Annotated in this window: 45 protein-coding genes (2 of these 45 cut by a window edge); 11 read left to right on the plus strand and 34 right to left on the minus strand. The window is 40.0% G+C overall.

All coding sequences use genetic code 11. The annotated features are described in order from the left end of the window. From J3L16_RS04905 to J3L16_RS05000, 20 genes are all read right to left on the minus strand, one after another. A protein-coding gene (locus tag J3L16_RS04905; RefSeq protein ID WP_207611776.1) for a DUF3466 family protein crosses the window boundary here: on the minus strand, positions 1–1,517 show its 5' portion. 151 nt of this gene lie to the left of the window's left edge; the window shows 1,517 of its 1,668 coding nt (coding positions 1–1,517); the start codon lies at positions 1,515–1,517; its stop codon lies off the left edge, out of view. Positions 1,518–1,528: 11 nt separating this feature from the next. Beyond that, on the minus strand, positions 1,529–3,439 hold the full coding sequence (locus J3L16_RS04910) for an ATP-binding cassette domain-containing protein (RefSeq protein WP_207611777.1): 1,911 nt from the start codon (positions 3,437–3,439) through the stop codon (positions 1,529–1,531). Between the two features lie 96 nt (positions 3,440–3,535). Beyond that, a complete protein-coding gene (gene rlmKL / locus J3L16_RS04915; protein WP_207611778.1) occupies positions 3,536–5,635 on the minus strand; it encodes a bifunctional 23S rRNA (guanine(2069)-N(7))-methyltransferase RlmK/23S rRNA (guanine(2445)-N(2))-methyltransferase RlmL in 2,100 nt (699 codons plus the stop codon). Beyond that, the gene (gene pyrD, locus J3L16_RS04920; RefSeq protein WP_207611779.1) at positions 5,632–6,639 is read right to left on the minus strand and encodes a quinone-dependent dihydroorotate dehydrogenase; all 1,008 of its coding nucleotides are present in this window, start codon (positions 6,637–6,639) and stop codon (positions 5,632–5,634) included. The genes rlmKL and pyrD overlap by 4 nt, the downstream gene beginning before the upstream one ends. A gap of 73 nt (positions 6,640–6,712) precedes the next feature. Continuing rightward, positions 6,713–11,539, minus strand: a complete 4,827-nt coding sequence (locus J3L16_RS04925) for an NAD-glutamate dehydrogenase (protein ID WP_207611780.1) — start codon at positions 11,537–11,539, stop codon at positions 6,713–6,715. A 162-nt stretch (positions 11,540–11,701) separates the two neighbouring features. Next, the gene (locus J3L16_RS04930; RefSeq protein WP_207611781.1) at positions 11,702–14,023 is read right to left on the minus strand and encodes an MMPL family transporter; all 2,322 of its coding nucleotides are present in this window, start codon (positions 14,021–14,023) and stop codon (positions 11,702–11,704) included. 9 nt (positions 14,024–14,032) lie between these two features. After that, entirely contained in the window at positions 14,033–15,076 is a 1,044-nt protein-coding gene (locus J3L16_RS04935; protein ID WP_207611782.1) for a YCF48-related protein, read from the minus strand. Between the two features lie 66 nt (positions 15,077–15,142). After that, positions 15,143–16,516 (minus strand): DUF1329 domain-containing protein, encoded by a 1,374-nt coding sequence (locus J3L16_RS04940; RefSeq protein ID WP_207611783.1) that lies wholly within the window; start codon positions 16,514–16,516, stop codon positions 15,143–15,145. 12 nt (positions 16,517–16,528) lie between these two features. After that, positions 16,529–18,604, minus strand: a complete 2,076-nt coding sequence (locus J3L16_RS04945) for a DUF1302 domain-containing protein (RefSeq protein ID WP_207611784.1) — start codon at positions 18,602–18,604, stop codon at positions 16,529–16,531. 134 nt (positions 18,605–18,738) lie between these two features. Beyond that, positions 18,739–18,969, minus strand: coding sequence for a DUF2835 family protein (locus tag J3L16_RS04950; protein ID WP_207611785.1), 231 nt, complete (start codon positions 18,967–18,969; stop codon positions 18,739–18,741). Continuing rightward, complete coding sequence (gene pepN / locus J3L16_RS04955; RefSeq protein WP_207611786.1) at positions 18,953–21,553, minus strand: aminopeptidase N; 2,601 nt, start codon at positions 21,551–21,553, stop codon at positions 18,953–18,955. Before pepN ends, J3L16_RS04950 begins: the two co-directional genes overlap by 17 nt. After that, positions 21,550–22,995: a Na+/H+ antiporter NhaC gene (nhaC, locus tag J3L16_RS04960; RefSeq protein ID WP_207611787.1), complete on the minus strand. Its 1,446-nt coding sequence runs from the start codon at positions 22,993–22,995 to the stop codon at positions 21,550–21,552. The genes pepN and nhaC overlap by 4 nt, the downstream gene beginning before the upstream one ends. 15 nt (positions 22,996–23,010) lie before the next feature. Then, on the minus strand, positions 23,011–24,345 hold the full coding sequence (locus J3L16_RS04965; protein ID WP_207611788.1) for a sodium-dependent transporter: 1,335 nt from the start codon (positions 24,343–24,345) through the stop codon (positions 23,011–23,013). A gap of 37 nt (positions 24,346–24,382) precedes the next feature. After that, on the minus strand, positions 24,383–26,419 hold the full coding sequence (prc, locus tag J3L16_RS04970; RefSeq protein ID WP_207611789.1) for a carboxy terminal-processing peptidase: 2,037 nt from the start codon (positions 26,417–26,419) through the stop codon (positions 24,383–24,385). Between the two features lie 3 nt (positions 26,420–26,422). Beyond that, a complete protein-coding gene (proQ, locus tag J3L16_RS04975; protein ID WP_207611790.1) occupies positions 26,423–27,058 on the minus strand; it encodes an RNA chaperone ProQ in 636 nt (211 codons plus the stop codon). Further along, complete coding sequence (locus J3L16_RS04980) at positions 27,059–27,367, minus strand: hypothetical protein (RefSeq protein WP_207611791.1); 309 nt, start codon at positions 27,365–27,367, stop codon at positions 27,059–27,061. Further along, positions 27,364–27,822 (minus strand): GAF domain-containing protein, encoded by a 459-nt coding sequence (locus J3L16_RS04985; protein ID WP_207611792.1) that lies wholly within the window; start codon positions 27,820–27,822, stop codon positions 27,364–27,366. The genes J3L16_RS04980 and J3L16_RS04985 overlap by 4 nt, the downstream gene beginning before the upstream one ends. A gap of 317 nt (positions 27,823–28,139) precedes the next feature. Then, complete coding sequence (locus J3L16_RS04990) at positions 28,140–29,006, minus strand: acyl-CoA thioesterase II (RefSeq protein WP_207611793.1); 867 nt, start codon at positions 29,004–29,006, stop codon at positions 28,140–28,142. A gap of 14 nt (positions 29,007–29,020) precedes the next feature. Continuing rightward, positions 29,021–29,851 (minus strand): 23S rRNA (adenine(2030)-N(6))-methyltransferase RlmJ, encoded by an 831-nt coding sequence (gene rlmJ / locus J3L16_RS04995; RefSeq protein WP_207611794.1) that lies wholly within the window; start codon positions 29,849–29,851, stop codon positions 29,021–29,023. Positions 29,852–29,946: 95 nt separating this feature from the next. Further along, positions 29,947–30,462: a hypothetical protein gene (locus J3L16_RS05000; RefSeq protein ID WP_207611795.1), complete on the minus strand. Its 516-nt coding sequence runs from the start codon at positions 30,460–30,462 to the stop codon at positions 29,947–29,949. A gap of 178 nt (positions 30,463–30,640) precedes the next feature. Here J3L16_RS05000 and J3L16_RS05005 point away from each other — a divergent pair, with 178 nt between their 5' ends. Both J3L16_RS05005 and J3L16_RS05010 read left to right on the plus strand, forming a co-directional pair. Then, positions 30,641–34,651: a rhombosortase-dependent M36 family metallopeptidase gene (locus tag J3L16_RS05005; protein WP_207611796.1), complete on the plus strand. Its 4,011-nt coding sequence runs from the start codon at positions 30,641–30,643 to the stop codon at positions 34,649–34,651. A gap of 156 nt (positions 34,652–34,807) precedes the next feature. Then, on the plus strand, positions 34,808–37,222 hold the full coding sequence (locus J3L16_RS05010; RefSeq protein WP_207611797.1) for a TonB-dependent receptor: 2,415 nt from the start codon (positions 34,808–34,810) through the stop codon (positions 37,220–37,222). Positions 37,223–37,432: 210 nt separating this feature from the next. Here J3L16_RS05010 and J3L16_RS05015 read toward each other — a convergent pair whose 3' ends face one another. The 5 genes from J3L16_RS05015 to J3L16_RS05035 all read right to left on the minus strand — a co-directional run bounded on the left by J3L16_RS05015 (position 37,433) and on the right by J3L16_RS05035 (position 42,066). Next, positions 37,433–37,948, minus strand: coding sequence for a hypothetical protein (locus J3L16_RS05015; protein ID WP_207611798.1), 516 nt, complete (start codon positions 37,946–37,948; stop codon positions 37,433–37,435). A gap of 229 nt (positions 37,949–38,177) precedes the next feature. Beyond that, entirely contained in the window at positions 38,178–38,546 is a 369-nt protein-coding gene (locus J3L16_RS05020) for a VOC family protein (RefSeq protein WP_207611799.1), read from the minus strand. 192 nt (positions 38,547–38,738) lie between these two features. Then, positions 38,739–39,368, minus strand: coding sequence for a uracil phosphoribosyltransferase (upp, locus tag J3L16_RS05025; protein ID WP_207611800.1), 630 nt, complete (start codon positions 39,366–39,368; stop codon positions 38,739–38,741). A gap of 2 nt (positions 39,369–39,370) precedes the next feature. After that, entirely contained in the window at positions 39,371–40,333 is a 963-nt protein-coding gene (locus J3L16_RS05030) for a carbon-nitrogen hydrolase family protein (protein WP_207611801.1), read from the minus strand. A gap of 77 nt (positions 40,334–40,410) precedes the next feature. Further along, positions 40,411–42,066 (minus strand): methyl-accepting chemotaxis protein, encoded by a 1,656-nt coding sequence (locus J3L16_RS05035; RefSeq protein ID WP_207611802.1) that lies wholly within the window; start codon positions 42,064–42,066, stop codon positions 40,411–40,413. 254 nt (positions 42,067–42,320) lie between these two features. On the opposite strand from J3L16_RS05035, the gene J3L16_RS05040 reads away from it, so the two are divergent. The 7 genes from J3L16_RS05040 to rssA all read left to right on the plus strand — a co-directional run bounded on the left by J3L16_RS05040 (position 42,321) and on the right by rssA (position 49,410). Beyond that, a complete protein-coding gene (locus J3L16_RS05040) occupies positions 42,321–43,814 on the plus strand; it encodes a SulP family inorganic anion transporter (RefSeq protein ID WP_207611803.1) in 1,494 nt (497 codons plus the stop codon). After that, positions 43,815–44,672: a universal stress protein gene (locus J3L16_RS16520; protein WP_207611804.1), complete on the plus strand. Its 858-nt coding sequence runs from the start codon at positions 43,815–43,817 to the stop codon at positions 44,670–44,672. It abuts the gene before it with no gap. 127 nt (positions 44,673–44,799) lie between these two features. Next, positions 44,800–46,377 carry a cation:proton antiporter family protein gene (locus J3L16_RS05050; RefSeq protein ID WP_207611805.1) on the plus strand — a complete coding sequence of 526 codons (1,578 nt, stop codon included), beginning with the start codon at positions 44,800–44,802 and terminating at the stop codon, positions 46,375–46,377. A gap of 130 nt (positions 46,378–46,507) precedes the next feature. Then, positions 46,508–46,987 (plus strand): bacterioferritin, encoded by a 480-nt coding sequence (bfr, locus tag J3L16_RS05055; RefSeq protein WP_207611806.1) that lies wholly within the window; start codon positions 46,508–46,510, stop codon positions 46,985–46,987. Beyond that, positions 46,987–47,454 carry a bacterioferritin gene (bfr, locus tag J3L16_RS05060; protein ID WP_207611807.1) on the plus strand — a complete coding sequence of 156 codons (468 nt, stop codon included), beginning with the start codon at positions 46,987–46,989 and terminating at the stop codon, positions 47,452–47,454. The genes bfr (J3L16_RS05055) and bfr (J3L16_RS05060) overlap by 1 nt, the downstream gene beginning before the upstream one ends. Before the next feature lie 139 nt (positions 47,455–47,593). Next, positions 47,594–48,508: a tRNA 2-thiocytidine(32) synthetase TtcA gene (gene ttcA, locus J3L16_RS05065; RefSeq protein ID WP_207611808.1), complete on the plus strand. Its 915-nt coding sequence runs from the start codon at positions 47,594–47,596 to the stop codon at positions 48,506–48,508. Next, positions 48,508–49,410 carry a patatin-like phospholipase RssA gene (gene rssA / locus J3L16_RS05070; RefSeq protein ID WP_207611809.1) on the plus strand — a complete coding sequence of 301 codons (903 nt, stop codon included), beginning with the start codon at positions 48,508–48,510 and terminating at the stop codon, positions 49,408–49,410. Before ttcA ends, rssA begins: the two co-directional genes overlap by 1 nt. Here rssA and J3L16_RS05075 read toward each other — a convergent pair. The 9 genes from J3L16_RS05075 to J3L16_RS05115 form a co-directional block, all read right to left on the minus strand. Further along, positions 49,407–50,042: a DUF2987 domain-containing protein gene (locus tag J3L16_RS05075; RefSeq protein WP_207611810.1), complete on the minus strand. Its 636-nt coding sequence runs from the start codon at positions 50,040–50,042 to the stop codon at positions 49,407–49,409. The two genes, rssA and J3L16_RS05075, sit on opposite strands and share 4 nt — an antisense overlap. Positions 50,043–50,044: 2 nt before the next feature. Beyond that, complete coding sequence (locus tag J3L16_RS05080) at positions 50,045–50,860, minus strand: glucosaminidase domain-containing protein (RefSeq protein ID WP_207611811.1); 816 nt, start codon at positions 50,858–50,860, stop codon at positions 50,045–50,047. 46 nt (positions 50,861–50,906) lie between these two features. After that, positions 50,907–51,539, minus strand: coding sequence for a LysE family transporter (locus J3L16_RS05085; RefSeq protein WP_207611812.1), 633 nt, complete (start codon positions 51,537–51,539; stop codon positions 50,907–50,909). Then, a complete protein-coding gene (locus tag J3L16_RS05090; RefSeq protein WP_207611813.1) occupies positions 51,526–52,233 on the minus strand; it encodes an NAD-dependent deacylase in 708 nt (235 codons plus the stop codon). Before J3L16_RS05090 ends, J3L16_RS05085 begins: the two co-directional genes overlap by 14 nt. Next, on the minus strand, positions 52,233–52,973 hold the full coding sequence (locus J3L16_RS05095) for a rhodanese-like domain-containing protein (RefSeq protein ID WP_207611814.1): 741 nt from the start codon (positions 52,971–52,973) through the stop codon (positions 52,233–52,235). Before J3L16_RS05095 ends, J3L16_RS05090 begins: the two co-directional genes overlap by 1 nt. 33 nt (positions 52,974–53,006) lie before the next feature. After that, positions 53,007–53,762, minus strand: coding sequence for a hypothetical protein (locus tag J3L16_RS05100; protein WP_207611815.1), 756 nt, complete (start codon positions 53,760–53,762; stop codon positions 53,007–53,009). 12 nt (positions 53,763–53,774) lie between these two features. Beyond that, entirely contained in the window at positions 53,775–53,963 is a 189-nt protein-coding gene (locus J3L16_RS05105) for a hypothetical protein (RefSeq protein ID WP_207611816.1), read from the minus strand. A 210-nt stretch (positions 53,964–54,173) separates the two neighbouring features. After that, positions 54,174–55,796 (minus strand): amidase, encoded by a 1,623-nt coding sequence (locus tag J3L16_RS05110; protein ID WP_242698665.1) that lies wholly within the window; start codon positions 55,794–55,796, stop codon positions 54,174–54,176. Positions 55,797–55,919: 123 nt separating this feature from the next. Then, positions 55,920–56,081: a hypothetical protein gene (locus J3L16_RS05115; RefSeq protein ID WP_207611818.1), complete on the minus strand. Its 162-nt coding sequence runs from the start codon at positions 56,079–56,081 to the stop codon at positions 55,920–55,922. Between the two features lie 137 nt (positions 56,082–56,218). Here J3L16_RS05115 and J3L16_RS05120 point away from each other — a divergent pair, with 137 nt between their 5' ends. Beyond that, a complete protein-coding gene (locus J3L16_RS05120) occupies positions 56,219–57,211 on the plus strand; it encodes a DUF1852 domain-containing protein (protein ID WP_207611819.1) in 993 nt (330 codons plus the stop codon). A 9-nt stretch (positions 57,212–57,220) separates the two neighbouring features. Beyond that, positions 57,221–57,671, plus strand: the 5' end (the start) of a protein-coding gene (locus J3L16_RS05125) for a methionine synthase (protein ID WP_207611820.1). Its footprint extends 581 nt past the window's final position; the window shows 451 of its 1,032 coding nt (coding positions 1–451); the start codon lies at positions 57,221–57,223; the stop codon falls past the right edge of the window.

Consider the following 57,671-nt stretch of genomic DNA (forward strand, 5'->3'; position numbering starts at 1 on the left):
AACGCTACACTAGCATCTACAAGCACTTCCGCACCGGTTTCATCTAATGTTGTTTGTCCTAACTCGTCACGAAACGGCAAACTCGCTCTAGCTGTAACTGCTATTTCGCCGTTGTCATTAATACCTGACGCGTTTATGAGCGTATAAGGTGAGTCACATTCAATTAAATCATTAAGGTTAGTAAATACCTCAGTTGAGATATCATAAATGAAGGCTTCTGTTTCAGATACATCAGACGATCCCGCATCTACAACGCCCTGCCCAACGACAATATTCTCGTTGTTCATATCTCGAGGAATAGTCGTTGATGTAGCAAAGAAGCCTACAGGCTCATCAACTTCACTTGATTCTATATTCGTTACGAACATTTTTGTAACGGCACCCGTGTCAGCAACGTCAACAAATGTACCTGCGACAAAATTATTGTTGTTAATCGCCATTGCATCGCTAGCTAAAAAGTCGCCTTGAATTAAAATCCGCGATGTCTGCCCATTAAAAAACATAGCCGCTTCTCTAACAGAAACTTCTGAATATCCAATAGCAATACCGCCGTCATTTATATCAACAGCCTCGCCCGTTCCAACGATAGAGTTATCTTCTTCTTCATCCAACAGTCGAAAAACTTCTGTATCTACAAGATTTCCACTGCCATCAACAGACCAAACGATAGGTCGGATCAGTAACGACCCTGATGTTTGTAAAAGCCCTGAGCTACCACTTGCAGGATAATTTAACTGCCATAAGCACAGTGACTCAGGAATATCTCCGCGAGTTTCTTCGTCCTCACAAGCCTCTACGCTAGCCGTCACACCAGTAGCGGCCACTGTGCCACCCGATCCAGCTACCTGTAGAGAACTATTTATAGAGAACGCATCGCTAAGTCCACCTAAGGTTTGTTCAGGAGGTAATAAAGGCGTTACTGTGTCACCAAACTGAACAAACGCTATGTTCCTAAAGTCGTTAATTACAAACTGACTGGTGATGTTCGATTCCGATGTGAATTCAAAAGATTCATAGGCGTCATCACTTGTTCCAACAAAAAAATCGCCTGCTTCACTGTCTCTTACTATCACTTCGTTACTTTGAGTTAATTGGTCAGTGGTGCGAGAAAACACGTCAAAAGCGAAAAGTTCAGTTGTGGTTTGACCATCATATTCAAAACTTCTAAATGCAGCCAATTTTTGAATAGACGTGGAATTTGACGCAGTGCTTGACCGTATAGCTTCAACAATAAGTTGGTAATCTGCATCGTTAAAATTACCTGCTTGAGAGGAGTCAGGGTCAGTCAAAAGTGTAGATAAAGCCAAACCATCGAAATCAAGTAGAGTTGTATCAATGGCTTGATTAAATAAATTTTGCGTTACAACAGTAACATTTCCTGAATCATCTATAGATTGCGCAAAACTATTTAATGCCAGATCGTTTATTGGTAAAACTTCGATATCATAAACTTGCCCATTACTTGAGGCGCTTAACATCAATGTAGCCAACGCACTGGCTAGAATTGTTTTTCTCATTATCATTCCCATTACTGCTGTATGCTTTGTTGCATACTTTCTAATTCATCCCAACGTGAATACGCTTCGCCTAAGGCTTTTTCCGCTTTCGACAGCGCTTCTAAGACCAAATTTGAGTCTGTTTTATTAAAGAAATCTGGCTCATTCACTTGAGATTGTAATTCTTCTATTTGTGATTCTAACTCATCTATCTTAATAGGTAACGTCTCTAATTCTCGACTGTCTTTATAAGATAATTTTTTTTGTGCTTTAGGCTTAACAACTGAAGTCTTAAGACTGCTATCTTTTGTTTCAGTTCCCTGAACTTTATCAGCATTTTTGTTATGCTCATACCAATTAAGCATATCGGTGTAACCACCTACAAATTCGCGCCAAATTCCATTATTTTCGTAAGTTAAACAACTAGATGCGACATTGTCGACAAATTCCCTATCGTGGCTTACCAACAAAATGGTTCCTTCGTAGCCAATTAGCAATGTCTCAAGCATTTCTAACGTGTCTACATCAAGGTCATTGGTCGGCTCATCGAGAATAAGGACATTGCTTGGCTTAAGCATTATTTTCGCAAGTAACAATCGATTTTTTTCACCACCAGATAACGACCTGACAGGGGCATTAACTCTGTCAGGTTCAAACAAATAGTCTTGTAAATAACTGATAACATGGCGAGGATTGCCGTTAACCATTAGGTCTCGTTTTCCATCGCCTACAGTATCAATAACTGTTTTGTCTAAATCTAACTGACTTCTATGCTGATCAAAATAGGCTACTTCAATGTTGGCTCCATGCTTTATTTCACCGCTCGTCAGTGGCAAGTCGCCCAACAAACCTTGAATAAGAGTACTTTTCCCACACCCATTAGGGCCAATTAAAGCGATTCTGTCTTTGCGCATTACATTGAGGTTGAGTGATTGAGCAATCACCTTTTCTCCGCGATTAATGGCAACGTCAACAACGTCAAATACTCGTTTACCACTTCGAGCTCCAGTGCTTTGACTCGCCATTACCGAACCTTGAAGTTCTCTGCGTTTTTTCCGCTCGGCTCTTAGTGCTTCTAGCGCCCTAACCCTTCCCTCATTACGGGTTCTTCGGGCTTTAATCCCTTGGCGGATCCACACCTCTTCTTGCGCAAGCTTTTTATCAAATTCAGCTTGCTGTGTTTCCAAGATGGCTTGATCTTCTGCTTTCTTTATTAAATAGGTTTCATAGTTACCGGGGTAACTTGTTAAAACTCCGCGGTCTAAGTCAATGATCCGCGTACTCATACTGCGAATAAATGCCCTATCATGGCTAATAAAGACAATTGCGCCAGAAAACTGCTTTAAGCTGTCTTCTAACCACTTGATCATAGCAATATCGAGGTGGTTAGTGGGTTCATCTAGTAGTAATAAATCAGGGCTTTGTACCCAAGCTCTTGCCAACGCGGCTTTGCGTCGCCATCCTCCCGATAACGAGGACAATAATGCATCTCCGTCTAAGCTAAGGGTCGTCAGTGTTTGTGAAATACGTTGTTCTATTTGCCACCCGTTTACACTGTCTAACTTATCTTGAATAACTTGTAAGCCAGCCAAGTTTTTTTCACTTGGATCTTCGGTTACATCGTTTAACTTAGCTTGGTAAGCTTTTAGTAATTCACCGGCTTCTTTAAGCCCTTCAGCCACATAATCAAAGATAGAAATGTCATTTCGCTCAGGGGGATCTTGTTCTAATCTAGCGACGACACAGCTACTGTCTAAAATACGCTGTCCGTCATCGGCCTGAATATCACCCGCAATCAACTTCATTAATGTTGATTTACCACTTCCATTGCGGCCAACAAGGCATACTCGCTCGCCTTCATGAATGTTCAAATTCACGCTATCAAGTAACGGCGGAGTACCGAAAGAAAGGTGAATATTTTTTAACTGAATTAAGTTGCTCATTTAATAAGTGCTATTCGGTAGATTAATACAAAAGGCAATATCATATTTGCCCGTCTAATTGTTAACGTGTTTTCGCAAAATACGCTGTGAATTTGCTTAATCATCACCAAACAGTTCCCAACATTTGTGTATATTAGTGTGTCGTTTAAAATCTTCGGGTATGGTTTGCTGGCTAATATCGTTTGCCATTAAACCAATTTCATTTAAGGCGTGTACATCCAACTTAAACCCTCGTTTATTATTGGAAAACAAAATAACGCCACCTTTATTTAAACACTGTTTTGCTTGGGTAAGTATTCTTATGTGATCACGCTGTACATCCCAGGTTGCACTCATTCTTTTTGAGTTAGAGAACGAAGGAGGATCAATAAATATAAAGTCGTATTTACCATTGTGATCATCTAGCCAGCTCGTACAATCTGCCTTTACAAAACGATGAGGACCTTTTATACCGTTTAATTCAAAATTATCTTTTGCCCACTCTATGTAGGTGTTCGACATATCAACAGTTGTCACTGACCGAGCTCCGCCTAATGCCGCTGCAACCGATACACTCCCCGTGTATGCGAACAAATTAAGTACATCTTTGCCTTTAACTTGCGATTTTACTCGTTGGCGTGTTTCACGGTGATCCAAAAACAACCCTGTATCTAAGTAATCCCATAAATTCACCCACAACATTGCGTCATTTTCATTGATTTGAATACGCTCGTTGGTTTGAGATAGCTTCTCGTACTGGGCATTGCCTTTTTTCTGTTCTCTGACTTTCAGAACAATGTTTCTGCTTGTGGTATTAACCGCAGCGGGCAAATACAACATGACATCTTGCAGCCGTCTTTTGGCTTTGTTTTCATCGATAGTTTTAGGCGGTGCATATTCTTGTACCACGTAGTAGTCATCATATTTATCAACGGCAACATTATATTCTGGTAAATCAGCGTCATAAATACGATAGCAATTGGTGTCTTGTTTTTTAAGCCAAGGCTTTAGGCGTTTGATATTCTTTTTAATGCGATTTGCAAAAGGGTGGTCTTCTTCCCTGTGTATGTTTTCTAAGTTGCCTTCCGACAGAGAATAATTAACGAGCTTACATTCGAGTTTCCCGTTCATTATATTGTATTCTTTGTGAGCTCTCAGTTTTAATGCTCGTAAAAGGTCGCGATTGCTGGTTAGCAAACTTACCTGCCAGCTTTGCCAATGGTCTTTTAATTGTGAGCCCCATTGCTGAAACACAGGTAATAATTCTGATACGTCGCTCAGTCTCTCTCCATAAGGAGGGTTTGAAACTAAATAGCCTGCCTCGCCTTTTGGCGCAGAGAGTTTGATAACGTTTGCAACATCAAACTTGATATAATCATATACGCCAGCTGCATCTGCGTTTTTCTTAGCGACAAACACAAGATCGCGATCGAGATCAGAAGCATAAATAGGTTGTTTAGGTTCAGTTTGTTGTTCTTCAGCAGCTTCGATTAAGGTCAGCCATTTAGTGTCATCGTGCCTGTGCCATAAATCAAACCCCCACTGTTTACGCTTTAAACCCGGCGCAATATTCGCAGCTAAAAGCGCAGCTTCAATGGCTAAAGTTCCAGAACCACACATAGGGTCGATAAAGGGCTTATCGGCTTTTTCCGCCCAACCACTGCGGCGCAACATAGCTGCCGCCACATGTTCTTTAAGAGGCGCATCGCCCTGATCTTTACGGTAGTGACGCTGGTGTAAGCTCTTGCCCGACAAATCAATACCAATACTAATATTGTCTCTTCTACAGCGAGCGTAAACCACTATGTCAGGGTTCATCTTATCAACACTTGGCCGTGTATCTTCCAACTCTAAAAAGCAGTCAACAATACCGTCTTTAACGGTTTGAGCACCAAATTGGGAATGATTAATGACTTTATTGGTACCGTTAAACTGCACAATAAAAGTACCACTACTGGCAAAATGCGATGGCCAATCCACGTTATTCGACAATTTATACAAATCGTCTGCTGATTTAATATTCCCAGACACGCATTCCCATAGCACTCGGTTTGCCAAACGAGACCATAAGCACAGGGTGTAAGCGTCTTCTAATGAGCCATCAAACGACACGCAGCCAGGAGAAAGTTTAGTTTCGGCTTCGGGAATGAGCTGTTTAATTTCAGCATCAAGCAGTTCATCTAAACCACGGCTGGTAGTAACGAGTATTTGTGTCATAGGGCTTCTACAATTTGATTAATCAGTTCAGGGCCTTGGTAAATAAAGGCCGAATATACTTGCACCAGCGATGCGCCAGCAGCGAGTTGGTTAAGGGCCGCTTGTGGACAGTCGATTCCCCCCACACCAATAATAGGAAGGGTTCCATCGAGTTCAACAGCAAGTTTTTTAGTTACGCGTAACGATTGCTCAGTTAAAACAGAGCCACTTAAACCGCCCGCTTCGTCGCCATGACTCAGGCCCTTTACAGCGTCGCGAGAAAGCGTAGTATTGGTTGCAATTACGCCGTCCATCTTGGCGTTTATTAATGATTTAGCGATACTTTCTATTTCTTCATCACTTAAATCTGGCGCTATTTTTACAAAAATGGGCACATAGGTATCGTGTTTATCGGCTAGGACTTTTTGCTCATTTTTAAGACCTGTTAATAGGTTATCTAGCGCTTCACCGTACTGTAAATTTCGCAACCCTGGGGTGTTAGGAGATGAGATGTTTACCGTAATATAATCACAATGGCCATAAGCTTTATTTAAACAGATAAGGTAATCGTCTAAGGCCTTTTCTTCGGGAGTATCTTTGTTTTTCCCTATGTTGATACCTACAACACCCTTGGATTTTACTTTCTTTACTTCTTCAATAAGGTGGTCAATTCCCTTATTGTTAAATCCCATTCGATTAATGATGGCCTTCTTTTCTGGCAATCTAAAAATTCGCGGTTTAGGGTTTCCAGGCTGACCTTTAGGAGTAATAGTGCCTATTTCAACAAAACCAAACCCCATATTTAAAAAGGCATCGACGCACTCACCATTTTTATCTAACCCTGCGGCCAAACCAACAGCGTTTGGAAAGGTAATTCCAGCAACGGTAACTGGTTTATTTATCGCGTTTTTTTTGTATAAAGCCGCGAAAGGCGTACGTTGAGTTGCTTTTAAACAACCGATAGTTAAATTGTGTGCCGTTTCAGGTTCTAATTTAAGTAACGCCGATTGAGCTAGTTGAAGCATAGTGATTCGCCTGGTAAAAGTCATTGATACAAAAAAGCCCTGTTAAACAGGGCTTTTTTTAACAGGCTGTAGTTTAATGGTTTGACTTCATGCTTAAAAGCATCAATTCACGTAATGCGACAGAAAACTTCGCAAATTCGTGTGTTGAACTGGTTTTAAACTCACTCATCATCAAATACCAGCGTTTTAGCAAGGTTTCATTTTGAGAAATCCAGCTCTCTAACAAGTTTTCATCTTTTCCGACCTTGTTGTGCAATAAGTTCGATGTAATTGATCTCTGCTGCCAGTCTAGCTCTTCTCGGTAAGATGCTCGTGCCAGTGCTTGCCAATGATTACTCACTGCTTGGTTGGTGATTTGCTCTAAAAACCAATGTAATTCAAGTCTGAATCCGACTTGGAAGTATAATGGCGCGACAACAGACAAATCAGTGCCAGATTCAATACTGACTTGCGCTAAATCAAGGGCACAGAACAAGTTACTAAAACACGCTACACGATAAGAAAGTGCTTTGGGCACACCTTTTTGCTCCAGCGCTTTGGCACTGTTTTCTAAGGTGGCGTACTCTTCTTCTACTAAATAGGTAGACAGGTTTTCGAGCAAATTATTCATTGCCGGAGAATAATCGGCAATAGCACCTTCTATAGAGTTACTCGTATCGCCATGTCGTATAAACCAGCGAGTGGTGCGTCTTAGCAATCGTCGTGCATTTTCAAGCATTTTTAACTGAGTTTCAGATTCTATTTTGTTATCGAGAGATTCTATTTGTTTCCATAAATTCTCAATATCAAATACGCCTTTAACCACGCTATACGCATTGGTTATTTCAACAATACTCGCGCCCGTTTCTTCTTCCATTCTAAATACAAAGTTTAACCCCATGTCGTTAACCATTTCATTGGTCAACTTAGTCGCAATAATCTCACTTCGTAGAGGATGCGACTGCATATTGTTAGCATAGGACTTTCTTAGTCGTTCAGGGAATGCGTTAATCAATAATTTCCCATGATAGGCATTATTGGTAATTTCTTCTGTATTGAGCTTTTCTTTCAATACCATCTTCCCATAAGCAATAAGAACACACAGCTCAGGACGCGTTAATCCTTGATTTGTAGCAACCCTATCGGATATTTCATCATCGTTCGGTATGAACTCTAACTCTCGGTTTAATGCCCCTTCTCGCTCTAAACCATGGATAAAACGAAGCTGCTCTTTAATTTGATTCACGCCACCCAATTCTGTAATCGAAAGAGACTGGGTTTGACGATAGCAATCTTGAAGTACGAGCTCTGAAACTTCTTCTGTCATATCGTACAATAAAGCATTGCGTTGCTTCATTGTCATATCGCCACTTTGAACGAGTTGATTCAGTAATATTTTAATGTTCACTTCGTTATCTGAGCAGTCAACGCCGCCTACGTTATCGATGAAGTCGGTATTAACTCGACCGCCATTGGCTGCGTACTCTACGCGACCAAGTTGAGTTAATCCTAGGTTGCCCCCTTCACCAACAATTTTAGCTTTAACTTGTTTGCCATTAACTCGAACACTGTCGTTTGCTCTGTCACCTACATCGGCATGAGATTCTTTTTCGCTTTTAACATAGGTGCCAATACCGCCATTCCATAGTAAATCTACATTCATTTGCAGTATGTTATGAATAAGCTCGTTGGGCGTCATTTCACCTTTTTTCGAATTCAAACAGGTCTTCATTTCAGGTGTGAGCTTGATTGACTTGCTCGCCCGACTAAATACACCGCCGCCTTTACTGATCAAACTTTTGTCGTAGTCATCCCAAGTTAAACTTGGGTCTTCAAACAAGCGCATTCTTTCTTTGTAACTCTTTGCCGCATTTGGACTAGGATCAAAGAAGATATGCAGGTGATTAAAGGCTGAAATCACTTTCGTCTGTTCAGACAACAACATACCATTACCAAACACATCACCGGCCATGTCACCTACACCTACACAGGTGAACTCTTTGGTTTGGCAATCAATACCGATTTCTCTGAAGTGACGTTTAACAGACTCCCATCCGCCTTTCGCAGTGATACCCATTTTCTTATGGTCATAACCGACGCTGCCACCAGACGCAAAGGCATCGCCTAACCAGAAATTAAAATCTTCAGATATTTCATTCGCGATATCTGAAAATGTTGCGGTGCCTTTATCGGCAGCAACGACCAAATATGAGTCATCTTCGTCGTGTCTAACAACATCTTTTGGTGGAACCAACTTCCCGTCGACTATGTTGTCAGTGATATCTAGCAGACTGCGAATAAATAATCGATAACAGGCTTTTCCTTCTTCAAAAAAGGCTTGTTTACCCCCTTCTGTTGGCGGTTTTTTACAAATGAACCCGCCTTTCGCACCCACTGGCACAATTACCGTGTTTTTCACTTGTTGGGCTTTAACTAACCCTAGGATTTCAGTTCTAAAATCTTCTAGTCTATCGGACCAACGCAATCCACCGCGAGCTACTTTTCCGCCCCGTAAGTGAACCCCTTCTACACGAGGGCTGTAAACGAATATTTCATATTTGGGCAGGGGTAATGGCATTTCAGGAATAAATTCAGGCTGAAATTTAAATGAGATATACGACTTGTCGTTTCCTGCGTCATCAGGCTGATAAAAATTCGTTCTAAATGTGGCTAAAATCATATCTAGATAGCGACGAATAATGCGGTCGTCATCTAAATTCGATACGTTATCGAGTAAATGATGAATCTTTTCAGAAACCGTTTTCGATTTAGATTCGCTACGCTTTATTTTAGGATCAAATCGAAGATCAAAAAATTGGACTAGCAGTCTTGCTATGTCAGGGTATTTAGATAGCGTATTGGCCATATAGCTATGACTAAATGAACTCCCCGTTTGACGCATATATTTTGCGAACGCTCTGAGAATAGTGACTTTTCTTCCTTCTAACCCTGCGCCTAACACTAAACGGTTAAATGCGTCGTCTTCAAGCTCCCCCTCCCATACATTAGAAAAAGCAAATTGAAACAATGCCTGTGCTTTTTCCATATCTAATGACGATGTGCTTTTATAAAGCATACTAAAGTCCATTATCCAATGGGTATTTCCTTCCGCACAGGTAATTCGATAGGGACTTTCATCAATCACTCTCAAACCAAAGTTTTCTAAAATTGGCAGCACATCAGATAAGTGAATGGGCTCGTCTTTGTGGAAGAGTTTTAATTTTACAATGGGGCTATCAGTTGCTTCTTCCTGAGGCCGATAAAACAACATATCCAAAGGTTTTTTCGTGGTTAAATTTTCTAATTTTTCAATATCAACTAAAGCTGCACTGGGTAGATTTTCTTCCATGTAACTTGGAGAAAAAGCATTGGCATAGCGGGCTTCTAATGCCTTACCCGCGCCTTCACCACATGAAGAGCGTATTGAGGACGCTAACCGGTCGCTCCAGCTTTTTGTCAGTTCAATTAAATTCTTTTCAATTTGTCTCACATCAATGTCCAAATTATTGTTGTTTACCTGTGCGATATAATGTGTTCTGGCATATACAGATTCGGAAAAATAGGTTGTAAATTCAACTTCTCCAATGGCATCAAATGAACGCTGTAACAACTCTTGTGTACTTTTTCTAAGTTTGGTGTTGTACCGCTCTCTGGGCACAAATACCATGCATGAGAAGAAACGCCCGAAACTATCTTTACGAATAAATATTCTAGAAATTCCACGCTCTTGCATTTGAAAAATGCCGGTAATAATTTGCGCTAATTCAGTTTCTTCTGTTTGCAGTAATTCATCTCTTGGGTATGTTTCAATAATATTGAGAAACGCTTTATAAGAGTGAGTTCCAGGTTTAAAGCCAGATAACTCACAGACTTTTTTGATTTTCTCTTTCAGAACAGGTAAATCTGATGCTTTACTATTATAAAAACCTGCAGAAAATAACCCTATAAACCTATGCTCACCTATTACTTGGCCATCTGAATTGAAGGCTTTAACTCCTATGTAATCCATTTGAGCCGGTCGATGAACACGGGCTTTTGTTTTAGTTTTAGTAAGTAACAATGGCGCAGAACTTAATGCAATATCTCTAGCTGACGGAGGAAGCTTGGACAGTAAACGTTCTCGTTTACTGACAGAGTTTTTCATCAAACCTAAGCTCGAATCAATATCGGGTACCCATAAATGGTCGCCTTCAATCGCTTCTACTTTATAGTAACGATAGCCCATTAATGTAAAGTTATGGTCATTAACCCAATTCAGAAAGGTTAAAGACTCCTGTCGCACAGGTTCACTGGCAGGACATTGTAAATCAGAAAATTGTGTAATAACCGATTTCATCTGTTTTGTCATTGGCTGCCAATCACTTACAGCAAGCACAACCTCATCTAGCACAGACTGCAATTCAATCGTTAACTCAGACAGCGCTTGTTCTGAGTTTTGGCGATCGATTTCTATTAAAAATACGGTTTCTTTGTTGACCGCATCATCACAGTCCGTATCAAATAAGCTTTCGATTTTGTCGTTGACTCGACTAAAGTAAATTGGACTATGTAACAATAAATGTGAGGTTATATTTAACCTATTAAGTGTCATTCGCACCGAGTCTACAAGAAATGGCATATCATCAACGATGATTTCAATAATTGAATGAGACGACTGCCAGCCATGGCTTGCTATATTGGGATTAAACACCTTAATATGAGATTGGTTTTTATCGTAAATCTCAAACGTATTCCACAAACTGATAGTTGCACCGTATAAATCACTATCTGTGCGACCTTCAAAATCGTCCACCGACATATTTGTGAATAAAAGACCGGCAAACTGTTTTACCTTCTCTACTTTTTCAGGGGTGATTTTTTTTTCTATTAATGCAAATACATTATCTATTAACACTGACGGTTTCTGAGTCGAGGTAATCATAAACAACCTTAATAAAAGTACTTAAACGTGCTTTGTTGAATAGTTCTCTTATTCAACACTGGGCAATATCTTTAACACTCTCTTTACAGCATAGATAAAATTACAAAAAACACATAAAAAAAAAGGCCTTACGGCCTTTTTAATCAAATAAAAAATCAAATGTCATTTTTTCTGGTTGTTCCACCAAAGTAAATTAGCAATAGCGGGTAGCACAAATATCGCTCCCATCATGTTTACAATGAACATAAAGGTTAACAACACCCCCATATCTAGTTGGAACTTCAATGATGAGAAAACCCAGGTACTAACACCGATAGCTAGCGTAATACCGGTAAATAACACGGCGCTTCCTCGTTCTTCTAATGCGTTTAAGTAAGCTTCTTGAACTGACTTTCCTTGCTTAATCTTGGTATTCATCGTAGATAAAATATAAATACCATAATCGACGCCAATCCCCACTCCTAACGCAATAACCGGTAATGTAGAGACGGTTAGGCCGATACTTAATTGCGTCATCAACGCTTGAGCCAATACAGATACGACATATAACGGTATCACTACCGACAAGGTTGCGCGAATGGATCTAAAACTGATTAAACACAGCAAGATAACCGCTGCAAATACATATAACATCATTGGATCTTGTGCCGCACTAACAGCTTCATTAGTCGCCGCCATAACACCCGCAGGACCTGATGCTAATTTAAACATAAGATCATCGGTTTGATACTCATTTCGGTAAGCTTTCACCCCGGCTACAACGTTAGAAATCGTTTGAGCCTTATGATCTTCCAAAAACAAAATAACCGGCATAACAGAGCAGTCATTATTCAACAAACCCGATGAAGTAGGAACACGGCTTATAGCCTGAACCATAGTTTGTTGATTTCTTGGTAACACTTGCCACTTAACATTCCCTTCGTTGTAGCCAGCATTCACCCGTTTAGCCACTGACGCTAAGCTCACAGCAGATTGCACTCCAGATATGTTCTCCATTTTCCACTGAAAATCGTCAATGGCTTTCATAACTGAATGGGATGTGCAGGCTTCTGTACTTGTTTCTACAATGACAGAAATATAATCAACGGTAACTTCGTACTTGTCAGTAATCAATGCGGTGTCTTGATTATAACGAGATGATGCCTTTAACGCTGGAGCTCCCGCATGTAGGTCGCCTATTTTCATATTTTTCGAAACGGTTAAACCAACACCGAATAAAACAACCGTTATTATTACAATAATAATAGAGTTTTTATTCTTACAGCAATGTGACAACCAAACCCACAGTACTAAAGCTCGTTTTTCTTTTTCTTCAAATTTTTCGACAATTCGCTCACTGTGTTTTAAGTAGCTCATTAAAACAGGTAAAAGAATTAAGTTAGTTAAAATGATTACGGCAACACCAATACTTGCAGTAATCGCCAATTCGCGAATAATACCAATATCAATAACCAGTAGCGTCATGAACCCTACAGTGTCAGAAAGTAGTGCTACCCCACCAGGAATAAGTAAACTACAAAACGCTGCATTTGCAGCTTCAAAAGCATTATCTCCCGCGCCAATTCTCTTATCCACGGTATTAATCATTTGAACACCATGACTTACGCCTATGGCAAAAACTAAAAATGGGACTAAAATCGACATGGGATCTAAACCAAACCCAAGTAAGGTAAGTAATCCCATTTGCCATACAACTGCAATGACGGAGCATAGCAAAGGAAGTATTGTCAGAATGACTGAGCGGCAAAAGAAATACACCATAATTGCCGTAATAGCGATGGCAATAGCAAAGAAAAGCACGACATCTTTCGCTCCTTCTGCCACATCTCCAATCATTTTCGCAAACCCAATAATATGAATACTGATGCCGTTAGATTCAAATTGCGTTCTTAGTTTTTCTTCCAAATCATTAGCTAGTGCCAAAGTGTTAAGTGGTTCACCTGACACAGGGTCAATATCAAGTAACTGCGCAGTGACCATAGAACAAGAAAAATCATTGCTTACCTGTCTTCCTACTATGTTGGCTTTTTCGACATTTTCAGCGACCAAAGCCAGAGCCTCTGGACGTGCTGAATCAAAATCTGAAGGAATGACGGGGCCACCAGAAAATCCGCCTTCTACAATTTCTGTAAAACGAGTTGATGGAGAAAAGAGCGATATAACCAATGAACGGTTTACACCATTTATGAAAAATAATTGGTCATGGACCTCTTTTAATGTGTCAAAGAAGTTTTGATTGTATATATCCCCAGATTCATCGCATACAGAGACTAGTATATTATTGGCGCCACCGAAATTCTCGCGATGTTTAATATAGGTTTTCATATAACTATGATTAAGAGGGATATTTTTTTCAAATCCTGCATCTAGCTTTAGCTTTGAAGATTGATAACCTAAGAATACGGTGACGAGAGCAAAGAAAACAATCACCAAAATACGGTTTGAAAAAATGGCTTTATCAGCAGCTTGCGTAATTTTTGACATAGTGACAATTTACCGAAGAGTAAGAGGACGAATACCGCCAGCAGTCGCTGCGATAACCGTGTTTGCATGGTAGACCGCGTTTAAAATTGCGTTCTTATCTTTTGTTTGAGAAAGTTTAACTGCTTTTGATTGGTCGCAACTTTCTGTATTCGAATTCAGAGCTTCGTTAATTGGAAATGACATGTTTAGCAGAGTACCGTTATTCCCCATAGCCAACATGTCACCATTGGGTAAATGAAGTAGCGAGTTAAGCGTTGAAGTTGAGCACGTTTGGATGCGGTCCCATTGGACACCATCTTCTGAATAAAACGCACTTCCTCTCAAACCTACTGCTAGTATACCGTTTGAATCATTGCCTACTACGGCTTTGACATCGAAAAACGAACCATAATAATTAGTTTCAAATCGCTTCCAGGTTTTTCCAGAATCATCGCTCACCGCTAACAATCCTGATTCTCCCGCCATTAAAAGCTGACCATTATGTTTAGATATTCTATTCAAATGAGGAAGTATAGAGTCTAGTTCTTGAATATAATACTCTTCGCTTTCTTTGCGTACATCTTCTAAATATTCTTGATCTAGCGGGTCGAGTAACTCAGCATGTCTTTCTATCACCCATGTTTCACCACCGTTGACCGTACGTAAGAACAAACCGTATGCACCAATAGCAAAACCATGATTTTCATCTATGAAAATCATATCCAGCACTGGCTTTTCTAGGCTTGAGTCGAAATATTGTACACCCCAGGTTTTTCCCGCATCAGCAGAATGTAAAATCACTGAATCGTGACCTGCTGCCCAAATATGTTGTTCTACAATTGCAACCGAAGTCAAAGTGGATTGAGTAGGTACCTGAACTTGTTGGAAGTCCCCCTCGCCCTTTGCAATTAATACGTGACCACGCTCTCCGACAACAACAGAAAAGTCTCCTGTAGTTGCAATATCTAATGCAACAGAATCTTTTGCTAAGGGTGCAATAAATGCCGTTTCTTCACTAAATGAATAGCCAGAAACGAAAAATAGAACAACAAAAAGATAAGAAAATCGTGTCAATTTAAAACCTTTGTATCAAAAACGTTTAAGAAAAAAAACGGCTGGTAAATCCAGCCGTTCATTGTGTTACCTCAAGCCTTCTCGCCTTAAGGCTTGGGGAGAAAACTCTCGGTCATTAACCTTAATATCAAAATCATACATATTTTCTTCGTTATCTAGGCCCAGAGCCAAATAACGCCTTGAATTAAGGTCGTGAAACACTTCAAGTGTAGTCCAATGCGTAGGGACTTCATAATAGTTAACGCCATGAGCAACACCGACTCGATAAAGCTCATCACGGTTATCATACATATCAACTACCTGTACCTGCCAGCTGTCTTCATCAATGAAGAAAACCCGCTTTTGGTAAATATGTCTAAACCCTTCTTTTAATGTTGCTTCTACTACCCAAACTCTGTGTTTTTCATAGCGTGTAACATCAGGGTTGATGTGTAATGGGCGAATTATATCTTTATACTTCACCTCATCACTGTGTAGCTTGTAATTGTTATACGCTACATAAAGTTCCTTTTTACCTTTCAGCTCCCAATTATAACGATTAGGAGAACCATTGAACATATCAAAATCATCAGTTGTTCTTAGGCCATCTGCCGCTGTTCCTGGCGTATCATAGGCAATGTTAGGCGCTAAACGAACACGACGTTGCCCTGTATTGTACGTCCACGCTTTACGAGGCTCTTTAACTTGATCAACCGTTTCATGAACAAGCAAAGCAGTACCCGCCAAACGCGCAGGTTTAGTGATTTTTTGCTTGAACATAAACAAAACATTATCTTCTAACAACTGCTCCTTCGTCGCTGATTCTTGAGAGTACTTAATTAATAGTTTCTCATCAAAACCAATAACGTTGTAGCCGCCGCTTGCTGTTACAGCAGCTTGGCCTCCAAAACGATGTACGGCTTCACCGCGATAACGCAAGATGTGATTCCAAATGGCTTCTAGGCCATTTTTCGGAATGGGGAAAGGAACACCCGTAGCTGCACCTTTCAACCCGTTACCGCCATCGAGTAATTCCGCATTCGTCGCGTTGACTAACGTTGCGTCATAAATATTTTGAGGATTAGAAGCCGTTCTACGAGTTTCATAAATAGGCATTTTGTAGGTATCACTATATACCTCGAATAACTTAACTTGCCCTGGAGACAGCAAGTCTAGATATTCTTTGTAGTTTTGCCCGGTAATCTCAAATAGTGGTTTGTCTTGAGGGAATGGGTCAATGTGAAAACCGCCCTTTTTGTATCCTTCAGGTGCCTTGGTAATACCGCCAGTCCACTCTGGAATAGAGCCATCGGCATTCCCTGCTTTTTCACCACCTAAAGGGGTTAAACTTGTACCTAATTTACTCGCTTCATCTGCAGTTATTTTTGCATCAACTGATGCTACTGTTCCTAAGCATAGTGCTAAAGCTGCCGCGACAACATTATATTTAATTTTTTTCATAAAACCGCTCCGTTAAATCGCGTATTTAATATTGAAAGAAACGAAGTCCCTATCGGATAATTGATTAGTGGTGCCTCTTCCGCCCCAAAAGGCGCTGTAAGAGGCTGACGCAGACCATTTACTTAAGTAATCAAACGTAAATGATAGGTTTGCTGATTTTCGATCTTCGATAAACAAAAACAATGGATCAGGTGTGGTTCCATCAACATCATGGGCGAACGTCGCTCTCGCTCTTAAGTTAATTCCAGCATAAATACTGTTAAAATCAGCTACAGCCAATAAGCGATAGCCCCACGATTCTTGGTCAGAAAAAGGGTTGCTTTCCGGCCCATTAGACAGTGCTTGTAAAATACCTAAGCGAGAGTTGCCGTCTGCTGTTGGCTCAATACCGCCAGGTCTTGCAGTAGCAGGAGAGTTAAGCCTAATTAAATCGGGATCTGGAAAATCAAGCACATTAACATAGCCAACTTCACCCAAAAGAACGAAATTGTCAGCGCCAAATTTGGGTCCAAATACATGAGAAATTGTTGTTTGTAGTTGTAAAGTATCAGACAACAAAAAACCATCAATGGTTTCTCCGAAACCCGCTCCTCTATCTATGTTATTTAGCTGAGAAATACCTACTAAATCTGGGCGCTCAAAAGGCGTACCTACGGCATTACCAAGCTGCTCAGGCACACCTAACAACAGCAGTTCCACATCATCAATTTGCAAAGGCTCATCTTGACGATACGCAATTTCGCCAGCGACGGCTGTTGTTCCAACATTCGTATTAAAACTAGCACCCCACAGTTTAATGTCTTCAGGGAAGAAGAACTCTGCTTTAGTGAAAGCTTGAAGTGTATCAATATTGCGATTATCTACACCATTGGTAGCAAGAAAAGCGATATCTTGCGCTATGGCTTCCAAACTGAAATCCGATGACACACCAGAAATTAATGGCCGCGTACTGTGGTAATTAATATGATAAAAACTGAATTCTGTTGAATTCAATTCTTCTGCAAAATAGGTAAGTCTAAGACCGTATTGACCTTGATCATCTGCGTCATTTTGTATGTCGTCGCTAAATGCTCTTACGGCCACACGGGTTGGAAATGCTAAATACTGGGTAATTGCCTCTGTTGTAGACAAAGCACCGCTCGCAACATTTTGGCCAATCTCGTTAAGCGAAGAAAGCAAGAAATCTAAATCTATATCAGGATTACCTGAGAAACCTAATTGAATATTGTTTCTCTGACCGCCTTCCCCTGCAAAATCATTAGTCGCAAAGTAACTTCCAGAAACAGGAAGCCAACTTTCTTGCCATTCGTACTGATAATATCCAGAAACACTTAAATTATCAGTTAAGCCTAACGACGCAAACACCATTCCAACAGGAAGAAAGACTTCTCTTAATTCAGCGCCAGGTGCTTGAGATCGAGTTACATCTACAGGATTAGTCGTATTAATACCATGCTGTATAAAAGTACTTTCGCCCCAACTTATTACTTGCTCACCGATACGCACAGTTAACGGTTTATCGCCAACCCATAAATCAGCATAGAAGAAGGCATCTAAAAACCGTATGTCTGCGCACAATAAGTCAGCTGCGGCTGGGTCTTGGCATAAATCGGTCTGAGTCCCTGTAATTGAATTGGCACTAGGACGACTGCCGTCCTGTTGTTCAAAATCGTAAAACCAAAAACCACGGGTGAAAAAGCCAAAATCACCATATTTAATGTCTAATTCATGTGTACCTGACAACTGAGTAGAAAACGCTTCACCGGGATCGTGAGCCAAATTACCTAAGTCACCATTTGTAGAAAACGTACCATTGGATTGTGCAAAAATATCTGAGTTTGAAAACAAAATATTTGATGTAGGATTAAATCCAGTGAAATCGAATTGAGCTTGGTTACTGTTTCCTATTAAGCGATTGTCTCGGCTTTCTACGCGAATACTAGTGCCCAGTGTAAATGTGGAATCCAGAGATACACTAACGTCACCAAATTCCCAATTTGCTGCATTTACATTAGCATTTAGACCTAAAACGGTGATGATGCCTAGTGCTAGAGGGGTCTTAGCAAAACTACGTGGGTGAAATTTCATAGTTCTTCTTCTCCTGTTTCGTCCTATAAACACATGACGAAAATAAAGTAACCTTTAATTTACAAAATGATTACATCATTTTGACGTAATCGCAAGAACAAATCGTACCAGTTGTTCTCTCGATACTACATTTATTATAACTTAATGAATTTTATGAATTTATTTTGTTCATCAATTGTCAATTGGTAACGTCCTTTTAATCCCTCTCTAGTAATACACTGCCTCAATCTAGCAGTCGGTACTTGAACTCGCTCTCCGCTTTCTGCTCGAATAACCGCGTTGGGTACAGGTTGTAAATAAATTGTTTCACACTCGTGATAAGGAACATCCAAATTAAAATAAAAATGTTTAACTTTTTTGGCCATATGCTAATGCTTTACTTACTTTTTCAAATACATCTTTACTTAAATCTTTATGGTTAATTAACCGAGAAAGCTGCTTTCTCATTTCTTGCTCATGACACTGCGCTAAATTTTGAAATTGGGTGAGAGGTGTTACCATTCTCGCCGCGACTTGAGGGTTTATACCATCAAGTTTCAATAAGTAGTCTGTCAAAAACTTATATCCAGAACCATCCTTTTTGTGAAAGCCCAATTTATTATAAAAACCAAAGCTTCCAATGAGTGAACGCACTCTATTAGGGTTGTTTTTATTAAACACCGGATGCTCTTGTAACAAAGTTAACTGGCTGAGTATATCGGTTCTTTCTGCGGTAGCGTGCAGAGCAAACCACTTATCAATCACTAAACTGTCATCTTTCCATTTTGATTCAAAGTCTATCATCAACTCATCGAATAGATTCAAAGCACAACATTGAGCCGCAGATAAAGCACTTAAGGTATCAGTCATATTATCGGCATATTCATACGTCGACTTAATAATCTGTGTACTGCGCTTATCATGGGCGACAATACTGAGTATAGACTTTCTTAGCCGTCTTGCAGAAACTTGGCGATTGTTATAGCTGTACACCTGTTTATCAATTGACTCTAGCGCACCAACGAGCTTTTCATAATACGTATTAGCGAGTATGGAAATAAACTTACTTCTAGCGTTGCACAATACCTCAACGTCCACATTCAGCCTTTTTTGAATCAAACTTTCAACACTGGGTAACGACAAAAATTCCGCTGTTTCTTCTTTACAATTACCTTGTTGTAAAATAGCTGAAAATACAGAATCAAATTGCTTACTGACAGTTGATGCCCCCTGCTCTACACAACTAACTTCATAATTATATAATTCTTGAATAGCATCCCAGCGGTTAAATGAATCAGTATCATAAAGTGCAACTCTAGCGAGGCTATCTACGTCTACATCACGTTCTACAATAATTGGCGAGCTAAAATTTGCGTTAAACGTGGTAGTCACTTTATCTAATGAGGACATACCTCCAATGCGAATTACCGCCGAATCACTATTCAGTAAAAACTTATTTCGATCTAATTGAGTAGTGGATTCACAGGGTAGATCTAAAGGTAAATTTTGCCCCTTTTCGTCATAACAGCGGTAATCCAATAAAATAGGAATTGCCTGTTTAGTCGCTTGGTCCGCAGTTTTAGGGGTGTGCTGAGATAAACAAAGCGTTCGATTGTTCTCATTTAATTCCACAGTAAGCTTGGGTGTGCCACTTTGGCTATACCAGAGGCGAAAATGAGATAAATCAATGCTCGTTTCACTTTGCATTGCATCAACAAAGTCATCACAAGTCACCGCTTGGCCATCAAATCGCGCAAAATAAGTATTAATACCGGCTTTAAATGCTTTTTCACCGATAATATTCCACAACATGCGAATGACTTCAGCCCCTTTGTCGTACACAGTCACTGTATAGAAATTGTTCATTTCCATGACTTCATCTGGCCTAATGGGGTGACTCATTGCACTAGCATCTTCAGGAAACTGATGCTCTTTAATCATTTTAACCTGATCAATTCGAGTACTTAATTCCGACGTCATGTCAGCACTAAACAATTGATCTCTAAAAACAGTTAAGCCTTCTTTTAAACTCAGCTGAAACCAGTCTCTACAAGTAACCCTGTTGCCCGTCCAATTGTGAAAATACTCATGGGCTACCACAGCTTCAATGTTGAAGTAATCAGTGTCCGTCGCCGTGCGATCGTTTGCTAAAATGAACTTGCTATTGAAAACATTTAACCCCTTGTTTTCCATAGCTCCCATGTTAAAGAAATCTACCGCAACTATCATGTAAATATCTAAATCGTATTCAAGACCAAAGGTGTCTTCGTCCCACTTCATTGCACGCTTAAGCGCTTCCATGGCAAATTCAGACTTATCTAGTTGACCTTTATCTACGAAAAGCTCAAGGGCAATCTCTCTACCAGACAGGGTTGTAAAGGTGTCACGAAGAACGTCAAAGTCACCACCAACTAAGGCGAATAAGTAACAAGGCTTAGGAAACGGATCATACCAAACAACTGTACGAACACCGCCCTCAACAGTTTCAGAAACCTTATTGCCATTACTCAATAAATAAGGAAACTTTTCCGCGTCTGCATTTACAGAAACCGTAAAGGTAGCCAGTACATCAGGCCTATCTAAATAGTACGTAATGTGACGAAAGCCTTCAGCCTCACATTGAGTGCAATAAGCCCCGTTGGTTAAGTAAAGCCCTTCTAATGCCTTATTTTCTTGAGGATTAACTGTTGTTACTACCTTAAGAACAAAACTATCAGGCACATCATTGATAACCAATTGCTCTTCATTAACAGAATACCTATTGGGGGCAACACTTTGGCCGTCTAATTCTAAACGGTTCAAGGACATGCCCTTTCCATCTAACACAAGAGCAGAGGTATTTTTGCCAACACGCTTCAACCTCAACTCTGAAACAACACACGTTTCAGTGGGATGAAGCGTAATATCTAAAGAAACATCTGTAATAGTAAATTCTGGGGGGAGATAATCTAATCTGAGTTTTGATTTCATGACGTCTTGAGTTTTGGCGGAGTGATCCGAAGAATTTTAATGCCCACGTAGGCGTAAATTACTGCCATTATTGGGTTGATAAGATTGAAAAAAGTATAAACGAAATATTCGAATGGATGAACGCTAAGTACACCGTGCATGTAGGCGCCACACGTATTCCAAGGGATTAGAGGAGAAGTTAAAGTGCCGCCATCTTCAAGACTTCGAGAAAGGTTAAGTTGATCTAACCCTCTTTTTTCAAATTCTTCTTTATACATACGCCCAGGCATTACTATGGCCATGTATTGGTCTGCAGTAACGGCATTGGTGCCAATACATGTCAATATCGTTCTCGTTACCATAGCCCCAGCTGAATTAGCGCCTTTTAAAATTGTACTTACAATGCGGTTTAATAAACCGGTTCCCTCTAACACTGCACCAAAAGCCATAGCACAAATAATTAACCAAATTGTGTTTAGCATCGACGACATACCACCACGACTAAGAAGACTATTTAAGTTTTCATCGGGCGTTGAAAAGCTAACCCCATCGAAAAGCGCTGTCCAAATTACAATAAGAGCGGAAATTGCATCTTTACTGTCGTTTTCACTCAGAGAATACACAACATCAATTTGAAATAATGCTGCCCAAATTGCGCCTAAAATAGCCCCAATAAACACAGCTGGAAATGCTGGCATTTTGCGAACGGCTAAAGTAAGCAAGACAAAAAGAGGGATCAGTAGATGAACACCTAAATTAAACGATTCTGCGAGTAGAGACTGCATTTCTGCAATACGCTGAGCAGATTCCGCTCCATTTTCTGTTAACCCAATGATTAAAAATAAAATCAAAGCAATAACAAAGCTAGGTATGGTCGTCCACAGCATATATTTAATATGCTCAAACAAATTCGTGCCGGCGACAGCAGGGGCCAAATTTGTAGTTTCAGATAAGGGAGATATTTTGTCGCCAAAATACGCGCCTGAAATAACTGCACCAGCTGTAATTGCAGGCGACATATCCATGCCTGTAGACACGCCCATTAAGGCAACACCAACAGTTGCGGCTGTAGTCCATGAACTACCAATACTCATAGCGACAACGGCGCAAATTAAGCACGCTGCGGCATAGAAAAAACTGGGGTTCAACAAAGCTAGACCATAGTAAATCAAAGTAGGAACGGTGCCAGCAAGCATCCAAGTTCCAATTAGTGCCCCCACAGCTAACAAAATAAGACATGCGCCTAACGACATTGAAATACCTTTAACGATATTTTTTTCAATAGAAGCCCATGTATAGCCGTTTTTTAATCCAATGATGGCTGATATTCCTACCCCTAAAAGCAAAGCAATTTGGTTGGGGCCAAAAGAGGAATTGTCCCCAAATAAATAAACCGAGCCTCCCATCATTATGATGAGAGAAACTATGGGTATAAGCGCATCAGATAAACTAGGCGTTTTCATAAAATAATTAATTCACTAGAAAATGGAACGTAAAAACATAAATGCGATAATTAAAGGGCAGATAAATTTGACATAAACAGGCCAAATTTTCCAAAACAACGAATGTTCTGCATTTTCAAACCCTAACTTCAGTTCCTTTAAGATTTCATTCCTATGCCATAACCAACCTGTAAATAAGCATAAAAACAAACCAAGAAGTGGTTGGCTGTATTCTGTAGTAACAGTAATAACCAAACCAAAAAGCGCACCAAAATTAAAAATTATTATGGTGCTTAAAGAAAAAATAATCATCGTAACGATAATAACAGCAATCTTTCGGCTAATCTTTTTGTTTTCAACTAGATAAGCCACTGGTACTTCTAACATAGAAATTGATGAGGTTAATGCCGCTATGGTCATCAGAGCAAAGAAAATGCAAGATACAAATAATCCTGCGCCCTCAATTCGACTAAACAAATCAGGCAACACGGTGAAAATTAACTTATCTCCAGCGATAAGTGCGCCCGATTCAGAAAATATTTCTACACCACTGGCAAGCGCAACGTACATAGCAGGAATAATTAACATTCCTGCAAGCACTGCAATGCCAATATCCACTAAAGCAACTGCAGCGCCTATAGAAGGAAGGTTTTCACTTTTGGACATATATGACCCATAGATCAACATAGTACCAACACCAAGAGACATAGAAAAGAACGCCTGCCCCATGGCGCTAATCAATAAATCAGGGTTCAATATTTGTTTAAAGTCAGGAACTAAATAGGCTTTCCATCCTTCAATAGCACCAGGTAAGGTGCTGACATAAACAATTAAACCAATAATCAGCAATATTAATGTTGGCATCAATCGTACTGACCATTTTTCAATACCTGCTTTAACGCCACCAATAACAATATAGCCAGTTAAAAGCATAAAAATACCGCAAAATACTAAGTTTCTTGTGGTGCTAAAAGAGGTAATCCACTCACTTGCACTGTCAATTTGTACAAGCTTTAGGGTTGAGTCGGCAAAGAAAGAGAACATCCAGCCGCCAACAATGGCATAGAAAGAAAGGATGAGTGAAACAGTAATAATACCTGCTAAGCCAAAAAGACTAGGCCAAGGTTTTTTACTCAGACCACCAAGGGCTTCTACCATATTTGATCGCGCTGAGCGGCCAATTAGAAGCTCAGCCATTAGCACAGGGTATGCCAATACAAAAGCGAGTATTAAATAAACTAAAACAAATGCCGCACCGCCATTACCAGCAACTTGGGTGGGAAACCCCCAAATATTGCCTAATCCAACAGCAGATCCGGCAGCAGCTAAAATAAACCCTAGCCGAGACGAAAATTCACCTCTTGCAGCCATACCCTAAACCCTTTTTTTATTATTATATAGTTAGCATTTAGCCTCTGCTAAATGCGTACTTACCTGTTTCGACTAAATCAAATGTAATATTCGCAGCTTCGTCTAGAAATGGGTCTAACTCACTCAGCTCGTCTGGTAAGTCGTCCAAATTATCCACTTTTTCCATTCCCATTCTCGCCAGCCTTTCGTTTGCTCTTGCTAGCGCCTTTTCTTCGTTTTCGTTCTTTTCTTTAATGCGAACAGATTTAACCAAGGAAATCGTTTTATCGTCTTTCTCTTTGTTATAGCGCTCAATATCCTCAAAAAGATAGCCAAATTCAGGGTTCTTCAACGTCCTTGCATTATGCTTGGCGGTTATCACATCTAAGGCAGAAGACGAATCTTGGAAGGTTGTGTAATTTGCTCTATCAATCTTATCCCAAGGTAATGCATTATCTTGCTGGCTTTCTCCCCAATCTGCTGGTTCGATTGGTGAAGGTAATAAAATATCTGGTACGACACCTTTATGCTGAGTGCTACCACCATTAATTCTGTAAAACTTTGCAATGGTAAATTGAACACTACCTAAAGGGTTTTCATAAAGATCGTAAATACGACCCAATCCTCTATGGTGTTGAACCGTTCCTTTACCAAAGGTTTGTTCACCAACAATTAATGCCCGGTCGTAATCTTGTAAAGCTGCTGCAAAAATTTCTGATGCGGACGCACTGTAACGATCCACTAGTACTGTTAACGGACCATCATATTGGACAACACCGTCAGTATCTCTATTCACGCTAACTCGATTTGTATAGCGAATTTGAACCACTGGGCCTTGATCGATAAACAGTCCTGTTAGTAATGTTGCTTCACTTAAAGAACCACCACCATTACCTCTTAAATCAACAATAATGCCTTTAACATTTTCTGCTTTAAGAGATACCAGTTCTTTATTAACGTCTTGATGCAAATTATTGTAAAAACTAGGGATAGTGATCACCCCTACTTTTTCACCTTTGTAAGGTCCTGTATCCGGCACATAAACTTCAGATTTAGCGGCTCTATCTTCAAGTTTAATCTTGTCTCTTTGCATGCTCACAATAGCAATGGTTTTTGACGATGAGCTGCCTTTTTGAACTTGTAACCTTACCGAGCTGCCTTTTGGCCCTTTTATAAGTTCGACAACTTCATCAAGACGCCAACCAACTACATCAACAAATTCTTCATCGTCCTGAGCGACGCCGATAATTTTATCTTCGGGTTTTAGCTTTTCTGATTTATCAGCAGGACCACCGGGAACAATACTGCGAATAACAGTATAATCATCTTCAATTTGTAGAACGGCGCCAATACCTTCAAATTCAAGATTCATCTCCATTTGGAAGCGTTCGGCATTTCTAGGCGATAAGTAACTTGTATGTGCTTCGATGCTTCTAGCAAATGCATTCATCACAGTTTGAAAAACATCTTCGCTTTTAGTTTGCTTGATACGCTTGATGGCTCTTTCATAGCGTTTTGATAATAAGTCTTTAACTTCTTCTGCCGTTTTATCGGCAAGCGATAAATTTAACGCGTCATATTTAATTCTTTGACGCCATAATTCATCTCGCTCAGCAGCTGTTGATGGCCAGTCAGCATCGTCTCTGTCAAATAAGAATACATCGCCTTCTTTTGTAAAGTCGAAGCCTTTATCTAACAACGAAAGAGCGTATTCATAACGTTCAACGCGTTGTAGCTGACTTAAATTAAACATATCGTAGGCGACAGAAAGATCACCTTTTGTTAATGCATCATCAAATTTAGATCTGTATTTTTCAAAAGCAGTAATTTCATCTTTCAAAAATAAATTTTTACCACTGTCTAAGGCTTTAATATATTTGTCGTATATTTTTTCCGACAAGGCATCATTAAGCGTAATTTCTTTGTAATGAGAACGGGTAAAAAGAGCTGATACCCTTTTTGCAGCAGCGGCGTGTTGTGACTCTTGCGCTAAAACTGGCAGTACATGAGATTCTTCAGTAGAAGGACCTGCGTGAGAAAGGAACGACGCTGATACAATCGCACTCGTTAATGTCTTACAAAGAAATTTATTCATAAATTACCTCTTAGATGGTGCTAACCTCAAATTACTTGAGTCAACTTTCATGATCATACCGCTATCGAGCTGCACATGAACGCCATCTTTTGCTATTTCAGTTATGACTGCATTCATTGGAATCTTTCCAAGCTTAACCGTAACAAGTGTTCCAGCTTTTAAATCGCTTGATTCTAATTTTACAGGAGTAGGCTTTTTAGTACGTTTTTCTATGGGTTTAGTTCCCTTTGCAGGAACAGAAGCACGTTTTTTACGAGGTGCATTTTCTTTGCTCCCCAGCTTACTCCCTTGCTCTTTGCGTTTCTCAGCTGCTTTTTCTTTACTTTGTTTAAGCTGTTCCGCAGCATGATCAGCGTGTTCTTTTTCGATTTTATCGCCATCTACACCATTAAGATCAACACGACATACACCTTCTTTAACACAGTGTAAGTAGCGCCAACTATTCGTGTAATGCCTAAGCGAAGAACGCAACAGTGTTTTACTTAAACGCTGGTCGTCCTTAATTTGCTCGACAATATCTTGAAAAATGCCAATTTTTAAGGGTTTTGCGTTACCTTTAACTGAAAAGCAGTTAGGGAACGTTTCGGCAAGAAAGTTTATTACTTCCTTACTTGATGAAAATTTGTCAGTTGTGTCCATTTAATCCCGCACATTGTCGGATGTAATATCATTGGTATCTAAATCATCCCAAGATGATAGCTGCTGGTCAACCCAATCAAGCAAATCCGCGTCATCTATTTCACTTAATGAGCGATCTTTGTACCAATATTCCCAAATTGCCTGACTTAGCTGGTCAAATCTTGAGCTTGATTCGTCATTTGCGCACGTATCTGCCACTTTATGCAGCATCATATTCATTTGTTCAGACGCCAAAGAAGGGTCGTCATGCCAATCGTCTAAATCTTCTGGTGTGGATAAAACAGTGTGTACATCAATCAAAAAGTTCATTGAAGACTATTCACTACAATAAGAGCGATCGCTTCTAGGGCAACTTGATCTTCTTCATCAAATCGGTCGTGAATTGGACTATCAATATCCAAAACACCAATTAACTTATCATTTTTAACAAGTGGAATGACTATTTCTGAATTTGACTGTGCATCACACGCAATATGACCGTCAAATTCGTGCACGTCTTTTATCCGCTGTACGGTTCGTTCTGCAGCAGCAACACCACAAACACCTTTCCCCATAGGGATTCGGACACAAGCAGGCTGTCCTTGAAAAGGGCCCAATATAAGCTGTTCTTCCTTATACAAATAAAACCCTGCCCAATTGATGTTCTCAAGATTATTGAACAGCAAGGCACTTATATTTGCCATATTCGCTATCTGGTCTGTTTCAGTTTCTAATAGTATTTCTGCTTGCTTAATTAAAAGCGAGTAATTCGTTTTGTTTTGCATTTATATATATTCAGTTTTTACGAGAGTTATTTATATATGATATTAAAAATAATAAAAAATCAAAAAAAGCCCGTTTCGTTACCAAATTGGTTGTTTGGAAAACAAGTTAATCTCTTTTTACACGTGATTTATCATCATGACACATTAGCAAAAAGTTAAAAATTAAAATAAAATAATATTTTGTTTATTTTATCTTCAATTTTGAGCTAGTATATAATTCAGATAGTAAGTATCACTTCTCATTGGTAAAAGTTAGCGCACGGCTCAGAGATGAGCCATTCCCCTAAGCCCAGAGCCTTTTAGGTTCTGGGCATTTTTTATTTTTTAACTCTAATTAGTCCCTCTTGAGTGGTCGTTGCCACCAAAATTCCTTTTTGGTTAAAGAATTGCCCTTTGATAAACCCTCGGCCTCTTCCACTAAAGGTACTTTCACTTGTATACAAAAGCCATTCATCAAAATGAAAAGGTTGATGGAACCACATAGCATGGTCGATTGAAGCGAGGGACAAGGATTTATCAGCTGGATTTACATTATGTGGTTTTAATGATGTTGTTAACAGGTGGTAATCAGACGCATAAGCCAATGCTGCTTGGTTTAACGCCACCGAACTATTGAACACTTCATTTGCTTTTAACCACATGCCCCTTCGCGGAGTCAGCTTATCAACATGAAACTGTTCATCAGGAATAGTCCGAATATCAATCGGCCTGTGATAATCAATCGCATCTCTTAAGCTTTTCGGAATAGCATGCAAATTATCTTCGTATTTTTTTATATCGGGCTCTAAAGTGTCAGGCAAAGGAATGTCTGAAGGTGGAACCGCATGCTGATGCTCAAGTCCATTTTCTTCTATTTGAAATGACGCCGTCATATAGAAAATAGTACGCTCGTTTTGAATTGCTTTTATTCGACGGACCGAAAAACTGTTGCCGTCTCTTATGTTTTCTACATCATATACAACGGGTTTTGATACGTCTCCAGGCAATAAAAAATAACTATGAAATGAATGACAATGCCTTAGCTTATCAACAGTTTGAATTGCAGCAGTTAGTGCCTGGCCAAGCACTTGGCCACCAAACAATGCTCTAAACCCCAAATTCCAACTTTGACCTTGAAAAAGCGGACCTTCCAATTTCTGTAAACTAAACAAGTTCGTCAGTGTAATATCTTTGCCTTGGCTCATTTGTAAATCCTTATTTATTCTACAGACCAAGTATATAAAGGCCCCATAATGTCTGACGCACAAGACAACGATTTAGACATAGACTCTTTAAACTTCCAGCTTGCATTAATTGCAATCAATGCAGAACCATACATTCCTTCTTGTGCTGTTTTTTCCTTGGTCGACAATTTACACGTCACAACATCACACTTTTCTGTTTTAAGCTGTTGTAAAGAATGAATAAGTGCCTCTGCGGCTTTGCCTTTCTGAGGAGAGCGTCGACCTAAAAGAGGAATCCACACAAGTAATTGACCATTAGGCCAGCGCTTGGTGACTTCTGTAATAGTTTCCTTAACCAATTGGTATTCTTGTAATTGCTCATAGGGTGGATCAATAAGCACCGCGCCTCGTTTTAACTTCGGTGGAACTAACGCTTTTAAACCTTCAAAGGCATCTCTTTTATGACAAGAAATACGCATGTTCGATGATTTAACAAACTGCTTTAGTAGCTGATTTGCCTGAGGGTGAAGTTCAATACAATGCATTTCATCGTATTCGCGCATAAGCTCTGCTGCTACTGCGGGAGAACCAGGCAACTGATTATTATTTTTGAATTTATTTAAAATGGATAGATAGGTAGACACATCACCTGAGGATGCATTAACTGAGTTAAGTAAGTCTACGCCCTGATTACTTTCATGAGCTTCATCTAACTCGTGAGAATACACCCCTTCACCGGCATGGCTGTCGATCAATGCATAAGGTTTATCTTTTTCATTTAAGTATTGGATAACCGATACCCATGATAAATGTTTTAACACGTCTCCGTGATTGCCAACATGATAGCGGTGCTGATAACTTAACAAACAGAATTCTGCCTTAAACTGGTTTTAATTTCGCGCAAACTCTATCGACTGATAACACTCAGTGCAAATGTTTACGGGTTAGCCGTGATTTGCAATTAGCTTTGTGGGACTTGATCTTGATTCAGTCCCTTATATTTAACTTCTATTTCTACGTATTCTAGTTCGTCACTATCAAGTAACTTTTTATAGGTTTCAAATAGATTCGAACCCGCCTCAACAGACAAAGAAAATAGGTTGTCGCCCACCTTTGTTACGTTATAACGTTCTGTTTTAAAAGAATTTTGTAAATTATTTTTTTGTGTGAAAATTATATTTCCAGTGGCATAGGCTTCTGCTTGATTAAGTGTATTTATAACTCTGCTCCCCTTCACTAAAGGCGATGAATAACTTATGAATTTTTCGCCTCCTACTAAAAACGTCACCGGTGCTACAGGCAAGGATTTAATTGATGGAGGAGGATTTTCTTGATCAATTCTTTCTTCATTAAGATTACTTTTTTCAATCAAGGAATCATCTGAATGACAAGCTGAAAAAGTACTTATTATTCCAATTGCCAACATAAAACAATGGATGGTTTTTAACTCATTAAATGGAATCATTTCTTTACACACTTACCAAATATGGCGTTGAATCGCTATTTCTAATATTAACCGATCTCTTGCGGAAACAGTCAAATTTGTTTTATCTAAGGTAGAGAATCGAAGAACTTCACGTGTATTACATCGACTCAAGATAATAATAATAGTCAGTAAATGGTTCTCATAAATATTCTAATTCAAAGGAAACATGATGTTTAATCCAAAACCAACTCTTTTATCGACAGCAATTGCATTCTCGCTTGCCAGTATAGGCGCCAACGCAGCACCAACAAACTATATAAATAATAATGCTGGAGCTATCACTAAGACATCTTCTTCAAGTAGTTACGATGTTCACTTTCAAAAAGCCATGGCTGATAAGCAGACTGCATCGGGAATGAAAAGTCATTTCGACAGTAAACTCGGCAAAACAACGTTTGCTTGGGCACCAGAAGGAATGGCTAAGCCGTCCCTTTCAGGCGTTGCAGAAGAATCAAAAATGCAAGTTGCTGCCGACTTCTATTTAAACGAACTTACCGGAGTTAGTCCTGCCAAAGGGAATGCTGTAACGGCAAAATTGATGTACATGCACGACCTAGGTAAAGGCAGTCGAATTGCTAAATATCATCAAGAAATAGCAGGCGTAGAAGTATTTAATCGTGAATACAACGTAATGTTAGATGCGGAATACAGCTTAGTGGCGGGTTCAGGCTTCTTTTCACAAAACTTATTACCTCAGGGGCAAATTGCGCCTGACTTTAACTTTGGTCAAGCATCTACTGCAATTAGTACTGCAGTATCTGACATGTCTAACGGACAAGTAAATGTTCAGTTAACCCCCAGTGATGCTGCAAATGGCTACGATGTCTTCGACGCTAGTGCATCGGTTGCAAGCATGGTTTTCGATACTAAGCCCAGAGCTAAAAAGGTCTACTTTGACGATGATAATGGCTTAGTCGCCGCCTACTATGTTGAAGTATCTATTGCGGATGAAAATAGTGTAGACAGTACATTCTATTCGTATGTGATAAACGCGATAACAGGCAAAATTCTATTTAAACATGATTTAGTTGCTCATAACGATTTCACATATAGGGCTTATGCTCACGAAGACGGTTACCCAATTCAAGGTCCGAACGGTGACGTTATACCACAGCTTCAGCCTGGTAATGATCCTTCGGAAATTCTTGATGCGCCTTTAATTACATTGCCTTTTTACTCTACTTTGAGCACCCAAGATCCCTGGTTAGATGCTGATGCAACAACCACATCGGGAAACAATGCCTTTGCCTATGCCGATGTCATAGCCCCTCAAGGCTTTACTACTGGTGATATTACTGCAGAAACAACGGCGCCAAACACCTTCGACTACAGTATTAACACTGAACAACGAGCTAACAGCTTCGACAATAGAAAAGCAGCAATTGTAAACTTGTTTTACATGAGCAACTTCTTACATGATTACTACTACGACTACGGCTTTGATGAAGCATCTGGTAATGCCCAGCTATCTAACTTTGATAGAGGGGGATTAGGCGGAGATCCACTACTTTTAGAAGCGCAAGACTCCTCTGGCTTAAACAACGCTAATATGGCAACACCAGCCGATGGTGGAAGTCCAAGAATGCAACAGTTTTTATGGAATGATAAAGACGCAGTTGTGGGTACCGATTGGGGAACGACAGTAACATTACCAGCTGAAGTCGGTTTATTGGAATCCAGCCAACTAGCAAGTTTTGGTGCCTTACAATACTCTGATATCGTAGGTGAAGTCGTAAGACTTATTGATGGCGATGACGCATTGGGTTCAGTGACTGATGGATGTGAAGCGCCTACTAATGCAGCTGATTTAGTTGGCAAAATTGCAATCATCGATCGCGGAGGCTGTAACTTTACAGTAAAAGTATTTAACGCCCAACAAGCAGGAGCAGTTGCAGCACTGGTTGTTAACAATGTCGATGACGGTACACCTGCCCCTATGGGTGGAGAAGATGACGCGGTTACTATTCCAAGTATGGGACTGAACTTTGAAGAAGGTCATATCATATACAATGAAATAGATTCTGACGGCACTATTGAAGTTGAAATGTTCAGTAATTTCCCATTACGAGACTCAACCTTTGACAATGCGATTATTGCTCATGAGTTTGGCCACTATATTCAAAACCGATTAATCGGTAACGCAAGTGGTTTAACCAACTTCCAAGGGCGGGCTATGGGAGAAGGTTGGGCAGATGTTCACGCGTTACTATTTGTAACAAGCGAGGAAGATCTTCAACTAGCTGGTAATGACCAATTGCAAACTGGTTACGCTGTAGGCTCTTTCGTAGCAGACTTTTTCACCGGTATACGAAGAGCGCCTTACTCAACAAATTTAGACATCAATCCGTTGTCGTTTGAAGATATAACAACTGGCGCGGTACCAGAAGGGTTAACTGAAACAACGAATGCGTCTCCTCATGGAGCAGGTGAAGTGTGGGCTGTGACTTTATGGGATATGTATGTATCTCTAGTAAATACTCACGGATTTGATGAAGGCCGAGATAGAATGTCTAGATACATAATCGAAGGCTACAAAATGACGCCTATCTCTCCGACTTACACGGAAGCCAGAGATGCTATTTTAGCTTCCGTATTAGCAACAAACCCGGAAGATTTCGACCAATCTATTGCGGTATTCGCGCGCAGAGGTATGGGTTTAGGAGCTGTATCACCAGATAGAGACGACCCCGACCTAACGGGTGTAGTTGAATCTAATTTAACACAACTTGCATCATTTACAGGTGCCTCGGTAGAGCTTAATGCTGATTTTGATGGAGTTACGACCGGCTTCTGTACTGCTGATGGCGTACTAGATAACGGTGAAACCGGTACCTTGACGGTTACCATTAACAATAATGGTAGCGAAGCATTAGAAAACATTACAGGCCAACTTGTAGTATTAAGTGATCACGAAGTCAGCTTCGCAAATGATGGACTTGTTGAGTTTGAATCAGTTTCTGCGTTTACCTCAACAAGTGTTAGTGACATAGAAATCACTATGTTGGGTGCTGGCACTGCCGATACATTAGAAATTGAAGTGCAATTCCCAGAAATTACAGCGGGTGATGAAACAATTCAAGCCTTGCCTCTTTCGTTTACTACCCTAGTGAACTTAGACTTTGATTTAGTTGCACCTGTAAACGGCACTTCAGTAAGTGATATGGAAACCGCAGCACTATTTGAAGACTTTTCTGAGAATGTAATTGTGGGTGGCTCTATCGCAGCAGGCACATTAGGGACTGATACAGGTAATACGTCGTTTTTCAGTTCAACAAACCCAGGTGTCGACCTTGGTGCTCAAACCATGTTCTTGAACAACAATACCTTTGTTTCCGATGTTGCCTTTGAAACTAGACCTGTAGAAGTTGGTTTTGCCGGTGATTTCTCAATCGAATTCTGGCATTCTTACTTACTAGAAGACGGATTTGATGGTGGTGTTGTCGAAATCAGTATTAATGGTACAGAGTGGGTTGACGTTACTGCTGTTGGTGGTGTTTTTGATGTTGGGTATAACGCAGAGTTTGGCGAAATCGAAGATCAAGCACTCAGTAATCGCGCTGTATTTACCGGACGAAATATCTCCCCAGACTTTTCCGTTGCGGGTAACCAAGAAGCCATAAGCTTTGGCGATACGCTCAACGGTAGCTTAGTTCAATTCAGATTCCGTATCGGTACTGACTCTGGATCCAGCGATCTTGGATGGTTTATTGATAACGTGACGTTCAATAATATTGCAACTCCGCTATTTTCTGAAATTGTTGCTGGAGATTCAATTCCTCTTGAAAGTTGTGATAATTCTCTTCCTAAGTTAGATATAAGCTCTGAATTGTCCATAACTGAAGGTAATTCTGGTGCGTTATCGGTAGCCGCAACCGACAGAAATGGTGATGCGTTAACCTATAGCTGGACACAAACAGCAGGTACAAGTGTTAATCTGGTAGGTGCGGACACTGAAACAGTCACATTCAATTCACCGACTATCAGTAGCGATGAAACGTTAGAGTTTGCTGTTAGTGTGAATGATGGTACGGACACTGTCAGTGCAACAGCAATAGTCAATGTTGCAAATGTAACCCCTACTCCCACTGAAACTCCATCGTCGTCTAGCGGTGGCGGAGCTATGGGCTGGTTAACTATGTTATTACTTCCTGTAGCTTTTATTCGTCGCAGGTTTAAGTAACTTTAACCATTTACATAAACGCAAAGTAAGTGCCAGTCAGACAATCTGACTGGCTTTTTTTTATTAAAAATTTGACTAAGTTTCCAATAAGACAAACCTTAATGTAAACTAATCGCATTATCTTTTATTTTTAATTTTATAGGTTTAGTCAATCGAATGCGTAAATTTAGGCTCAATAACATAGCAGTAGTCGTTGCAGCATGTAGTTCATTTACCTTATCAGCTCAAGAACAATCCCCCCTTAAGAACACTGAGAAAGACGTCGAACGTATTATCATCCAAGGCACTAAGCAAGAATTAACGCTGCAAGAAGTAGACGCTTCAATAGAGTTATTCAGCGAAGCTCGTTTAGACGCTGAGCGTATTGTCGATATCAATGATTTATTAATTCGAATTCCGAACGTTGCGGGTACAGGGAACTCATCTAATATCACTATCCGTGGAATTGGTAGGACCGGGTCTACAGGTTCTGGTCAAGGTGTAACATCAAACGTTTATGTTGACGGTTCGCCTTTATCAGGTGTTGCTTTGGGACGCGGTGTTACGTCTTTGTGGGATACACAACAAATTGAAGTATTACGTGGCTCGCAATCTAGTATTCAAGGGCGTAACGCACTCTCAGGGGCTATTGTAGTAACTACTGCAGACCCTACTTATGAACAAGACGGTAAAGTGAGAATAACTGCCGCAGAAAATAGCACATACCAAATAGCGGGTGCCTATGGCAATGCAATTATTGATGACCAACTTGCTTTTAGAGTAGCTGCCGATTATCAAAAAACCGACGGTTTTGTCGAAACAGAATTTTTCGATAGAAATATTGATTTTGAAAATCGCTTGTTGCTCCGTGCTAAATTACTTTTTGAGCCAAAAGCTATTGATGATCTAAGTATTAAATTAACAGTAGATCACAACAATATTTCGGTAGGAAACGGAAACTTTAGTGTAGCGACTTTAGCCAACGTAGGGAGCGAAGAATTTGAAGCTTTCGAGCCGTTTGATCTGGTCGACTCTGGAACCTTTCCTAGAAACCGTGTAAAGACCACACGAATTATATTAGATACGTATTATGACATATCTGATCATTGGTCAATTAAAACGACTTTTACAAATGAAGATACTCAAGTTGAAAGGCCATTCGGTTCACGAGATCCCGAAATTTTCACAGAAATTGGACTTTTCGCTAATAACGAATTCAATGAAGATGTTAGCACAGCGGAATTACGACTTACCTTTGATTACGGTAATTTTTCAGGTGTTGTAGGGGGTTACTACTTCGATGGTGACACAGAAGAGAATATTTTTAATGAAGTGTCGCTAGCCCAACAAGTAGCAATAGTTACCAGAGGTTTCGGCAGTGTATCGCCAGAAACAGCGGCGTTAATAAACACCAGTGACAACAGTACAAGTACAATTAATCGTGCATTTTTCGCCCAAGTTCGCGTTGATTTAACAAAAGACTTAACCCTTGATTTGGGCGTTCGTTATGACGACGAGAGTTTCGCAAATAGTGGTGCTAACAACGTAGCTCGGTTGATTACTCCAGAAGACTGCACGGCAACTGTGCCCGGCCAACTAGTTGGAGCCCCTATCGAATCTGTATCACTGCCCTGCTCGATACTCGTAGACAACTTTTTAGGTGCAATTCAAGAGGATGACTTAACACAAACTGTTTCGTTTAATGCTTGGCTACCTAAAGCAACCTTGACGTATAATATCAATGAAGACCACTCAGTGTTTGCTTCAGCGCAGCGAGGCTATCGTGCTGGTGGTACTGACTTAACGCTAACAGCTAGCCCCGATGGTACAGGGACGATCCAAACGGTATTTTCTTATGACCCTGAATTCTTAAACACAGTCGAAATAGGTAGTCGATCAGTTTTTGCAGATGGTGACGTAACCTTTAATGCGAATGTTTTTTACAGCCTGTATAAAGATCAGCAAGTTGCAACGCCAGGCGAAGATTTACAAAACCCCAATGATGATTTGATAATCAATGCTGCAGAATCGAGCATTTACGGCGCCGAGTTATCCCTAGAGTACTTTATTAATCAATCGTGGGATGTGTATGCAAGCTTGGGTTTACTGCAAGCCGAATTTGATGACTTCCCTTTTGCAAGTGAAGGCGAATTCACTAATCTTGCAGGAAATTCGCTCGCGAATTCCCCTGAAGTAAGTGGTTCTATAGGCGTAAATTGGGCCAACCAAGATGGTCTATTTGCCAATGTATCCGTATTTTATTCAGGATCTAGGTTTAGCTTTTTTGACAATATTGATAACAGTGATTTATTTCAATTAGCAATTGATGCTGGTGCATCAGAAGATGTAGCGAGCAGTGTTACCGAAGAAGTTGATTCATATGTGAATGTGAATGTACGTTTTGGCTATGAGCTCGACAACTTTACTGTATACGGTTATGTGACTAATTTACTTGATGAAGAAGTGGTTACTCTGAGTGATGTGAGCTCAATAGACCAAGTGTCAGGTCAATTATCATTAAACTCAAACGGCGTTACCTTTAACATATTACCACCCCGTACTTTTGGCGTTGGTATCGACTACTCGTTTTAACTAGTGCTTAACAAAAAGAGGTCAGTTAACGACCTCTTTTTGTTTATGCTTATTGTTCTAATTTAGAAAAATATTCCAAATATACTATTTTGCTTCGCTAAAATCAGCTAAAGCTTAGCTGTAAGAAAAGTATGTCGTTGAGTGTTTCAAACTGGCGAAGCATTATTACATCGAGTTAATGGAAATACTTCGCCAACATTAAGCCATTCATTAAGTCGGTATTGGAGAGCCCACATTGGACCCTTCAGCGATAAAGCTAGCTGCGGGATGTTTGTTCAATTGATCCTCAATTATTTTTGATTGGCTACGTTCAACATCAATCACTATTAAAATTTCGCCTCGTTCTAAGTGATCGTCAAAAACGCCTCTAAAATAATCATCAAAGGAAGCACACGCCAGCCCAGTTACTACCCGAGCGCCGACAAAAATCAACAAGGCTATTACCAAATAAACCAAGGGCTGTTGTAAATGAAATTTTGTGGTTAAGGCTATAAACACCATAGGTATGAGGGTAAGAACAACTGCGGAAATATTAGCGCGTTTTTGTGTCGCTATAATTTGAGTATTCTCAAGACTTTTCGAACCATGTAATTTATGGGTTTTAATTTCCTTCTCGTTTCTGGACACAACATAAAAATGATGATCATCAATGCCTAAATCATGTACTTCATTTGATATTGCTTCAGCATCTTCAAAACTTTTCGTAAAATAAAACAAACGTTTCATACTAACTCCAAAGCTTTCGCGTGATTGTGGTTAACTTACTCAGATTTTTTTAATAGCACGTACTCTTTATAAATATTAATACAACAAATACACACATTAAGTTCACTTTTATTTAACATTAAGTTTCGAATTTTCTATCTTTCTCCAAATAACAGGAATTAGAAAATAAAAAAGAGGTCTAAATTAGACCTCTTTTTTTAATCGCCCAAACAGCTAGTTTGGATTTCGCTTAGCTCATATGGAAGAAGCAAAGCTTGTTGCCATCTAGGTCGTAAACATAACCACCGTAGAAAAAGTCGAAGCGTTGTCCTGGTTCACCAGCACAGGTTGCGCCCAGTTCAATCGCTTTTTTATACAAAGCGTCTGCGCCTTCAGGTGAACCACCGGGAATAGCAACCATTTGACCATTACCAGTACTTTGCTCACCTTCATCAGCGGGTGTACATACTGCTAACATTGCGCCGCCAGCATCTGAGCCATAAAACTTAATACGATCTAGTTCCATTTGACGTTTTGCGTCTACTAATTTCAAAAGCTCATCGTAGAAAGCCACTGCTTTAGGTAAGTCTTTTGAGCCAATCGTAGTATATCCAATCATTTTCTGTTCCTCTTTTTAATTAAAAAATAACACTTAATTTAAACAACGAGGTAAAGACTACATACCTATCAATAGATAGTCAATTTTAATTTTAAATTAATTACTGGTTTTCGTAACAGTCGTCGTATAGAAAAAGAAAAATATGATTAAAAGGCGGTCTTAGATAACCGCCTATAACGTAAAGTGGGAACGTTAACGCGTGCCAAAAATTTTATCACCCGCGTCTCCTAGACCCGGTAAAATATAACCTTTATCGTTCAGTCTATCATCAACTGAAGCGGTATAAATATGAACATCAGGGTGTGCATCTTGAACGGCTTTAATTCCTTCTGGAGCTGCAACCAAAAATAAACCTAGAATATTTTTGCAGCCTTTTGATTTAAGTAAATCAATTGTGGCGATAAGGGTTCCACCAGTAGCCAACATAGGATCGACAATTAACGCAGTTCTTTGCTCTACATCTTTTACAACTTTGTCAAAATACGCCACGGGTTGCAGTGTTTCTTCATCTCGGTATAGGCCTACCACACTAATTTTTGCATTTGGAATAAGTCTTAACACACCATCCATCATGCCAAGACCGGCACGCAAAATAGGTACAACAGTAATTTTTTTACCTTTGATCTTTTCGATATTTATCGGACCGCCAGTCCATCCGTCAACACTGACTGTTTCAGTCACCAAATCTCGTGTTGCTTCGTAGGTAAGTAAGTTACCTACTTCACTGGCTAATTCTCGGAAGTCTTTGCTACTTACGCCTGCCATACGCATTAACCCAAGTTTGTGCTTTACCAGAGGGTGCTTTATTTCATGTACTGACATTGTTATTGCTCGTCGTTTATGTTGATTGTTGATTGTCTTTTTCTATTTACGGTTAATTGCGTTACGTCTGGGCGAGAGTAATGCCCTACGGGATCAAAGTTTTGTCTTTCTTCAAATACGTTTGAAAGTGCTATTTCCGCTGTAAATACCCCCTCGACACCCACTTGCGGCTCAATTAGCCAAGTACCATCAGGTGCAGCAATACACGAAGCACCGTTTGCGAGAAACTCTTGGTTACCATTGGTGGAGTCCAATATTAAATCTAAATGAGGTGTCTCTTTTGGAAAATCACCGGGTCTCATAAGACCTGACACAGACATAACGTAACTTCGCCCTTCTTTTGCAATAAAACGGGTTATATCCAGTGTGTTTTGCTCTCCACCCGGCCATACTGCAACGCGCAGGTTCTCTCCTTGCGCATACATGGCAGATCGCACTAATGGCATCCAGTTTTCCCAACAATTTAACGCACCGAGGGTAAAATCACCCAATTTATGAGTTCTTAGCCCATGACCATCACCTGGAGACCAAGTTAACCGCTCTTCATAAGTAGGTTGAAGCTTTCTATGTACTGATTGGATTATTCCACTTTTATCAATATACACCACAGAGCAATACACACTGTGACCACCGCGATCATCCGGTTTTTCAATTAAGCCAAGTACAAAGGCAATTTGTTTACTTTTGGCAAAATTACAAATGCGATCTAAATCGCCATTTTCAATATTAACGGCTTGTTGAACATATAAGCTATGCAGCGATTTTTGAACCGAAGAGTTAAACTTAGCGCCGTTAGTTCTTTCTATCCAAAAAGGGTAACCAGGCAACAACCCTTCCCCGAAAGTAATAAGGTCAGCATGCTTAGACACTGCTGTATTAGCAGCATCTAAAATTTTATCTATGGTTTTTTCTCGATTTAACCAAACTGGGGCAATTTGGCCTAAAGCGACTTTGAGTGTTGTCATTATGAAGTTCTTCTCTAACAATAGCGTCTAGATGCATATTACATTAGCTTTTATAGATAGGAAGTATTCGCGACATATTAAATGTTAAAATAGTTCGTATGTTTGGTCAGTTCTTCAGACAAGCCTTTCAACGAATTGGCTACTTTCATATTTGATTCAACAAACTGTTCCGATGAACTGGTTAACTCACCTGAAGATTCAACGACTTCTTCCATCTTGAGCCCTAACTCTTCGAGTACCACAACTTGCTTACTAAATTCATCAATAGATTTCATCAGGTTTTTAGCTGAACCGTAGGCTGTTTTTTCAATTTCATCTAATGCCCCTGTTGAATTTTCACTGGTTTCAAGGGCCGATTCTATTTTCGGGATCAGAGATTCCATAGACTTCAAACTGCTACTTGCACTGGTTTGAACTGTACCTAACGTATCTTCAATCTCTTTTGTTGCGTCTCCAGTTCTTTGTGCAAGCCCGCGAACCTCATCGGCAACAACTGCAAAACCTCGGCCGGTTTCGCCAGCTCTAGCAGCTTCAATTGCAGCATTTAGCGCAAGCAAATTTGTTTGATCGGAAATACCGCTAATAACGCTTGCTATGGTTGATATTTCATTGCTCAATTTTTCTAACTCTCGAATATCTTGAGCTGTGTTACCAATCGCTTCTTTTACTGATTTAATTTGAACACTCGATTGAGTAACCGATTCATTCCCTTCTTTAGATACTGCAATAGAAGTATCTGAAAGTGTATTCGTTTCGGACAGTAATTCTTTCACACGAGCAGCTTGCTGTTTTAGATTTTCTAATTGTTTATGGGCAAGGTGTGCCTGATTAGATTGTTTATTAATTAAGTTCGCAAGCGTAGATTGCTCATTAGCACTTTCGTTATTGCTTGATTGAATCCTCGCCGATACACTTCGAATTCCCTTAACGGTATTAACCAGTTCACATTGCATAGCATAAATATTCGCTAGAATACTCCCCTTTTTTCCATTGTCACATCTAACTGAAAGGTCACCTTTCGCAATTTCTCCTATTACAGCACTAATTTTAGATGGCTCCCCCCCAAGTAACGCCTTTAACCCGACAAGTAGAAATATTACGACAAAAATCAAAAATACCGCTGCGATTATTACCAAGTCATACATTAGCCCAGTAAAACTACCTAACTGCTCTCTTATCGTAATGGTTTCTTTATTATTTATTGATTCTTGGTAATCAATAAATTCATTAATGGTGCCTAACCACTGCGTAAATTTTTTACTTGCCTGCTCCAATAATACTTTTTTCGCAGCAGAATCATTGCCCAATGTTCGGCTATCTATAATTTTTTCAATTAACGGTAGTGTGTCTTTCTCAATTTGTTTTATGTGATTTAGGATAGAGCGTTCTTCAGCTGAAGCATTTTGAGCTACAAGTTGATCAAGTGGTCCCGCAGATTGAATATAAAACTGTTCTAATTTTCTAATATCCGAGATAGATTGGCGTACGCCATTTTCATCAGGTTTTAACACCACATCACGGATGGCTATCGCGCGGTCGTGTACACTTCCTCTAAAATTAATGGCGTGTCTTTGCTTTACAGAATTAACATCATTAATTTGAGTCATCCGTCTGTCGGTATCAGATACCTGGAATGTAGCGACCAAAGTCATTGCTAAAAATAACAGCAGCACAAAAGTAAAACTAACAATCAAAGAACCCTTAACACCTAAGTAACGAAATAACACTAACACCGATCACTCCTTTCAAAATAGATCTTTCAATAAACGAGATTTTATTCACTCAACATAAGTAAAGTTTAACCAAAAACGGAAAAGTTGCTTTGATATAAGTCAGGAAATATATGTTCGCAACCGTAAGTGACATTTTTAACCATGTAAATCAGCTTATTTCTTTAGTTCTCACTATTTTAAAACATTGAGATAAATAAGGGGAGCGCGTATGATCACGCGCATTAAAAACAGCGTCACCATAGGTCATAAACACCATGTTATTTCACTCAACCAAACAAGACTGGTTCGGCAACATTCGCAATGATGTTTTAGCCGGAATAGTCGTTGCTTTAGCACTCATTCCAGAAGCAATTGCTTTTTCAATCATTGCCGGAGTCGACCCAAAAGTAGGTTTATACGCCTCATTTTGTATCGCGGTTATCATTGCAATTGTTGGCGGAAGACCCGGTATGATATCTGCGGCTACCGGCGCTATGGCTCTGGTAATGGTGACTTTAGTTAAAGACCATGGTTTACAGTATTTATTAGCAGCAACCTTGTTAACTGGTGTTTTTCAAATTTTGGCGGGTTATTTGAAGCTTGGCGCACTGATGTCTTTTGTTTCTCGCTCTGTTGTTACTGGTTTCGTTAACGCCTTAGCGATACTGATTTTTGTTGCCCAATTACCCGAACTAACCAATGTAACTTGGCATGTATATGCAATGACGGCTGCAGGATTAGGTATCATATACTTGTTTCCTTACATTCCTGTTATTGGTAAAGCCTTGCCCTCGCCTTTGGTGTGTATTTTAGCTTGCACTATTTTTGCCATTTTTGCTGGCCTAGATATTCGCACTGTAGGTGATATGGGGCAATTGCCTGACACCCTTCCCATATTTCTATGGCCTGATGTTCCCCTTACATTAGAAACTCTTATTATTATATTGCCTTATTCTGCTGCACTTGCCGTAGTGGGACTGTTAGAGTCCTTGATGACAGCCACTATCGTCGACGATTTAACTGACACAGAAAGTGATAAAAACCGTGAATGTAAAGGCCAAGGAGTTGCCAACATTGGCGCTGGTTTGCTGGGTGGAATGGCTGGCTGCGCCATGATTGGTCAATCGATTATCAACGTAAAATCAGGAGGCCGTGGCCGACTATCAACCTTTGTTGCCGGAGCACTACTACTTATTATGGTTGTGTTTTTAAGTGATTGGATTAGCCAAATCCCTATGGCTGCGCTCGTGGCAGTAATGATCATGGTGTCTATTGGTACCTTTAGTTGGGACTCATTAAGAAACTTAAGATCTCACCCTCTTTCATTCAACATCAGTATGTTGGGAACAGTTATTGTTACTATAGCCACACATAATTTAGCTTATGGCGTATTTGTAGGTGTATTACTTGCCTCAGTATTTTTTGCCAATAAAGTTAGCCATTTTATGTATGTCGAAAAAAGTATTGATGAAAAGTCTGACACTGCCCGATACAAGGTTCATGGCCAAGTATTTTTTAACTCGGCTAGCAAATTCACTGACGAGTTTGATTTCAAACGCGTATCAGCAAATGTAGAAATTGATCTTCACCTAGCCCATTTTTGGGATGTTACCGCTGTAGAATCTTTAGATAAAGTCGTCTTGAAATTTCGCCGCGAAGGTGCGAATGTAACCTTAATTGGTTTAAACGAAGCCAGTGCCACAATTGTTGACCGCTTTGGTGTTCATGACGACCCAGAGGAAATTGATAAGGTGCTAGGAGGTCATTAAGTGACTCAAGCTCATGTTTTTGCAGGAATAGACAGCGCTTATTTAAATAAGAGCGTAACCGATTATGCGTCGTGGATAGCCTCTACAGTTGAAACGCCGCTAACCCTCCTGCACAACATTGAGCTGGCAAATTCCTCTATTCCCAGCGATTTCAGTGGCAGTATTGGTTTGGGCACCAAAGAAGCCTTGCTAGATGAGCTCATTGAGTTAGAGTCTCGAAGAAACAGACTCCTCATCGAACAAGGAAATGAGCTGTTATCTCTTGCCACAGATAATGCAAAAAGTAACGGCGTTGACGACATTGTCTGCCTACAACGCCACGGCAGTCTCACTGAAACTTTAATTGAGTTAGAAGATCAAATTCGCATACTTGTGCTAGGAGCAAGAGGTGAAGATCACGGTGAAAACAGCCATCTTTTAGGTAGACAAATAGAATCTATTATCAGGGCTTTACACAAACCTATTTTGGTAGTGAATAAGCCCTTTTCACTACCAAAACGCTTGTTACTTGCATACGACGGCAGTGAAGCCGCCAACAAAGCATTGGACTGGTTGTCTTCATCACCATTGTATAAAGATATGACTTGCCACCTTGTCCATGTCTGCACTAACCCAGATAAAGGAAAAGAAGTACTGGCTCATGCTGAAACTGTTCTCCTTGATGCTGGTATATTGGTAAAAAGTACTGTAATTACTGGAAACGTGCTAACTGAGTTACTCAAGTATCAACAACAAGAGCGTATCGATTTGATGGTAATGGGCTCATTTGGCCATAGTCGATTAAGAGAAATGGTATGGGGCAGCCTTACCTTACAAATGCTCACCAGTAGCCGTATACCATTATTGTTACTCCGATAAATTCACTGTCTTTTGTTTTTTAAATAAAATAATAAAAATTTACTCGTAATCAGTTGTTTTATTGCTGAACCCAGTAATAATTAAAGCACGGGTTTTACTCATCTTTTTTTAAAAACGGATAGTTATCTTGGATTTTACCTTTCTTCTTTTTGCTTTTGCCTTTGGCCTCACTTTTAAACTTGTTGGACTACCACCGTTAATCGGTTATTTAGTAGCAGGTTTTATTTTAAATGCCCTTGAATACAACTTAACTGAGAACCTGTCTACTATCGCTGATCTTGGTATCACCATTATGCTTTTTACCATTGGCCTAAAACTAAACCTACGAGATTTAGTACGCCGTGAAGTGATTGCTAGTAGCACGCTACATACCTCATTGTGGGTTTTATTGTTTTCCAGTGTGATATACGTTTTAGCTGGCCTAGTTTCCCTTGTCAGTAACATCGAATTTAATGACGCCATACTGATTGCTTTTGCGCTCAGTTTTAGCAGCACGGTTTGTGTTGTCAAAGTGCTGGAAGAGTCGGGCGAAAGTAGTACGCGCCACGGAAAAATTGCTATTGCAGTGTTAGTCATGCAAGACGTTTTTGCTGTAATTTATATGGTTATTGCCACAGGTAAAGTCCCTTCAATCTACGCATTAGCACTATTAGCGCTGTTTCCTCTAGTTCCTTTTATTTATCAAGTTATCAATCGCTCCGGGCATGGAGAATTATTGCCTTTAACGGGGTTTATTTTCGCCCTTGGTGGCTACCACTTGTTTGAAGCTGTCGACATTAAAGGCGACTTGGGAGCTCTTATTGCTGGCATTTTACTTTCCAAACACAGTAAGGCAGTAGAGTTATCAAAGTCTTTGCTGAGTTTTAAAGACTTATTCCTCATCGGCTTTTTTCTAAGCATTGGGCTGACTGCTCTGCCCACTTGGTCTATGGTTGTTATGGCACTGGTACTGTGTTTATTTATTCCACTCAAGTTTATTATGTTTTACGGCCTGTTTTCTTCATTAAGACTACGAGCCAGAACAGCCTACCTTTCCGCCTTAGTATTATCTAATTATAGTGAATTTGGTTTAATTATCGGTGCGCTCGCGGTATCAATTGGGCTACTCGGTGAAGAATGGCTGGTGATTTTAGCCTTAGCAACGTCCGTGTCATTTATTATCACCAGTGTTGCTTATGGTTCGTCTCATCAGCAATACACAAAAATGAAGTCGAGACTTAAAAAATTCGAAAAACAAAGACGACTTCCTGAAGACATTTACCCTGTGTTAAATGAGGCAGAGTTTCTTGTAGTTGGTATGGGTCGTGTTGGAACAGGCGCGTGTAAGTCATTATCCAAGTTAACTGACAAAACGGTATGGGGAATTGATGCCCATAAAGAAAAAGTAGCTAAGTTAAAAGCACAAGGTATTCAAGTAGCGTTAGGTGACGGCGAAGATATCGATTTTTGGGAAAATACCGATATTCGCTGTTTAAAACTTGTTTTACTTGCGCTTCCCTCAATCGATGATGCCATAAATATTAACCGCCAACTTAAAAATGCAGGCTTTAAAGGCAAGGTAGCAGCCGTGGCTCGGTATCAAGATGAAGTCGATAAGTTATTGATTAATGGGATAGATAAAGTATTTAACTTCTACAACGAAGCCGGTTTAGGCTTTGCAGAAGAAAGTTTAGCTTTTATTGATAGTGTTGAAGTTAGCCACTAATCAAATAGGAATCTACACCTTATCGAAAATCATTATCATTACTATGTCGTTGTTTTATAAAGATTTTTTTGACTTTCTCTAGTATTCATCTATCATACTACTATATTATTAATTTAATGAGGGAAGTCTCATGAAAGGTGATGTTAAAGTTATTGCCGCACTGAATGGCGTATTAACGTCAGAGCTTACATCGATTAACCAATTTTTCTTACATGCCCGTATGTATAAAAATTGGGGTTTAGTTGAGCTAGATAAAAAGCACTACAAAAAATCGATTAAAGACATGAAACAAGCCGATGCCATTATTGAGCGAGTGCTTTTTTTAGAGGGACTTCCCAACCTACAAGCTTTGGGTAAATTGTACATAGGTGAAGATACGCCAGAAATGTTAGCGTGCGATAAACGTTTCCAAACAGAGCATGTTGCCGTTGTTCGTTCTGCAATTTCGTTATGTGAGGAACTCAGTGATTTTGTCAGCAGAGACATGCTGACTGAGATACTTGAATACGAAGAAGAACACTTAGACTGGATTGAAACTCAGGAATATCAGATTGAAAACATGGGCCTTGAAAATTATCTACAAGCTCAAGTTATTGGGGAGAACGGATAATGAAAGACAATCAAAAAGTAATCAATGCACTTAACACCCTGTTAGCCTTTGAACTTGCAGCAATGGACCAATACTTCATACATTCTCAAATGTACCTAGATTGGGGCTTCAATAAGCTATTTGAACGCATTAACCATGAGTTTGATGATGAAAAAGGTCATGCAACCAAACTTATAGAGCGCATGCTGTTTTTAGGCGGTACCCCTGACATGCAAACCAGAACAGGGTTTGAAATAGGCGCAGACGTACCTAGCATGCTAGAAAGCGATTTACGGGTTGAATATGAAGTAGCCGCAGCACTTAAAGACGTGATTGCACTGTGCGAACAGGAAAAAGACTATGTAACTCGAGACATGTTAGTTGTGTTACTCGACGATACTGAAGTTGATCACGCTCACTGGCTAGAACAGCAGCTGGGTTTAATCAAGCGTTTAGGATTGAACAACTACTTACAATCTCAGCTGTAAGATATTTTTTTAATTACCTGACTTCAAAACACCCCAAATCTGGGGTGTTTTTTATTCCACTAGTGCTGTGGCGCTACTTTTCTGATTCAGCGTTTTGTATAATCAATACCATTACGTGAAATGATAGACTGAGTGAACAGTGTCAACTGCAAAAAAACAATACGACTTTAATAAACTGCAAAAACGTTTACGACGACATGTAGGAAAAGCCATTAACGATTTTTCAATGATTGAAGATGGCGACAAAGTCATGGTGTGTTTATCTGGAGGGAAAGATAGCTACACTCTACTCGATATCATGCTGTATTTTCGCAATATCGCTCCCATTCATTTTGATATTGTGGCAGTTAACCTAGATCAAAAGCAGCCCGGTTTTCCTGAACATGTTTTACCTCAGTATTTAGAGGGTTTAGATGTTGATTACAAAATAGTACAAGAAGATACCTACTCCATAGTTAAAGACAAAATCCCTGAAGGCAAAACCACATGTTCACTGTGTTCGCGATTACGCAGAGGAATTTTGTACAAAACTGCTACCGAATTAGGCGCAACCAAAATTGCGCTTGGGCACCATCGCGATGACATGCTCGAAACACTCTTTTTAAACATGTTTCACGGTGGCAGAATTAAATCTATGCCGCCCAAGTTAGTCAGTGATGATGGTAATCATATTGTTATTCGTCCATTGGCTTATTGCTCTGAAAACGAAATTGTTCAATATTCACAGCAGCTCAACTTCCCTATCATTCCTTGCAATCTATGTGGGTCACAAGAAAACTTACAGCGCCAATCTGTGAAAGCCATGCTAGAGGACTGGGGCCAAAGGTTCCCCGGTAGAATTGAATCTATGTTCAGCAGTATGCAAAACATTACACCAAGTCATATGCTCGATAGAAGTCTGTATGATTTCAATGTGACGAATAAGACTCAAAGGCCAGTGAATGACGGAGACACCGCATTTGACACACCTGACTTTAGCACTCCATCACCAGCCAGCGCGGAGCCACAAATAGTGACTCTCGAATCACATATTCCTTCAAAAGGATTGAATTAATGAAGATAGGGCTTGCACTCGGCGCTGGAGCCGCTAGAGGTTGGACTCACATAGGGGTAATTCAAGCATTAGAAAGCCTTGGCGTTAAAATAGATGTGGTTGCTGGTACTTCGATTGGATCCTATGTAGGCGCGGCATATTGCAGTGGAAAATTACCTGAATTAAAAGAGTGGGCAGAATCCCTTACCGAGTGGCAAGTGCTAGCACTGATGGGGATGGGGTTAGGTAAAGGCGGTTTAGCCTCAGCTCACAAGGTTTTCGAAAAATTCGCAGAAGATTTTTGTGCACCCACATTTGAAGAAATGAGTAAGCCGTTTGCCACATTAGCAACTGATTTGTACAGTGGAAGAGAAGTGACTTTCCGGCACGGAAAGGTAGGCGACTCAGTAAGAGCCTCCTGCGCTATTCCTGCGTTATTTTCGCCTGTCGCGCATGGTGAAAAGTGGTTGGTAGACGGTGCTGTTGTTAATCCAGTGCCAGTGAACTTGTGTCGGCAAATGGGCGCTGATTTTGTTATCGCCGTTAACTTAAGTGCTGACTTTAGACCGCAGCGCTCAGCGTCCATGAGTGTTAAGCACGAAAAAGTACAACAATCTACTGATGACTTTTTCAGTAAAAGCAAAAATGTATTCGGACAATTATTTTCTTCTGATGCAAAAGGCGATAAAGACGCTAAATCACCGCCCAGTATTATTTCAGTTATGAATAATTCCCTAGAAATACTACAAGCTAGAGTCACTCGCTCGCGATTGGCGGGCGATCCTCCTGATATGTTAATTGAACCTCGATTAGAGAACGTAGGCTTAATGGAATTTCACCGCGCAGCAGAATTAATTAAAGTAGGAGAAGAGTCTATTCAGCGTTTAGCCGAACAAATTCACTTCCAACTTATTTCACTTTAACGCGAGGTTAAAGCAGTAATACGCGCTGGTACTTCAGGGAAAATAATTGTATCAATGTCGCTTAGCATTTGATTTTCAATGATCATAAAGCCATTTTGAATTTTGCCGATACCTTTAAAATCATGATAAAGGTATTTATTGTCAAAAGTGATCATTAGGCCATTCACTGACGGCACGCCAAACGACATGAAACTGCCCATTTCGTTGAAAAAAGCAACGTATTGACGTTTTATGTCGTTTAGATCTTCTTTACTGTATTTAACCTTTAAATACTCTTCCTTGGTTTCTAATCGGACCGACATCTCACATGCATCAGGCGATTCAATTACATCAAGTACGACCTTACCATTCGCAAGTTCCGAATCATCTGTCGATGGCATTTTAAAACGGTATTCAGTGTCTACAATCAAATCAATCGTTTGATCTTTTAACGCTAATGTAGCCTCATTAATTTGACATAATGTCTGAGTGTCAACATGAATAAAACCAAATGAATAGGTTAATTTGCTAGTGTCTGGATGGCGTAGATTTTGAATATGACGATGAAAATCATAATATTTTGTTTCTATGGTATTACCCCAAGCTTCAAGAACAAAGGATAAACTTAAAATTAACACGAGTAGGCTTTTCATTTTTAAAAATACTTTTTATTTATTCTTATCATTGCCTGAATTTCTTCCACGTATTCATGGCCTCGTTCAGAATAGTTAACTAATCCTTCAGCTAATGCATTGCCACTGATTGGTTGTTGGTTTGCCCGTAATTGGGCCCTAACCTTTCTGAGTTCTTGATATGCATCGTGGCGGTTTAAGTTACGTAAATAGGTGTAAACTGCATCGGTGAGGTTATCAAATTTTTCAACTTCGTGAATGGCTCCTGCATTTCGAGAATTAGGCACGAAACCACACCCTTCAGTAAAACACCACAAGCCAAAGAAATTATAACCTTCCCTAGCAAAGCGTGAAGTCCCCCATGCTGACTCATTGGCAGCTTGAACCAGCACTAAATCTAAAGGGATAATATCTACGCGAACCAACAATGCATTTATCAATGAAGATTGACTGTCCTCGCCTTTGCCTCCGATAGCGATTTCATCACTTTCAACTCGATACTCTTTTGCTAGCCAATTCAATTTTTCAGACTCTCTGAAAGCTAATACTTCACCATTATCAGCTTTGCGTTTCATTAGTAATAATTGGTGCCGGATACCTAAGATATGATCGTTTTGCTGCTGAATTTCTGGTTTCAGGTAATCAAAAAATGCCGTTTTTTTCTTTTTAGTTTGAGTATATTGAGAAAAATCCGGGACGGGTTTATCTGCACTTTTTGATATGGAGGGTACTAAGTTTTTTTCTACCGGTGTTGTAGACACCGACCACAAATAAGCCACCAGCGCGATAGCAACGGTAAAGGAAAGTGCAATTCTCAATAAGCTGGATTTACGGATCATAGTTATTTGTATGATTCTAAGGAAATGCCAGTATAACTAAAAAAAATTAAACGTGGGCAAAAAACAGCACATTGGCAGCCACTATCAATAGCAAGACCCCCATCATTTTATCTACCCAATAACCACAACGGTGCAGCCATTCTCTTACTGAACGAATATTCAATAGTAAGGTTAAAAAACAAAACCAAAGTGTCGTAGCAACTGCAAAGTAGCCTCCGTAAAATGCTTTTATTGTAAAAGGCGTATCGGGACTTATCACCAAGGTAAATATCGATAGAAAAAACAACGTCGCCTTAGGGTTTAACCCATTTGTTATAAAACCAACGGAAAACGCTTTTCTCTTTGTGATAGTTGATTGTGTTTCCGTAGAATCATCAGGAGCAGATTTACCCGATGCCTGCGCAGTTAACGCCCCATATGCCAAATACAGTAAATATGCACCTGCCGCATATTTAATTGTAGAAAATAACCAAGGTGTAGTTGCAATAATTAGGCTGACACCCAACAGCGAATAGGCAACATGTACCAAAATAGCCAAACCAATTCCTAAGCTAGTGACTAATGCGATATTCTTACCATGATGCATACTATGGCGCACAATTACCGCAAAATCTGGCCCTGGACTGGCCACAGCTAGAAAATGAATAGTCGCAAGGGTCGCAAATTCAGTCCAATTCATACTTCGCCTTTACACTTTCTATCCACCTAGGTACGCATTCTGACGCCTTACCTAAATAACGGTTATCAAAATGACCATTATCGGTTTCATCTAAATTAATCAACGTCGTTTCTACATCACACTGGCGTGCAATATCAACAAAACCTGCTGCGGGATAAACAGAGCCAGATGTACCAATGGCACAAAATAAAGAGGCTGTTTCAATAGCCTGATAAATACGCTCCATATATAAAGGCATTTCACCAAACCACACGATATCCGGTCGCATGGGTTGGGCTAGCTGACAGCACTGGCATGTATTCAAGGCGGTTAAATCGCCATTCCAGCGCACTGTTTCATGACTTTTTACACACTTTGCTGAAAGTAACTCTCCGTGCATGTGAACAACATTATCGCTACCACCCCGTTCATGTAAATTGTCTACATTCTGTGTCACTAGCGTCATGTTTACGCTAGATAAACGAGCAAATTCCGCTAAGGCAACATGAGCTTTATTGGGTTGTAGCTGCGGGTCAAACAGCTGTTGACGTCTTGTATTGTAAAAATCATACACTCTATTCGGGTTTGCGCTAAAGGCTTCTGGTGTTGCAACATCTTCTATTCTTTCGTTCTCCCACAAGCCTCCACTGTCTCTAAATGTACGAATACCTGATTCAGCGGAAATACCCGCCCCGGTTAATACAACTATATTCATTAGTCATGCCCTGTGGCACAAGGCAAAGTGACATCACTACCCCAGTCTGCCCATGAGCCATCGTATACCACAACGTCTTTTGCACCACACAAACGCGCTGCCAAAGCGCCTATACACGCGGTAATACCAGAACCACAGCTAAAAATAATGGGTTTATCTAGGTCAATACCCGCGTCATAAAATACCACTCTCAGGCTTTCAACTGGCAGAAACACCTCACCATCGTTATCACTTAAAAATACCTTGTAAGGCATATTCGTTGAATGAGGTATGTGCCCTGCTCTAACTCCTGGTCTTGGATCTGCTTCATCCCCTGAAAAACGTGCAGCACCTCGAACATCAATGATTTGTTGGGCTTTGTTGCTCGCTTCAACAACTTCATCTTTTCCCACAAACCCTGCTGCGGATAAACCAGACAGTAAGCTTTTATCAAACTCTTGTTTGTCTATTTCAATGCCATTTAGCTGTTCAGGCTTAATCACTGATACGTTTAAAAAGCCAGAATTCATTAGGATCCATGCCAGCCTAGGAGCGCAAAACGTCCCTCCAGCTTCAGTGATAACTAATCCTTGGTTTGGAGAAACTTCCCACCTGCTACACTGTTCCTGTAGCTCCTCAGTAGTGAAACACGTTTTACCTTCTTCATCGATATCAACAATGAGGTTTGGCGTTATCTCAGTTAATCTAGGTTTGTTCGTTGAACCCGGACGGGTAAAACGAGTTTCAATAATAGTTGTCATTGGAATACTCATAATAAAAAAGGGATAAGGCGTCTATTTAGCAGAATCAGCATACACAAAGCTGTTTTCTATTGCGATAAACGACTCTAAATCGAATTTAGAAGCAATAATAATGGTGGTTGCTGGAATAACAACGCGAAATTCAGACAATAAATTAAACGATGATGTGTTGTCACTGGGCTCTTGCAGCAACACTCCGTAATGTTTCTCGTAGTTATTCGTTAATACTATTTTTTGATCTTTATCACGCTGGCCGCTAAGCAAAGGTAATAAGGTTAAATGGGTAATTTCACCTTGTTCTAAATCTGGTGATTGAGGAAAGCCAACATAAATTTTTCCACATTCAAGTTCAATCCGAATTGGCGACGCATTAAACGTAGACTCAATAATCAGCTTCTCAAGGTCGTTGGCAATATCAAAAAGTTTATCCACCAGCTTACGTTTATTGAATTTGTAATACTGGGTAAGGCAAAACGACGATATGACACTGAGCACATACATGGCGATGGCAACGGAAATACTTTTAATGACAATCCACTGTTCGTGATTCTTCAAGAAGGTTGTTGAAGGGTCTACTTGGCTAAAGTTAAAAACGGTAGAGGGAAGATCATAAAAATCTATGATTAACCAAGGAATTAATGCAAAAACAAAGAGTATTAAACCACTGCGTCCAGCGCTGAAATAGATGTGGTAACCGGTTTTACGAACGAATTTCAACCTTCCTATAGGGTTTTTTGACTCGAAGTGATAACCAATTATCAATACGATCCCTAAAACCAAGGCTGCCAAATTAATTCCTTTTTAATTTGCGAACTGTTTTAAACTCGCGATTTTTTGTATTTGTGACTTAATTCTATTTTGAACATCTTCGCTGTTTAAGTTCAAACTCACAATGCCGTTTTTATCAATATAGGCATTGTCCATATTTAACTTATCTTGGCTTCCGATATGAGATGTTGGCGTTTTGTCTTTGGTGTTTCTACTAAACATAATCCTTCCTCTCTTAATGCCGATGAATGTCGATGAATGTCGATTTTAAAGCTAATATAAACTAAGACAGCATATTACCCTATTTGTTTCGTTATTTAACAACAGATATCCCCTGTTGTCATCAAATAAAACATCGCTACACTCTTATTATAGCCTTACCATTTATCGCCCGACTATTAGAGTGTAGCCCATGTCTGTATCAGCGCAAAACTACTGCGGCGCTAACCCGTCTTTGGTTGCGTCTAATTCAAATCCGCTTTGTGCAAATGTTGGTGTCATGATTTTCTTCGACCCTTGCTCATAGGCATATCCAACTTGCAATACTTGCGCATCGTTCCATGCACCTGACATAAAGCCAACACCAAGTGGTAAACCTTTATCGCTACCCATAGGAACCGTTATAATGGGGTAACCAGCAATAGCCGCTAACCAACCTGCGCCAACTGAACCTCCGGGGTAATTATCGCCATACACAGGGTCAATCAAAAAGGCGGCTGGACGGGATGGCATCATTAATACATCAACATTATGTTCTTTTAGCAGTAGATCAATGCCCTTTTCTCGGGTACCCGTCAGTATATTTGCCAGTGCATCTTGGTATTCTTTGCCATCAATGGGGGGTTTTTCTTGTGAAGAATGCATTAAGCTTTGATCAAACAATGCCATTTCTCTTTCACTTGACTCATTGAATTTAATCACTTCTTCCAACGAACGATACTTCACATCAGGGGCTGCATCAGCTAAATAGGCATTTAACGAGTGTTTAAATTCAGTTTCTAATACTAATAGTTCATCACGACCAAGACCTTCTGGGGCATCAAAGGATTCAATATCAACAATACTCGCACCAGCTTGTTTCACCACGTCAACCGCCTGATTAAACGCATCAGTAATGGCGGGGCGATTACCTTGAGACCAACGCAACACACCAATGCGCAAACCTTTAATGTTGCCATCGAGTTTTTCTACATAGTTATCGGCATTTTTATCGGCCAATGCAGATGCTTTATCACCACTGTCGCTACCTGCCATAACCGATAACATTAACGCTGCGTCTTTTACGCTTCGAGTCATAGGGCCTGCGGTATCTTGAGTAAACGAAATAGGCACAATATGAGTACGAGGCATCAAGCCCACTGTTGGTTTAAAGCCCACTATGCCGTTCATAGCAGATGGGCACATAACGCTACCGTTTGTTTCCGTACCTATTCCTAATGGCGCAAACTGAGATGCTATAGCTGCACCTGTACCTGACGAGGACCCACAGGGAGAGCGATCTAAACTAAACGGGTTTCTGGTCTGCCCACCTACTGCGCTCCAGCCACTGATTGAATCGTTAGAACGAAAGTTAGCCCATTCAGATAAATTTGTTTTACCTAAAATAATGGCTCCTTCAGCTCGCAGCCTTGCAACAATAGGCGCATCTCGTTCAGTTTTATTTAGCGCTAACGCTAGCGACCCTGCCGTAGTTGGAAGTTCTTTTGTTTCAATATTGTCTTTAATTAAAACAGGTACGCCGTGTAATCGGCCTAGCTTCTTTTTATTTCCTATTTCTTTATCTTTTTCTCGCGCTTCAGCAAGGGCATTGGGATTAAGTGCAATAATACTGTTTACTTTGCCATCAAGCTGTTGAATACGTTTTAGGTAATAACTTACAACGGCTTCTGAAGTTACTTTATGAGACGCGATTGCATTCGCAATTTCACCGCCAGATAAAGACCCAATATCACTGTACTCTTGTACACTCTTTATAGGGGTAACATCCGCTGAAGACACATCGGCAGTATAAGTCAATAACAAAACAGAAAAACAAGCTGGGACTAGTAAACGCATTAATCGACGCCTCATAAAAAATAATTATTATTAGAACCTTACAATTATCAGATACCCCTAACCTTGTCACATACTAAAACAACAAATAAAGACTAATGTGCCAATATAAGGGTTGGGTGGTTATTAGCTGTTATTTTCAGATTTATGCCGGCGCTTTATAACCGCTTCTTTAGGCAGATTAAGCATATTTATCTCTTTGTTTTCTAAATCAATAATAACAACCTTTGAATTATAGTTACTGACTAAATACCCTTGCAACAAAAAAAAACCATGAACAATATTCATGTATTAATGAAATTAAATCATTTTTATTCATGTAAGCGAATCTGTATAACTCACACCATGCTCTTAACCTTGACCCATTTTTTTCTTGTTTTGAATTGAGACACTAATTACAGATAAGTACTGGATACCGAGTTACCATGAATACAGATTTCAAATTTTCCATAAAAAGCATCAGTTTTGACGAAGACTATCAGCCTTCCGATAACACTCGTATTACCACTAACTTTGCTAATTTAGCTAGAGGTGATAACCGAAAAGCAAATTTACGCAATGCGCTGGCTATGATCAATAATCGCTTTAACGCCCTAGTGCATTGGGATAACCCAACAAGTGATCGGTATTCACTTGAGCTTGAAATTATTTCAGTAGAAATGGATGTTGATGATAAAGGCGACGCCTTCCCTTCTATAGAAATTTTGCAAACCTATATTGTGGACACCAAAACCAATAAACGCATCGAAGGCATTGTTGGCAATAACTTCTCATCCTATATCCGCGATTATGATTTCAGCGTATTACTCCCTGATCACAATAAAGACCAACCCAAATTTAGTATTCCATCTGATTTCGGTGAGCTTCACGGCAAATTGTTTAAACACTTTGTGAGCTCTAAGACTTATCAACGTCATTTTGATAAAACGCCTGTAATATGCCTCAGTGTGTCTGACAATAAAGTGTATCAGCAAACTGAAAACCAGCACCCTGTATTAGGAATTGAATATCAGCCTAATGAATCTTCATTAACCGAACAGTATTTCAAAAAGATGGGGTTGCAGGTGCGTTACTTTATGCCGCCTAACACCGTCGCGCCTTTGGCATTCTATTTCTTTGGTGATTTGCTGAACGACTACTCTAACTTAGAGCTCGCAAGTACGATCAGTACAATGGAAACCTTCCAAAAAATTTACCGTCCAGAAATATACAACGCCAACGCGACCGCAGGAAAAAGCTACCAGCCAAACCTGAAAAATTCTGACCACTCGGTAACGCAAATTGTGTACGACAGAGAAGAGCGCAGTCGACTTGCAACTGAGCAAGGAAAATTTGCACACGAACACTTTGTTAAACCTTATCAAACTGTGCTTGAGCAATGGTCTGCAAACTACGCTCCGTCGCTTCCTAACCTATAAGAGATGACTATGAAAAAACTATTACCAACCTCAACTGCAGGCAGTTTACCTAAGCCTTCTTGGTTAGCGCAGCCAGAAACACTTTGGTCACCTTGGAAATTAGAAGGTGACGAGCTCACTCATGGCAAACAAGACGCGTTGCGTTTGTCGCTACAAGATCAGCTTCAATCTGGTGTGAATATCATCAGTGACGGCGAACAAACACGTCAGCACTTTGTTACCACCTTTATTGAACACCTTAACGGTGTTGATTTTGAAAACCGTAAAACCGTAAGAATTCGCAACCGTTACGATGCTAGCGTGCCAACGGTTGTAGGCCCAGTGAGCCGCCAAAAATCAGTGTTTGTTGAAGACGCTAAGTTTTTACGCCAACAAACCAACCAACCAATTAAATGGGCGCTACCCGGCCCTATGACAATGATAGATACGCTTTATGACGATCACTATAAAAGCCGTGAAA

It is taken from the genome of Alteromonas sp. 5E99-2, from assembly GCF_017368475.1.
Classification (GTDB): Bacteria; Pseudomonadota; Gammaproteobacteria; order Enterobacterales; family Alteromonadaceae; genus Alteromonas_F.

Bases quoted from the DNA above. Each gene is read 5' to 3' on its own strand.
- J3L16_RS04910 (WP_207611777.1), bottom strand. From the start codon at position 3,439: ATGAGCAACTTAATTCAGTTAAAAAATATTCACCTTTCTTTCGGTACT.
- rlmKL (WP_207611778.1), bottom strand. From the start codon at position 5,635: ATGACACAAATACTCGTTACTACCAGCCGTGGTTTAGATGAACTGCTT.
- pyrD (WP_207611779.1), bottom strand. From the start codon at position 6,639: ATGCTTCAACTAGCTCAATCGGCGTTACTTAAATTAGAACCTGAAACG.
- J3L16_RS04925 (WP_207611780.1), bottom strand. From the start codon at position 11,539: ATGATTACCTCGACTCAGAAACCGTCAGTGTTAATAGATAATGTATTT.
- J3L16_RS04930 (WP_207611781.1), bottom strand. From the start codon at position 14,023: ATGTCAAAAATTACGCAAGCTGCTGATAAAGCCATTTTTTCAAACCGT.
- J3L16_RS04940 (WP_207611783.1), bottom strand. From the start codon at position 16,516: ATGAAAAAAATTAAATATAATGTTGTCGCGGCAGCTTTAGCACTATGC.
- J3L16_RS04945 (WP_207611784.1), bottom strand. From the start codon at position 18,604: ATGAAATTTCACCCACGTAGTTTTGCTAAGACCCCTCTAGCACTAGGC.
- J3L16_RS04950 (WP_207611785.1), bottom strand. From the start codon at position 18,969: ATGGCCAAAAAAGTTAAACATTTTTATTTTAATTTGGATGTTCCTTAT.
- pepN (WP_207611786.1), bottom strand. From the start codon at position 21,553: ATGAAATCAAAACTCAGATTAGATTATCTCCCCCCAGAATTTACTATT.
- nhaC (WP_207611787.1), bottom strand. From the start codon at position 22,995: ATGAAAACGCCTAGTTTATCTGATGCGCTTATACCCATAGTTTCTCTC.
- J3L16_RS04965 (WP_207611788.1), bottom strand. From the start codon at position 24,345: ATGGCTGCAAGAGGTGAATTTTCGTCTCGGCTAGGGTTTATTTTAGCT.
- prc (WP_207611789.1), bottom strand. From the start codon at position 26,419: ATGAATAAATTTCTTTGTAAGACATTAACGAGTGCGATTGTATCAGCG.
- proQ (WP_207611790.1), bottom strand. From the start codon at position 27,058: ATGGACACAACTGACAAATTTTCATCAAGTAAGGAAGTAATAAACTTT.
- J3L16_RS04980 (WP_207611791.1), bottom strand. From the start codon at position 27,367: ATGAACTTTTTGATTGATGTACACACTGTTTTATCCACACCAGAAGAT.
- J3L16_RS04985 (WP_207611792.1), bottom strand. From the start codon at position 27,822: ATGCAAAACAAAACGAATTACTCGCTTTTAATTAAGCAAGCAGAAATA.
- J3L16_RS04990 (WP_207611793.1), bottom strand. From the start codon at position 29,006: ATGAGCCAAGGCAAAGATATTACACTGACGAACTTGTTTAGTTTACAG.
- J3L16_RS05005 (WP_207611796.1), top strand. From the start codon at position 30,641: ATGTTTAATCCAAAACCAACTCTTTTATCGACAGCAATTGCATTCTCG.
- J3L16_RS05010 (WP_207611797.1), top strand. From the start codon at position 34,808: ATGCGTAAATTTAGGCTCAATAACATAGCAGTAGTCGTTGCAGCATGT.
- J3L16_RS05015 (WP_207611798.1), bottom strand. From the start codon at position 37,948: ATGAAACGTTTGTTTTATTTTACGAAAAGTTTTGAAGATGCTGAAGCA.
- J3L16_RS05020 (WP_207611799.1), bottom strand. From the start codon at position 38,546: ATGATTGGATATACTACGATTGGCTCAAAAGACTTACCTAAAGCAGTG.
- upp (WP_207611800.1), bottom strand. From the start codon at position 39,368: ATGTCAGTACATGAAATAAAGCACCCTCTGGTAAAGCACAAACTTGGG.
- J3L16_RS05030 (WP_207611801.1), bottom strand. From the start codon at position 40,333: ATGACAACACTCAAAGTCGCTTTAGGCCAAATTGCCCCAGTTTGGTTA.
- J3L16_RS05040 (WP_207611803.1), top strand. From the start codon at position 42,321: ATGTTATTTCACTCAACCAAACAAGACTGGTTCGGCAACATTCGCAAT.
- bfr (WP_207611806.1), top strand. From the start codon at position 46,508: ATGAAAGGTGATGTTAAAGTTATTGCCGCACTGAATGGCGTATTAACG.
- bfr (WP_207611807.1), top strand. From the start codon at position 46,987: ATGAAAGACAATCAAAAAGTAATCAATGCACTTAACACCCTGTTAGCC.
- rssA (WP_207611809.1), top strand. From the start codon at position 48,508: ATGAAGATAGGGCTTGCACTCGGCGCTGGAGCCGCTAGAGGTTGGACT.
- J3L16_RS05075 (WP_207611810.1), bottom strand. From the start codon at position 50,042: ATGAAAAGCCTACTCGTGTTAATTTTAAGTTTATCCTTTGTTCTTGAA.
- J3L16_RS05080 (WP_207611811.1), bottom strand. From the start codon at position 50,860: ATGATCCGTAAATCCAGCTTATTGAGAATTGCACTTTCCTTTACCGTT.
- J3L16_RS05085 (WP_207611812.1), bottom strand. From the start codon at position 51,539: ATGAATTGGACTGAATTTGCGACCCTTGCGACTATTCATTTTCTAGCT.
- J3L16_RS05090 (WP_207611813.1), bottom strand. From the start codon at position 52,233: ATGAATATAGTTGTATTAACCGGGGCGGGTATTTCCGCTGAATCAGGT.
- J3L16_RS05095 (WP_207611814.1), bottom strand. From the start codon at position 52,973: ATGACAACTATTATTGAAACTCGTTTTACCCGTCCGGGTTCAACGAAC.
- J3L16_RS05105 (WP_207611816.1), bottom strand. From the start codon at position 53,963: ATGTTTAGTAGAAACACCAAAGACAAAACGCCAACATCTCATATCGGA.
- J3L16_RS05110 (WP_242698665.1), bottom strand. From the start codon at position 55,796: ATGCGTTTACTAGTCCCAGCTTGTTTTTCTGTTTTGTTATTGACTTAT.
- J3L16_RS05115 (WP_207611818.1), bottom strand. From the start codon at position 56,081: ATGAATATTGTTCATGGTTTTTTTTTGTTGCAAGGGTATTTAGTCAGT.
- J3L16_RS05120 (WP_207611819.1), top strand. From the start codon at position 56,219: ATGAATACAGATTTCAAATTTTCCATAAAAAGCATCAGTTTTGACGAA.